The sequence below is a fragment of the Acinetobacter sp. GQ146 genome (assembly GCF_059758585.1).
Genome location: NZ_JCAXDV010000005.1, coordinates 57,672 through 115,342, shown reverse-complemented (window position 1 = coordinate 115,342; position 57,671 = coordinate 57,672). Strand labels below are relative to the sequence as shown.

General features: G+C 41.6%; 52 protein-coding genes (1 of these 52 only partly in view). 17 read left to right on the top strand and 35 right to left on the bottom strand.

Annotation, left to right across the window (positions count from 1 at the left end; all coding sequences use genetic code 11):
• Window positions 1-186 precede the first annotated feature (186 nt).
• The gene (locus AC6CHI_RS10015) at window positions 187-1,482 is read right to left on the bottom strand and encodes a dicarboxylate/amino acid:cation symporter (RefSeq protein WP_458892107.1); all 1,296 of its coding nucleotides are present in this window, start codon (window positions 1,480-1,482) and stop codon (window positions 187-189) included.
• 301 nt (window positions 1,483-1,783) lie between these two features.
• Between AC6CHI_RS10015 and AC6CHI_RS10010 the strand changes: the two genes are divergently transcribed.
• Entirely contained in the window at window positions 1,784-2,851 is a 1,068-nt protein-coding gene (locus tag AC6CHI_RS10010) for an asparaginase (RefSeq protein ID WP_498121059.1), read from the top strand.
• Window positions 2,852-2,946: 95 nt separating this feature from the next.
• Here AC6CHI_RS10010 and AC6CHI_RS10005 read toward each other — a convergent pair whose 3' ends face one another.
• The 5 genes from AC6CHI_RS10005 to AC6CHI_RS09985 form a co-directional block, all read right to left on the bottom strand.
• On the bottom strand, window positions 2,947-3,414 hold the full coding sequence (locus AC6CHI_RS10005) for a hypothetical protein (RefSeq protein WP_498121057.1): 468 nt from the start codon (window positions 3,412-3,414) through the stop codon (window positions 2,947-2,949).
• Window positions 3,415-3,450: 36 nt separating this feature from the next.
• Window positions 3,451-3,918: a hypothetical protein gene (locus tag AC6CHI_RS10000; RefSeq protein ID WP_498121056.1), complete on the bottom strand. Its 468-nt coding sequence runs from the start codon at window positions 3,916-3,918 to the stop codon at window positions 3,451-3,453.
• A gap of 227 nt (window positions 3,919-4,145) precedes the next feature.
• Window positions 4,146-5,654, bottom strand: a complete 1,509-nt coding sequence (gene astD, locus AC6CHI_RS09995) for a succinylglutamate-semialdehyde dehydrogenase (RefSeq protein ID WP_498121055.1) — start codon at window positions 5,652-5,654, stop codon at window positions 4,146-4,148.
• An 11-nt stretch (window positions 5,655-5,665) separates the two neighbouring features.
• The gene (astA, locus tag AC6CHI_RS09990) at window positions 5,666-6,862 is read right to left on the bottom strand and encodes an arginine N-succinyltransferase (protein ID WP_498121054.1); all 1,197 of its coding nucleotides are present in this window, start codon (window positions 6,860-6,862) and stop codon (window positions 5,666-5,668) included.
• A complete protein-coding gene (locus AC6CHI_RS09985; protein WP_498121053.1) occupies window positions 6,863-8,092 on the bottom strand; it encodes an aspartate aminotransferase family protein in 1,230 nt (409 codons plus the stop codon).
• A gap of 322 nt (window positions 8,093-8,414) precedes the next feature.
• On the opposite strand from AC6CHI_RS09985, the gene AC6CHI_RS09980 reads away from it, so the two are divergent.
• The 4 genes from AC6CHI_RS09980 (at window position 8,415) to AC6CHI_RS09965 (ending at window position 11,925) form a co-directional block, all read left to right on the top strand.
• Complete coding sequence (locus tag AC6CHI_RS09980; protein ID WP_458892238.1) at window positions 8,415-8,837, top strand: Lrp/AsnC family transcriptional regulator; 423 nt, start codon at window positions 8,415-8,417, stop codon at window positions 8,835-8,837.
• A 711-nt stretch (window positions 8,838-9,548) separates the two neighbouring features.
• Window positions 9,549-9,950 (top strand): rhodanese-like domain-containing protein, encoded by a 402-nt coding sequence (locus AC6CHI_RS09975; protein ID WP_498121051.1) that lies wholly within the window; start codon window positions 9,549-9,551, stop codon window positions 9,948-9,950.
• Window positions 9,951-10,100: 150 nt separating this feature from the next.
• Window positions 10,101-11,312 (top strand): MFS transporter, encoded by a 1,212-nt coding sequence (locus AC6CHI_RS09970; protein WP_498121049.1) that lies wholly within the window; start codon window positions 10,101-10,103, stop codon window positions 11,310-11,312.
• 151 nt (window positions 11,313-11,463) lie between these two features.
• Window positions 11,464-11,925, top strand: coding sequence for a hypothetical protein (locus AC6CHI_RS09965; RefSeq protein WP_498121048.1), 462 nt, complete (start codon window positions 11,464-11,466; stop codon window positions 11,923-11,925).
• 188 nt (window positions 11,926-12,113) lie between these two features.
• Here AC6CHI_RS09965 and AC6CHI_RS09960 read toward each other — a convergent pair whose 3' ends face one another.
• Window positions 12,114-12,752 carry a LysE family translocator gene (locus tag AC6CHI_RS09960; protein ID WP_498121047.1) on the bottom strand — a complete coding sequence of 213 codons (639 nt, stop codon included), beginning with the start codon at window positions 12,750-12,752 and terminating at the stop codon, window positions 12,114-12,116.
• Window positions 12,749-13,393 (bottom strand): alanyl-tRNA editing protein, encoded by a 645-nt coding sequence (locus tag AC6CHI_RS09955; RefSeq protein ID WP_498121046.1) that lies wholly within the window; start codon window positions 13,391-13,393, stop codon window positions 12,749-12,751. Before AC6CHI_RS09955 ends, AC6CHI_RS09960 begins: the two co-directional genes overlap by 4 nt.
• An 89-nt stretch (window positions 13,394-13,482) precedes the next feature.
• Between AC6CHI_RS09955 and AC6CHI_RS09950 the strand changes: the two genes are divergently transcribed.
• On the top strand, window positions 13,483-14,421 hold the full coding sequence (locus AC6CHI_RS09950; RefSeq protein ID WP_498121045.1) for a LysR family transcriptional regulator: 939 nt from the start codon (window positions 13,483-13,485) through the stop codon (window positions 14,419-14,421).
• A gap of 172 nt (window positions 14,422-14,593) precedes the next feature.
• Here AC6CHI_RS09950 and AC6CHI_RS09945 read toward each other — a convergent pair whose 3' ends face one another.
• Window positions 14,594-15,466 carry a LysR substrate-binding domain-containing protein gene (locus AC6CHI_RS09945; protein ID WP_498121044.1) on the bottom strand — a complete coding sequence of 291 codons (873 nt, stop codon included), beginning with the start codon at window positions 15,464-15,466 and terminating at the stop codon, window positions 14,594-14,596.
• Window positions 15,467-15,606: 140 nt separating this feature from the next.
• Here AC6CHI_RS09945 and AC6CHI_RS09940 point away from each other — a divergent pair, with 140 nt between their 5' ends.
• The 4 genes from AC6CHI_RS09940 to AC6CHI_RS09925 all read left to right on the top strand — a co-directional run bounded on the left by AC6CHI_RS09940 (window position 15,607) and on the right by AC6CHI_RS09925 (window position 20,779).
• The gene (locus AC6CHI_RS09940; protein ID WP_458892089.1) at window positions 15,607-17,022 is read left to right on the top strand and encodes an aspartate ammonia-lyase; all 1,416 of its coding nucleotides are present in this window, start codon (window positions 15,607-15,609) and stop codon (window positions 17,020-17,022) included.
• 349 nt (window positions 17,023-17,371) lie between these two features.
• Complete coding sequence (locus tag AC6CHI_RS09935) at window positions 17,372-18,499, top strand: porin (RefSeq protein WP_498121043.1); 1,128 nt, start codon at window positions 17,372-17,374, stop codon at window positions 18,497-18,499.
• Between the two features lie 546 nt (window positions 18,500-19,045).
• Window positions 19,046-19,834: a crotonase/enoyl-CoA hydratase family protein gene (locus AC6CHI_RS09930; RefSeq protein ID WP_498121041.1), complete on the top strand. Its 789-nt coding sequence runs from the start codon at window positions 19,046-19,048 to the stop codon at window positions 19,832-19,834.
• Window positions 19,835-19,870: 36 nt separating this feature from the next.
• The gene (locus AC6CHI_RS09925; RefSeq protein ID WP_498121040.1) at window positions 19,871-20,779 is read left to right on the top strand and encodes an alpha/beta hydrolase family protein; all 909 of its coding nucleotides are present in this window, start codon (window positions 19,871-19,873) and stop codon (window positions 20,777-20,779) included.
• Between the two features lie 1,202 nt (window positions 20,780-21,981).
• Here AC6CHI_RS09925 and AC6CHI_RS09920 read toward each other — a convergent pair.
• The 14 genes from AC6CHI_RS09920 to AC6CHI_RS09855 form a co-directional block, all read right to left on the bottom strand.
• Window positions 21,982-22,875 (bottom strand): LysR family transcriptional regulator, encoded by an 894-nt coding sequence (locus tag AC6CHI_RS09920; protein WP_458892085.1) that lies wholly within the window; start codon window positions 22,873-22,875, stop codon window positions 21,982-21,984.
• 104 nt (window positions 22,876-22,979) lie between these two features.
• Window positions 22,980-23,627, bottom strand: a complete 648-nt coding sequence (locus AC6CHI_RS09915; protein WP_498121039.1) for an ATP-binding cassette domain-containing protein — start codon at window positions 23,625-23,627, stop codon at window positions 22,980-22,982.
• A gap of 3 nt (window positions 23,628-23,630) precedes the next feature.
• Complete coding sequence (gene modB, locus AC6CHI_RS09910; protein ID WP_498121038.1) at window positions 23,631-24,314, bottom strand: molybdate ABC transporter permease subunit; 684 nt, start codon at window positions 24,312-24,314, stop codon at window positions 23,631-23,633.
• Between the two features lie 14 nt (window positions 24,315-24,328).
• Window positions 24,329-25,093, bottom strand: coding sequence for a molybdate ABC transporter substrate-binding protein (gene modA / locus AC6CHI_RS09905; protein WP_498121037.1), 765 nt, complete (start codon window positions 25,091-25,093; stop codon window positions 24,329-24,331).
• 44 nt (window positions 25,094-25,137) lie between these two features.
• Complete coding sequence (locus tag AC6CHI_RS09900; RefSeq protein ID WP_498121036.1) at window positions 25,138-26,364, bottom strand: molybdopterin molybdotransferase MoeA; 1,227 nt, start codon at window positions 26,362-26,364, stop codon at window positions 25,138-25,140.
• Entirely contained in the window at window positions 26,364-27,287 is a 924-nt protein-coding gene (gene moaCB, locus AC6CHI_RS09895; protein WP_498121035.1) for a bifunctional molybdenum cofactor biosynthesis protein MoaC/MoaB, read from the bottom strand. The genes AC6CHI_RS09900 and moaCB overlap by 1 nt, the downstream gene beginning before the upstream one ends.
• Before the next feature lie 23 nt (window positions 27,288-27,310).
• Window positions 27,311-27,829, bottom strand: coding sequence for a molybdenum cofactor biosynthesis protein MoaE (locus tag AC6CHI_RS09890; protein WP_498121034.1), 519 nt, complete (start codon window positions 27,827-27,829; stop codon window positions 27,311-27,313).
• 4 nt (window positions 27,830-27,833) lie between these two features.
• Window positions 27,834-28,094, bottom strand: coding sequence for a MoaD/ThiS family protein (locus AC6CHI_RS09885; protein ID WP_498121032.1), 261 nt, complete (start codon window positions 28,092-28,094; stop codon window positions 27,834-27,836).
• A 4-nt stretch (window positions 28,095-28,098) separates the two neighbouring features.
• The gene (gene moaA / locus AC6CHI_RS09880; protein ID WP_498121031.1) at window positions 28,099-29,115 is read right to left on the bottom strand and encodes a GTP 3',8-cyclase MoaA; all 1,017 of its coding nucleotides are present in this window, start codon (window positions 29,113-29,115) and stop codon (window positions 28,099-28,101) included.
• A 127-nt stretch (window positions 29,116-29,242) separates the two neighbouring features.
• A complete protein-coding gene (gene mobA / locus AC6CHI_RS09875) occupies window positions 29,243-29,854 on the bottom strand; it encodes a molybdenum cofactor guanylyltransferase (RefSeq protein WP_498121030.1) in 612 nt (203 codons plus the stop codon).
• Window positions 29,851-32,631, bottom strand: a complete 2,781-nt coding sequence (locus AC6CHI_RS09870; RefSeq protein WP_498121029.1) for a molybdopterin-dependent oxidoreductase — start codon at window positions 32,629-32,631, stop codon at window positions 29,851-29,853. Before AC6CHI_RS09870 ends, mobA begins: the two co-directional genes overlap by 4 nt.
• A 58-nt stretch (window positions 32,632-32,689) precedes the next feature.
• Window positions 32,690-34,309 (bottom strand): nitrite reductase small subunit NirD, encoded by a 1,620-nt coding sequence (gene nirD, locus AC6CHI_RS09865; RefSeq protein WP_498121028.1) that lies wholly within the window; start codon window positions 34,307-34,309, stop codon window positions 32,690-32,692.
• Window positions 34,310-34,323: 14 nt separating this feature from the next.
• Window positions 34,324-36,870, bottom strand: a complete 2,547-nt coding sequence (nirB, locus tag AC6CHI_RS09860; RefSeq protein WP_498121027.1) for a nitrite reductase large subunit NirB — start codon at window positions 36,868-36,870, stop codon at window positions 34,324-34,326.
• A 24-nt stretch (window positions 36,871-36,894) separates the two neighbouring features.
• The gene (locus tag AC6CHI_RS09855) at window positions 36,895-38,235 is read right to left on the bottom strand and encodes an MFS transporter (protein ID WP_498121026.1); all 1,341 of its coding nucleotides are present in this window, start codon (window positions 38,233-38,235) and stop codon (window positions 36,895-36,897) included.
• A 465-nt stretch (window positions 38,236-38,700) separates the two neighbouring features.
• Here AC6CHI_RS09855 and AC6CHI_RS09850 point away from each other — a divergent pair, with 465 nt between their 5' ends.
• Complete coding sequence (locus AC6CHI_RS09850; RefSeq protein WP_458892068.1) at window positions 38,701-39,288, top strand: ANTAR domain-containing response regulator; 588 nt, start codon at window positions 38,701-38,703, stop codon at window positions 39,286-39,288.
• Window positions 39,289-39,291: 3 nt separating this feature from the next.
• Window positions 39,292-40,281, top strand: coding sequence for an ABC transporter substrate-binding protein (locus tag AC6CHI_RS09845; RefSeq protein ID WP_498121025.1), 990 nt, complete (start codon window positions 39,292-39,294; stop codon window positions 40,279-40,281).
• 14 nt (window positions 40,282-40,295) lie between these two features.
• On the opposite strand, the gene AC6CHI_RS09840 is transcribed toward AC6CHI_RS09845, so the two are convergent.
• From AC6CHI_RS09840 to AC6CHI_RS09820, 5 genes are all read right to left on the bottom strand, one after another.
• Window positions 40,296-41,093 carry a thioesterase family protein gene (locus AC6CHI_RS09840; RefSeq protein WP_498121024.1) on the bottom strand — a complete coding sequence of 266 codons (798 nt, stop codon included), beginning with the start codon at window positions 41,091-41,093 and terminating at the stop codon, window positions 40,296-40,298.
• Window positions 41,094-41,147: 54 nt separating this feature from the next.
• Complete coding sequence (locus AC6CHI_RS09835; protein ID WP_498121023.1) at window positions 41,148-41,825, bottom strand: class I SAM-dependent methyltransferase; 678 nt, start codon at window positions 41,823-41,825, stop codon at window positions 41,148-41,150.
• A 79-nt stretch (window positions 41,826-41,904) separates the two neighbouring features.
• Entirely contained in the window at window positions 41,905-42,897 is a 993-nt protein-coding gene (bioB, locus tag AC6CHI_RS09830) for a biotin synthase BioB (RefSeq protein WP_498121021.1), read from the bottom strand.
• Between the two features lie 98 nt (window positions 42,898-42,995).
• Window positions 42,996-44,687 carry an AMP-binding protein gene (locus AC6CHI_RS09825; protein ID WP_498121020.1) on the bottom strand — a complete coding sequence of 564 codons (1,692 nt, stop codon included), beginning with the start codon at window positions 44,685-44,687 and terminating at the stop codon, window positions 42,996-42,998.
• Between the two features lie 107 nt (window positions 44,688-44,794).
• A complete protein-coding gene (locus AC6CHI_RS09820; protein WP_458892058.1) occupies window positions 44,795-45,421 on the bottom strand; it encodes a TetR/AcrR family transcriptional regulator in 627 nt (208 codons plus the stop codon).
• Between the two features lie 143 nt (window positions 45,422-45,564).
• On the opposite strand from AC6CHI_RS09820, the gene AC6CHI_RS09815 reads away from it, so the two are divergent.
• From AC6CHI_RS09815 to AC6CHI_RS09795, 5 genes are all read left to right on the top strand, one after another.
• Entirely contained in the window at window positions 45,565-46,761 is a 1,197-nt protein-coding gene (locus AC6CHI_RS09815; RefSeq protein ID WP_458892057.1) for an isovaleryl-CoA dehydrogenase, read from the top strand.
• A gap of 141 nt (window positions 46,762-46,902) precedes the next feature.
• Entirely contained in the window at window positions 46,903-48,504 is a 1,602-nt protein-coding gene (locus tag AC6CHI_RS09810; protein ID WP_498121237.1) for a carboxyl transferase domain-containing protein, read from the top strand.
• 10 nt (window positions 48,505-48,514) lie between these two features.
• Entirely contained in the window at window positions 48,515-49,309 is a 795-nt protein-coding gene (locus AC6CHI_RS09805; RefSeq protein ID WP_498121018.1) for an enoyl-CoA hydratase/isomerase family protein, read from the top strand.
• Between the two features lie 19 nt (window positions 49,310-49,328).
• Complete coding sequence (locus tag AC6CHI_RS09800; protein WP_498121017.1) at window positions 49,329-51,317, top strand: acetyl/propionyl/methylcrotonyl-CoA carboxylase subunit alpha; 1,989 nt, start codon at window positions 49,329-49,331, stop codon at window positions 51,315-51,317.
• Complete coding sequence (locus AC6CHI_RS09795) at window positions 51,314-52,216, top strand: hydroxymethylglutaryl-CoA lyase (RefSeq protein WP_498121016.1); 903 nt, start codon at window positions 51,314-51,316, stop codon at window positions 52,214-52,216. Before AC6CHI_RS09800 ends, AC6CHI_RS09795 begins: the two co-directional genes overlap by 4 nt.
• 64 nt (window positions 52,217-52,280) lie before the next feature.
• On the opposite strand, the gene cysK is transcribed toward AC6CHI_RS09795, so the two are convergent.
• From cysK to rutA, 7 genes are all read right to left on the bottom strand, one after another.
• On the bottom strand, window positions 52,281-53,279 hold the full coding sequence (gene cysK, locus AC6CHI_RS09790; protein WP_458892051.1) for a cysteine synthase A: 999 nt from the start codon (window positions 53,277-53,279) through the stop codon (window positions 52,281-52,283).
• 155 nt (window positions 53,280-53,434) lie between these two features.
• Window positions 53,435-54,274, bottom strand: coding sequence for an NAD(P)-dependent oxidoreductase (locus AC6CHI_RS09785; RefSeq protein ID WP_498121235.1), 840 nt, complete (start codon window positions 54,272-54,274; stop codon window positions 53,435-53,437).
• Between the two features lie 58 nt (window positions 54,275-54,332).
• On the bottom strand, window positions 54,333-55,691 hold the full coding sequence (gene rutG / locus AC6CHI_RS09780; protein ID WP_498121014.1) for a pyrimidine utilization transport protein G: 1,359 nt from the start codon (window positions 55,689-55,691) through the stop codon (window positions 54,333-54,335).
• Window positions 55,692-55,722: 31 nt separating this feature from the next.
• Complete coding sequence (gene rutF, locus AC6CHI_RS09775; RefSeq protein WP_458892047.1) at window positions 55,723-56,289, bottom strand: NADH-dependent FMN reductase RutF; 567 nt, start codon at window positions 56,287-56,289, stop codon at window positions 55,723-55,725.
• 35 nt (window positions 56,290-56,324) lie between these two features.
• A complete protein-coding gene (gene rutC, locus AC6CHI_RS09770) occupies window positions 56,325-56,714 on the bottom strand; it encodes a pyrimidine utilization protein C (protein WP_458892046.1) in 390 nt (129 codons plus the stop codon).
• Window positions 56,715-56,731: 17 nt separating this feature from the next.
• Entirely contained in the window at window positions 56,732-57,487 is a 756-nt protein-coding gene (rutB, locus tag AC6CHI_RS09765; protein ID WP_498121011.1) for a pyrimidine utilization protein B, read from the bottom strand.
• Window positions 57,484-57,671, bottom strand: partial view of a pyrimidine utilization protein A gene (gene rutA, locus AC6CHI_RS09760; protein WP_498121009.1) — the 3' portion only. It continues 931 nt past the right edge of the window; the window shows 188 of its 1,119 coding nt (coding positions 932-1,119); the start codon falls outside the window, past its right edge; the stop codon is at window positions 57,484-57,486. Before rutA ends, rutB begins: the two co-directional genes overlap by 4 nt.

The window sequence follows — 57,671 nt, the reverse complement described above, 5'->3', positions numbered from 1 at the left end:
CATAAAAATTGGGTCTACTTACAAAATGAAGCGTCTAAATTCAATAAACGAAGCACCTGAACATGCAGAACACCTCGATCTCCCTAATTAATATAAAGAACATCACAGCAGCATGTTTTTAATTTCGCAACTAAAAAAGCACCACATAAAGTGATGCTTTTTTATTATCTTGCGGGAGTTCAAGACTTAGAGAGAATTCTTTTGCTCATTCGGAATAAGGGGTTGAACCAACGCTGTTTCGCTTTCTTCAACTTTATGACTTTCAGTCTTAGCAATGACCGCTGTTGCGACACTATTACCAATAATGTTGGTTGCTGTACGACCCATATCTAAGAAGTGATCTACTGCAAGAATCAACAAGATACCAGCTTCAGGAAGTTTAAACATTGCTAATGTTGCAGCAATAACCACCAACGATGCACGAGACACACCTGCAATACCCTTACTGGTAATCATTAGTGTCAGTAACATCAAGATTTGTTGGGAGATACTTAAATCAATGTTATACGCTTGGGCAATAAACAATACCGCAAAAGACATGTAAATCATTGATCCATCGAGGTTAAATGAGTAGCCCAATGGTAATACAAAGCTCGTAATACGCTTTGGTACACCAAACTTTTCCAAGGCAGTCATAAGTTTTGGATAAGCAGATTCACTACTTGCAGTTGCAAAACCTAATACTGCTGGTTCACGAACAGTCTTGAGTAAACGGAAGACATCTTTTTTCAGGAAGAGATAACCAACGGTAATAATCACAGCCCAAAGAATGAAAAGACTTGCATAAAATTCGCCTATAAAAACACTATAGTCGATAATGATTTGTGGACCTTTTAAGGTAATCGCAGAAGCGATTGCCGCAAAAACAGCAATAGGAGAAAACGTCATCACGTAATCGGTAATACGGAACATGATACGGCATAATTCATCAATAATTTTTGCAATAACCGTATCACCTTCATCTTGCTGATGATGCACGTAAGCTAAAGCAGAACCAAAGAAGATAGAGAATACTAGAATCTGTAAGATTTCGTTATTCGCCATCGCTTCAGCAAAGCTTTTTGGGAAAATATGCGTAATAAAGGTCTGTATATTTAAACTGGTTGCACTGACACCAACATCAACAGGAGCTGTAGGAATTGGAAGATTCATTCCTGCACCAGGTTGAAGTAGGTTTGCCATGCCCATACCTAACAGCAAAGAAATGAGAGATGCACCAATAAACCAACTCATGGCTTTAAGCGTAATTGAGCCTAAAGATGATGATTTACCCATTGAGATTAACCCAGAAACAATCGTTGCAAAAACCAATGGTGCAATGATCATTTTAATTAATCTTAAGAATATGTCTGTAAGAATTTTAAAATATGACGCGATATTTTCAGCTTGAGTAGTACTCAAATTACTATGAAAAAGCCAACCAACTAATATTCCAGAAACCATCGCAACTAGAATAAATTTTAATAGTTTTTTCTGATCCATAAAAATTTCCTTTTAATACCCTAAAATCGATAAAAACATCTTATTGTTTTATAAGATGTTATGATTTTGTTCCATCCAAGCCAAATATCCATTTAGCTTAGGGGTGTTGGCAGAATCTAACGAAAGTTGATCAGAATTAAAAATGCAAAAAAGTATTTTTCTATGCAAATTTTGCATGGAGATTGTTAAGAAAATATACAAAATGCCAATGACGCTATTCGTGAAAGAAACTTAAATATTGTTAATGTTTGTACACATCAAACATTGTTGTTAATGGAATTTAAGAACTAGGATCTGGTTAATGATAAGTAAAACTCTCCAATCATGCGGCTTGGCACTCACCCTTTTGGCATCTTCCACAGCACTTTACGCAAAAAATAATGTCGTAGTGGTCGCAACGGGCGGAACCATTGCTGGTGCAGGCGCAAGTTCAACCAATAGTGCAACCTATAGCGCGGCAAAAGTTCCAGTTGATGCACTGATCAAAGCTGTGCCGCAAGTGAATGATCTGGCAAATGTGACAGGCATTCAGGCACTGCAAGTTGCATCTGAAAGTATTACAGACAAAGAATTGTTATCTTTAGCGCGTCAAGTTAATGATTTAGTGAAGAAACCTTCTGTCAATGGTGTCGTCATTACCCATGGTACCGACACCATGGAAGAAACCGCTTTTTTCTTGAATTTAGTGGTACATACGGATAAACCCATTGTATTGGTCGGCTCTATGCGACCGTCGACGGCCCTGTCTGCAGATGGCCCATTAAACCTATATAGCGCTGTTGCTTTGGCTTCTTCTGATGAAGCTAAAAACAAAGGCGTAATGGTGTTAATGAATGATTCGATTTTTGCTGCACGAGATGTGACCAAAGGCATTAATATTCATACCAATGCTTTTGTCAGCCAATGGGGAGCTTTAGGGACTTTGGTTGAAGGCAAGCCGTACTGGTTCAGAAGTTCTGTGAAAAAACATACCAATAATTCTGAATTTAATATTGAGAAAATTCAGGGTGATGCATTACCTAGCGTGCAAATTGTCTATGGTTCAGATTCTATGATGCCGGATGCATACCAAGCGTTTGCCAAAGCAGGCGTTAAAGCGATGATTCATGCAGGCACGGGTAATGGTTCTATGGCAAATTACCTCGTACCTGAAGTCAGAAAACTGCATGATGAACAAGGCATCCAAATTGTCCGTTCATCACGTGTAGCACAAGGTTTCATTATTCGAAATGCCGAACAGCCTGATGATAAATATGGTTGGATTGCGGCACATGACTTAAATCCGCAAAAAGCCCGTATTTTGACTGCTTTAGCACTCACCAAAACCAATGATGCCAAGCAGATTCAAGAGATGTTCTGGAAATACTAAGCGTTAAAACAGAACCATCAGCGTTAAAAAAGACCGATTCTAGTCTATGAATCGGTCTTTTTTATTTCAATAAATAAATGAGTAAATACAGTTTCTTATTCCATTTGAATGGGTCCTGAGGTTTGTGCATCAGAGTCATACCAATAGCCTGCATTTCTGTGCATCGACCCACCCTCTAAAGTATATTGAATAAAACCCTGTTTAAAGACTAAGCCCGCATCACTTTTTTTTGCTGTGACTTTCTGTCCATTCACCCAGACATTTTCATCTTTATCTACTCGTATGGTCGCCACAGTTTGACCGGTATTGGCATTTTTTGCCACCCACTGCCCCGTATAAAGATGGTGATTCTGATGATGATGCATCGGATAGACCTCTGCACCATACCCAGCTTTGGCATTTTCGGCTTTGCTTTTATTAATATCACAGCCCTGCATTTCGGACATTTGTGTACAACCCGACTGCTCTAACTTGGCTCTGTATTTCGCATCAATCGCATGTGCCGTATTAAAACTGCACAGGGTTAAAAGAATGAAACCTGTTTGTATAAGCTTTTTATTCATTGGATACATCCTTTTCATTGCTTCATTCAGTTCAAATTACTGACAATCGGATGAGCTCACTTTGCTCACAGCATTGATGCGTCCGTTATAGCTGACTGTCGCAATACAACTGTAATTGCTGGCATTCCACCAATAATTGGTTTTCGAACTGTAATCTGCTGAACGGCTGGTAAGTGAATAGTTGTAACGTTTAAATACAGAACTGGCCGCATTCATTTTGGTTTCTTCAAGATTTTTGATCTCGGGTGGCATTTGCATATTTTCATATTTTTCATTGTTGGCTTGTTCAAATTGAGCCAATGCAGATATAGAAGCAATAGAGAGTGCCGCACTCGACAAGGTCGATGGATCAGTCCGGTAAGATTTTGTTGAAATAGGATCGTTTTCTGAACCTAGACCTGAATTCACATCATCTGGGTGTGTCGAGGATGTTTGAGCTTGAGCCACGTTTAATCCAACAGCAAACAAAAAAATGATGTTGAGTATTTTTTGGGTATTATTCATTTTTATGGCTCCTCTTTATCCTTAGAAGATTTTTGTTATCTAAATACTCTATGCCTTTTTTACTCAAAAAAAAAGGGCTGAAATATTTTTTCACAACACTAAATCTTTAAATCTTATACTTATTTTTTTGCTCTTTTATAAATATCATAGATTTATATGCAATGTATCTGTAGCAATTTAAAAAGCGAAGGCTGTGCACCTTCGCTTTTTCTAGATCCGTTTTTGGATTAAACGTAATCAGGTTTCTTTTGCTCAATTAAATCGTGCTGTAAATTAATACCTGGAGATAATTTTGCTGGTAATTGCACTTGTTCACTTTCCAGTGAGGCCATAGGCCATGCGCAATAATCTGCTGCATAGTAAGCACTTGGGCGATGATTGCCTGATGCACCAAGTCCACCAAATGGTGCAGCACTTGAAGCACCTGTTAATGGCTTGTTCCAGTTCACAATGCCCGCACGCGCTTCAATCAACACACGTTCAAACAAGTCACGATCTGGTGAAACCAGTCCAAATGACAAACCAAAACGGGTATTGTTGGCAATACGCATAGCTTCGTCAAAATCTTGGTAGCGATAGATCGTGGTTAATGGACCAAATACTTCTTCATCTGGAACATCGGCAACATTAGTCAGATCTAAAATGCCTGGTGTCAGTAATGAACTGTTTGGATCCATGCGTTTCATTTCAAGCAAAGGTTTTGCACCTAAGCTCAATAGCTGTTGTTGAGCTTGAAGAATTTGCTCTGCAGCACGTGATGAAATAACCCCACCCATAAATGGTTGTGGTTCAGCATTCCAAGCACCTACAGCTAATTTACTTGCAGCTTCAACCAAGCGCTGAACAAATGCATCACCTTCCGCACCTTGTTTCACCAAAATACGTCGAGCACAAGTACAACGTTGCCCTGCTGAAACAAACGCAGACTGAATTGCTAAATGTACGACAGCATCAAGGTCTTCAATCTTGTCAATAATGAGTGCATTGTTACCACCCATTTCAAGCGCTAGAATTTTCTCAGGATGACCCGCCATTTGTTTATTAAGGTGATAGCCAGTATTGGCACTACCCGTAAACAACAATCCGTCAATTTGAGATGCAGCTGCAAGTGCTTCACCAGTGCTACGGCCACCTTGTACAAGGTTTAACACGCCATCAGGTAATCCTGCCTGTTGCCAGAGTTTGACGGTTTCTTCAGCAGTCCACGGCGTTAATTCGCTTGGTTTAAAGACGATCGTATTGCCTGCGATTAAGGCCGGAACAATGTGACCATTTGGTAAGTGACCCGGGAAGTTATATGGCCCGAAAACGGCCAGCACACCATGCGGACGATGACGCAATGAAGCCACACCATCCGGCATAGCCGTACTGCTAGAACCAGTTCTTTCATGATAAGCACGAATTGAAATCGCGACTTTACCAATCATTGCCTGAACTTCAGTCACTGTTTCCCAAAATGGCTTACCAGTTTCCTGACTAATGACTTGCGCCAAATGCGTTTTATTTTGTTCAAGTAGCTCTGCAAAGCGTTGAACAACCGCAATTCGCTCTTCAAGCGCCAGTTTTGCCCACAATGGAAACGCTTTACGTGCTGCAAGTGTTGCTTGCGTTACTTCAGTTGCGGTTGCTTCTTGCGCAGTCCACAAAGCTTGATTACTCACAGGATCGGTTTTAACCCAGTTGCTGCCTTGCCCTTCGACCCATTGCCCCTGAATGTACAATTTACCTTGAATCATGCTGAGTACTCCTATGGGGTTAAATCCAAAATACGGGCTTGAGCACTATGGCTCACCTTGCGCTGATTCGCCTGTTCCTGTGAAAGCTTCTTTACATCAGCCTCAGAATCTTGCTGCTTCTTGCTGCCGTGTGAGTCTTGATCATTTGAAATGTACAATGGCTCTTCGGCTTCAAATAATTCATCGACCTTTGGGTTTAAAGATAGAATACGGACTTGATCGCCCTGACTTACCATGAGCTGATTCGCCTGATCTTGCGTAAGTTTCACTACTGCAGCTTCAGGATCATGCTGAATCATAAGGCCGCGAAAATCTTGATATTGATCATTTGAAACCAAGTAAGGTTCTGCACCTTCAAAAACTTCAGCGACAATTTCGACTTGTGCTTTAGCACTTTCTTTAATTGAACGTAAGTTTTCGACATCCGCCTCAAGCGTCGCGCCACCATCAAAAATATCGACATAGCCCTGGAAACGTAGTCCTTCACCTACTAATAACTTATAGGCTGGGTATGTGTTCGGGTGGACTTGTCCAATGACCTTTTGCGCAGCTTCTGGCAACATATCGACATATAGTGGATAACGAGGCATCATTTCCGCTATAAATGATTTTTGACCCGTACCACTAAGATAGTCTGCCTTGGTAAATTCAATATCAAAGAATTTATGCCCTAAAGCATCCCAGAATGGTGAATAGCCTTGAGCATCTGAGTAACCACGCATTTCTGCGACAATTCTTTTTTCAAATAAGTTTCTAAATGCTGCTAAATACAAGAAGCGGATTTTAGACAGGAATTTACCATTCTTATCTTTACGATAATCAGGGTCTAAAAACAGCGTACATAATTCGCTACAAGTCGTATGATCGTTACTCAAAAACAAGGTTTTATGTGATTTATAAATCCCCAATTCCTTTGAAGAGTGAACTTGTGTCCCGACATGGAAATTGTACCAAGGCTCACTTAAACCTAAAGCCACTTCAATACCACAAAGTCCGATCACTTTATTGATTTTTGTGTCTTCTAGAACAAAGAGGTAAAGTTGATCCCCTTTATCCACAATCCCTTTAACCGTATCGCAGGCACGTTTAAGTTTAGCGCTCAAAAGTTCCATGTGCGGTTGTAATGACGTTAAACCAAATCCAGCTTTTTCTGCGAGTTTATAAATGTCATGAATGTCATCTTCTCTGACATAACGAATAATCATCATTTATGCGCACTCTTTCAATTCTAATGAAAACTTAGCCAAAGCTAGCTCAAAGCGACGTAAACCTTCATCAATATCTGCAAATGGAATGATCAGTGAAGGCGTGAAGCGAACAATATTTGGACCTGCAACCAGCGCCATTAAACCTTCGTCACCAGCTAAATTCACAATGTTCTTGGCTTGGCCTGCATACTCAGCTTTTAATACGCAGCCAATTAACATGCCCTGACCACGGATTTGTTCAAAAAGGTTGTATTTGGCATTGATGGCATTTAGACCTTTCACAAAATGTTCATGACGTTGCTTAACACCTTCTAAAACTTCAGGGGTATTAATAAAATCAAATACTGCACCAGCTACTGCACATGCCAATGGGTTACCACCATAAGTTGTACCGTGGTCACCAACTACAAATAATTTTCCGTATTTGTCAGTGGTAATCATTGCACCAATTGGGAAACCACCGCCTAATGCTTTAGCTGTTGTTAAAATGTCTGGTGTAACACCCGTGTTCATGTATGCATAAAGTGAACCTGTGCGGCCCACACCTGTTTGAATTTCATCAAAAATCAGTAGAGCACCATGTTCATCACAGAGTTGACGTAAACCTTTTAAAAATTCATGGTCAGCTGGAAGTACACCACCTTCACCTTGAATTGGCTCAATAATGACGGCACAAGTATTTTCGCCAATAACCGCTTTCGCAGCTTCTAAGTCATTGAACCCAACATGTTGAATGCCTGCTGGTAAAGGCGCAAAATCTTGAGAATATTTAGGCTGTCCACCAGCTGACACAGTAAATAACGTACGGCCGTGAAAAGCATTCTTGAATGCTACAATTTGATTTTTTTGTGGGTTACCACTAAGTAAACCGACTTTACGCGCCAGTTTAAGTGCAGCTTCATTGGCTTCTGCACCTGAGTTACAGAAAAATACTTTATCGGCAAACGTGCTTTCGACTAATTTTTTAGCCAAAGCTAAAACTGGTTCATTGGTATAGCCGTTACCAAGATGCCATAGTTTGCTGGCTTGTGCTTTCAACGCTTCTACCGCTACAGGATGTGCATGACCTAGTGCGTTTACTGCAATACCACCGGCAAAATCGATATATTGTTTATCATTTTGATCCCAAATTTGAGAACCTTCACCGCGTACTGGAATAAATTCTGCTGGTGCATAAATTGGAACTAACCATTGATTAAAATCTGCACGTGTTACTGTAGTCGTAGTCATCTTCACTAATCTCCAATATTTTATAAACGTTAAGTCAATTTAACGGCATCCGAACCAGTCGCTGGGAATGCTGGGTTCTGAATGTCATAATTCCTTCCCTAAACAACATAATTCCTAATTGTGGTTAATTTTTCCCACCTCAAATTACAGTCATTTCGATTCTGCAACTTCGCCTGTTGGCCTTAGGTGGTTCGCCCCTCCTTCGTAAAAAAATTCAGGTCTAACCGTACCTATATTATTCAGAATCAAAATGATTAAAAAAATTTGTGTTTTTTTTAAAAATGAATTATTTTTTTCCAAATTGGTAATTGCAGGATGCAAAATGAGTAATATTGATCAAATTATTCTAGGATTGTTGAAAGAAAATGCTCGAATGTCTGTTACTGAATTGGCAGAAAAAATTGGAGTTTCTCGACCAACAATTAAGAGTCGAATCGATTATATGGAGTCCTCAGGTGTAATTTCTGGATACACCATTCGCTATCGTCCAGATGCACAGAAAAATACGATTCGTGCATGGATGAGTATTATGGTTGAAGGTACTAAAGCCAGAGCGGTAATCAGTGAATTAAGAACAATCCCAGCTGTAGAACGTTTGCATAAAACAAATGGTAAGTGGGATATTTTAGTTGAAATTGAAGCTGACACCTTAGAGAATTTTGATAATATCTTACTCGGAATACGTTGTATTTCAGGTATTTATAATAGTGAAACGAATATCTTACTGTCTACATATAAGACTTAATACTTGATATTAAACTTACAAACCTATGGAGAAAAATTCATAGGTTTGCAAGTAATTTATTGAAAAATATTAAATTATAATAATATTTTTAAAATATAAACCATATTAAATTAAATGCGTTTAATTAAGCATTTAAAATAATATACTTTTTAACCAGTTTTTTATCTTTAAACTGTTCATTTAATATTTATTTAGGGGAATTTTTTCATATTAAAGTATTCATAAATGCGACTTTGGTATTAATTATGCTTATATAAAATACAAATTAATATCATCAGTTTATAATTAACAGGTAGTTAAATAACCAATTGATCGATTAAATTTTAACCAGAAAGAGCATAAAAATGATCAATTTGCTTAAGTATTGATTGTTTTTCAAACGTTAGCTCTTGTTGCTTTATTCGTTCTAGCCCTTGGACTGGGATTCGCAAAGATAATGTCACGTAACTTTAAAACGCATTTTGCTAGATTGTCATCAAGCTTAAAACGAATAAAAGATGAATCCACAACACCCTCGCTCACTACATCGCTTGCTTTTCGAAGCACATATATAACTTTTGTTCATCAAATTCTTGTGAAGACATCCAAATGCGAAAATCTATCTAAATATGTGAATTGATTTTTAGGTGTATAACCAATTGCTGAATTGCTGAATTGCTGTTATCACTATAAATTTGATGATGATATCTAAAAAACAAAAGGAGTCTATACATGGCATTGACTGCACTAGAATTTTATCAAGCCAAATTAAATTATGAGATGGATTCTTGGGATTTGTTTGAAGCTTTAGATCAAGGACAAAAAATTATCGTGGTGGATGGTCGTAGTGCTGAAGCCTATCAACATGAGCACATTCCGAATGCTGTGAATATTCCGCATAGAGGAATTAGCCCAGAATCCTTAGCGCATTTAGATCCATCGGTATTGTATGTCACTTATTGTGATGGCATCGGATGCAATGCTTCAACCAAGACGGCACTTAAAATGGCTCATTTAGGCTTTCAGGTCAAAGAATTAATTGGCGGGCTTGACTGGTGGAAGCGTGATGGCTACCAAACTTCAGGTCAACAAGCACAATCGGGTAAAGTTGTGAATTGTGGTTGTGCAGGTTAATTATTTGATTCCTCTATTGATAGACTTATTTTTTTGAAGTGATTGCATCAACCTCTCGCTTTAGAAAAGCGCATAAAGCCATTAAGCGTCAAAAACCTAATCTGTAAACTCGCACAATTGGCATATTTTCATCAGCTAGGGATGGCCTGGATGGATTATAAAGCACAAGACAAAATATCGGCTTTTACTTCAAAACATGCCATCGGTATGATCACGATTGCGCAATTATTTGGAACTTCCTTATGGTTTAGTGCCAATAGTGCTGCTTTGGATTTAATGCGTGAATGGCAAATTACAGTGGCAGATATTGGCTGGTTGACCAATGCCGTGCAAGCGGGCTTTATTATTGGCACATTTGTCATCGCCTTTACCGGTTTTGCCGACCGCTTTAAAGCCAGTGTAATTTTTACAGTCGCAGCATTGCTTGGTGCGCTATTTAACCTCTGTTTTGCTTGGCTGGCGCATGGCTTAATTGATGGCATGGCGTACCGTTTTGCAGTAGGTGTGTGTTTAGCCGGTATTTATCCAATTGGTATGAAATTAGTGGTGCAGTGGGCACCAAATCGAGCAGGACAAGTCTTAGCCTTATTGGTGGCTATGCTCACTTTAGGTTCAGCCTTGCCACATGCGCTTAACGGCTTTTCTACACAGCTCAACTGGCATTATGTAATTACCTTTTCCTCTTTATTAGCTGCTTTGGCTGCACTACTTATTTTCCTTTTGGGAGACAACAGCACCATACCCCCGAAAGTATCTAGTAAAAATAAACAAGTATTTCAGGTGTTTAAAGTCACGAAATTTAGAGCATCTGCACTGGGTTATTTTGGGCATATGTGGGAACTTTACGCATTTTGGACCATCCTTCCTGTCTATATTGCCCATACAGGAATTGTTGAACGACTAAATCTAGCTAATCTGGCTTTAACTACTTTTTTCATTATGGCAAGTGGTGCTATAGGCTGTTTAATTGGAGGGGCTTGTGCAAAACGTTATGGCAGTGATCGTGTTGCAATTGCTGCTTTAATGACTTCTGGCTTGAGCTGTTTGGTGTTTGTACTCGGTTGGCGAACTTTACCAGATTGGTTCCTTTTGTTTATTTTCATCTTGTGGGCTGTATCAGTCATTGCCGATTCACCTCAATTTTCTGCCCTGTCCGCAGCGGCATGCCCTCCTGAAAAATTGGGAGCTGGTTTGGCCTTACAAAATTCGATTGGCTTTGCCATCACAATTATTTCAATTGCTTTAACCACAGCGGCATTTGATCAAATTGGGCTAGATTCTGCCTGGATTTTACTGATTGGACCTGTACTTGGAATAATGGGCTTTTATCTAACCCTCTGTCAAAAAATCACTAAAAGTTAGTCACCATATAAAGTATAGATTTAGCATTTTAAAGTCTGTTCAAGATTGTAGATTTCTTAAGCCCAATTTAGGTAGAATGTGATAAATTCACCAAATAACCAAACAAATCAATGCTTCATTCTCTATATAAAAATAAAAGCAGTCACACATAATGGGTATTGCAATCTTCTGTCTCATTCTCGGATTTATTATTGGTTATTTATTTCGTGATTCTCGTAAAGAGGTACACGCCACAAATACTAAACCCAAGTCCAATACGCGAAATGTTTATTTAAGTTATAACGAACGACAACGAGCCAAGCTTCAACATTACAGTGATGCAGATCGAATTCGAGAGCTGAATTTACTTTCTCCAAATGAAAGTAAATTCATGCGTTTGTTACAACATCAGTTCCTTAATGAACTTTTGATCATTAAAGATCATCGTTTTTATATTGCCGATCAAGATCGATACCCGATTGCAATATTTGAGTATCGTGATGGTTCTAAAGAGCTAAAAGTTCAAGATGTGGAAGATGGTATACCAGTCTTTATTTACAAGGCGATTCTTTCTAGTGAGGCTATTGCTGATGATCACGTGTTCATAAAAAATAGAAGCTCGGCAATTCAGTAGAAAGTTCTCATAATCTAGCAATATACTTGCCTTCCTTGAAATTTAAAGATTATTTTTATCAATTGCTTATGCTGTATTTAAGATTTTAAATCATACCCCAAAATATATAATAAGCTATAAAAATTTAGGCATTTGAATATTGCAAATGCCTATTTATTCAAACCGCTAAGAAATCTAATTTCTTTAAGCTAAACAATAACACTCCAGATTAAGCGTAATGCGATTCCAGCCAATAACACGCCCATAACTTTTTCAAGTACACCATTATATTTGAGGAAACCAGCCCGAATATTCACACGTGTAAAAATCAAACTGACACCAACAAACCATAAAGCATTCACTAAACACATCCAACCACCATAAAAAATTTGGATGCCTAACGGAGTTGCTGTACTCACAATACTCGTAAAAATTGCTAAAAAGAAAATAGTTGCCTTAGGGTTCAATGCATTAGTTAAAAAGCCCATCATGAATGCTTTCAAACTGGTCATTTGTGCTGGGTTAGAAGCTTCACTAAAGTTGAGTTCAATTGGTTTAGATCCCACTTTGAGACAATTCCACCCCAAATAAAGTAAATATGAAGCTCCGATCATTTGGAAAATAATCATAAAACTCTGATTCTGCGAAAGAATAAGCCCCACACCCATGAGGGTATACAACACATGAACGGAAATACCGCAACCTATACCCAGAGCTGTCATACACCCAATTCGATGGCCATATAAGGTACTTTGCCGAACGGTGACAATAAAGTCAGGTCCAGGCAGAATTACAGCAAGAAAGTGAATCAGTGCTAAGGTCAAAAACTCGTGGTAATAGACATTCATGCACTATGCTCTGTAGCTAAAGCATAGTGAACTGATAATTTCCCTTTCTTTATTTCACATTTAAGAATAGCAATCTTTCCAATTTCCGCTAAGGATTGCACATGTGTACCACCGCACGGATAGCCAGCAAAGTCGCCAAATGCAATTTCACGAAAGCCATTTTCATGCATGGTAATTTTTGCAGGTAAATCTTTATTGATGTACTGTTGTAACAGGCTTTGTAAAACAATTTGATCCACAGCTTGGCTGTTTTCAGTGGCTTTAAATTGTACTTTTGCATCATTTGGCCAGTGTTGTGCCTTAACGGGCTGCCAACCGAAAGTCTCAACAAGATGCCCTATTAAATGCCCTGCACTATGTAGCCGACTGTGAAATTGTCGCTGCGCGTCATCCACCTTTGCATAAGCTTGTCCAAGTGCAACTGCCTGCTTACACAAATGAATAATGTTGCCCACTTCATATGTAACATGCAGCACTTCGCTTGCTGCAATTCTCCCCACATCACTGGGCTGCCCACCGCCTTGCGGATGAAAAGGGGTTTGATTCAATATCACTTTGAAATAATTATTCTCACAGGGCTCACAAGCCAAAACTTCGACCTTATGTTCGCTAATTCCAAATAAATAAAGACTTTTTTCCATAGTTAATAGCCAATTTCTTCACATGAAAAAATTCTATAACTTTGTCTGTAGCGTGATAATCTAGCAAAAAATCAAATAACTTTTGCCCCATGAGCACAAATCAAAATATTCACTTACTCAATGAAATGGCAACATTTGTCAAAGTCGTAGAAACCCGTAGTTTCTCCGAGACTGCTCGCCAGATGGGTACAACCCCTTCTGCAATCAGCCGTGCAATATCACGCCTAGAAAAAGCATTGGGCACAAGATTGCTGCAAAGAACGACCCGAAATTTGCGTTTAAGTGAAAGTGGACACGCGGTTTATGAGCGTTGTCTAGACATGGTAAATGCGGCTCAGGCGGTCATGGAAAGCTCAGAAAAGTTTCATTCCGAACCCCAAGGGCAAATACGGATGAGTGTACCTAAAGCGGTTGGACATTATTTAATTCATCCGCACTTACCTGAGTTTCTAAGACTCTATCCAAAAATCGACATTCAACTTCTATTAGAGGATCGATATATAGATTTAATTGAGGGTGAAGTTGACCTTGCCATTCGCATTACCGAACAGCCTCACAATGGCTTAATGGGGCGCAAATTAATCGAAATTGATCATGTGATCTGTGCATCCCCTGCCTATTTGGCACAACGAGGTATCCCTCAACACCCGCAAGATTTAAAAGACCATGACTGTATCTATTTGGGCGAGCAAGCCATTGATTCAAAATGGAAGTTTCAAAAAGGCAGTAAAAATATAACGGTTCATGTAAAAGGACGCTATGCAGCCAATCATACGGGAGTTCGTCTAGACGCGGCATTACAACATATGGGCATTGCGAGTTTGCCCTATTTTGTTGCCAATCAAGCCCTTCAAAGCAAAACCTTGATTCAGGTCTTACCAGATTGGTATTTCAAAACGTATTATAGTGGCGGAGCATGGTTACTTTACCCTGCAACCAAACACTTACCTCCAAAAATGAAAGTATTGATTCAATTTTTAGCGGACAAGCTAGCCACGGCTCCGATATTGTTAAGACCAAATACATAAAGGGCTTTTCAAGCCCATTCGAGATCAGGATGAAAAATCCTGTCAATCGTGAAAATCCAAGTACAATACAGCTTAAATTCTGCACACAATTTGAGTAAAAAATAGTTTAAAAGGCAATAAATAAATAGATTAAAAAATGTTTAATCTTTTATTTATACAATGCCCTTCTATTTTATTGGATTAAGGTATTCCAAATATAATCCATACGCTGAGAGTAAATTACTTTACTTCGAATAATATAAACATCTTGGAAAAAATGATAATTATCTAAGACGCGTAATTTATTTTCCGAAATTTCCTCTTCAATTAAAAGTTTCGGTAGCCAAGCGATGCCTAGTCCTTGTAAAACCAAAGCTTTTAAGTCACCGGCATTATCAGTTTCATAAAGAATACGATAGTCGAGTTTATTTTCAATTTCACGATCAACACATTTTCTTAAATACGCTTGTTTACTATAAGACAATAAAGGGAAATGTTGATCTAAACTATATGTCTCGTGTTTTTCTCGCGCTGAAGCCACGGGAAGTACTTCCATTTTCACAATTTTATGAAATGCAAAAATTGCATGGTCTAATTGTTTTAAAGTTTCTTCATCACAATAGCAAATTAAGAAATCACATGAACCTTCCTTTAATAATCGCATGCCTTGCTTCATGTTTGCAGCGATAATTTCAAGTTGAAGATCTTTAATATCTGTATATAAATTGTGAATGAAGGTGGGAAAAAATTGAGTGATTAGCGAGTGTGAAACGGCAAACTTAATGGAAAGCTCATTGTTCTTAATGTTCTTTTCTAAGTATTTAATGGTTGTATCCAACTGATTTTGTATGTTTTTTGCAGAGGATAACAAGATTTGCCCTGCATCGGTAAAGTCTACATTTTTACTGTAACGCTTTAAAATTTGGAAGCCTAATGCATCTTCAATGGCTTGAATTCTGCGGGTAAAGGCAGATTGAGTCACATGTCTGAGTTCTGCTGCTTTTGAAATAGACTTTTCTTGTTCGAGCGCAAGTAAGTCTTCAATCCAGCGAATTTCCAATGACATTGAATTTGTCCGTAAATTGATCGTTACTAATAATTATACAGTGTTATGCAAAAAATGCATGGATAAATATTTTTTTACATTAGTCAGGTCGGGGGTAGTCGCTCTAAGATAAAATTAATCCCGCTATAGAGCTTTTCTCAATGAACATTGAAATTAAATCACGGACTGAAAAAGATTTGCTAGGTTTTAAGGAAGTGCCATTCCATTGTTATTACGGCGTACAAACCCTAAGAGCATTAGAAAATTTCAATTTAAGCCCGAATAAGTTAAGCCATTTTCCTATTTTTATTAAAGCACTTGCGATGGTTAAATCGGCATGTGCTGTTGCAAACTTCAAACTCAACAAACTTGAAGAAAATAAATACAATGCGATTCAGTTTGCTTGCCAACAATTGATGAATGATTTGTATCATGATCAATTCCCAATTGATATGATTCAAGGTGGTGCTGGTACTTCAACCAATATGAATGCGAACGAAGTAATCGCAAATATTGGTTTGGAATCTATGGGCCATTTAAAAGGTGAATATAAATATTTACATCCAAACAATGATGTAAATATGTCACAGTCAACCAATGATGTATACCCTACTGCAATTAAAGTCGGTCTATTGTTTTCTTTAGATCAACTTAACACACCATTCCAAAACCTAATTGACAGTTTCCGCGCAAAATCTGAAGAATTTTCGCATATTCTGAAAATGGGTCGTACGCAGTTGCAAGACGCTGTACCAATGACTTTAGGTCAAGAATTTGGTGCATTTGCAAATACTTTGCAAAATGACTTAAACATGTTGAACCGCATTATGCCGAGTGCATTAAGTGTGGTGAACTTGGCGGGTACAGCGATCGGTACAGGTATCAACACTGAAGTTGAATACCGTTTACATGCTATCGAAGCTTTATCGCAAATTACGCAAAAGAATATCTCTAGTTCTCCTGACTTAATTGAAGCGACTTCAGATATGGGCGATTTCGTTTTATTGTCTGGTTTCTTAAAGCGTACAGCGACGAAACTTGCAAAAATTTCGAATGACTTACGTTTGTTGTCAAGTGGTCCGCGTGCAGGTTTAAATGAAATTCATTTAGAACCACGTCAGCCAGGTAGTTCAATCATGCCGGGTAAAGTAAACCCTGTAATTCCAGAAGCAATGAACTTGGCATGTTACCAAATTATTGCAAATGACTTGGCAATTACCCTTTCTGCTGAAGCGGGTCAATTGCAGTTAAATGCAATGGAACCTTTAATTGCATTCAAATTATTTGAATCCATTGATTTACTGGGTAAAGCAATGCGTATGTTCCAGCAAAAATGTATCGAAAACATCCGTGCTAATGCTGAACATTGCCAACACTTAGTCGATAACTCGATTGGTATTATTACTGTGTTGAATCCATACCTTGGTTATGAAACAACCACGCGTATTGCCAAAGAAGCCAATGAATCTGGTCAAAGTATCCTTGCTTTAATTAAAGCTGAAAACTTACTTTCAGAAGAAGTTTTAGCAGAAGTGCTTTCTGTACAAAACATGGTTCACCCTAAACAATCATCTTAATTGATTGATTTTTAGGTCAAAATAAATAAAAAAGGAACTTAGCCCATAAGTTCCTTTTTTTCTTTATTACAAGAAAAATAAGCAAAGATTTGAAAAACATGGCTATTTTTTATTATCATGACCCTTCTTCAATTTTATGATGAGTGTTATTTAAGATTTTTTCTGTTTGCTGTTTTTCTTTCATTTCTTTATTTCTTCTAGATTTTATTCAATAAAATCATTGATGTAATCCATAATTATTTTTTTACATCATCTTGTCTTAAAGCTATACCGAAGCCTTTGCATCAGTTTTTCTACAACACTCATATTGTTGACATATTTCATTTTTAATCTTGTTGAGGAAACTTACATGCTTAAAAAATATGCGGCTCTAACGAGTTTACCTATTTTCTTTTTTTACCCGAATACCACATTTGCCGAAGATGCCCATTTTCAGTTTTCTGGCGTTGCGAATAGCAATTATCAATATAAAGACTATGTTGAAACTGAAAAAAGTAAATTAAATTTCAATGATGTGACCTTATCTTTCGCTTATCAGCGCGATAATTGGGGCGGACTCGTCACTGCGCGTTGTTATCAATTTGATGAATTATGCGATTTTTCTGTGCTGTCAGATGCTTATTTCACTTATCACTTTAATCCGAATCAACTGCTAAGCGTCGGGTTACAGCCCATACCTTTTGGGGTGGATACCTATTGGGATGCCAGTTATTACGAAAGTATGATGTATACCTTAGGGATGCAAGATACACATAACCTTGGTTTTCGTTATGACCAGCAAACTAAGCAGCACCAGTGGAGTATTGGCTACTTCCCTACAGATGGTGGCCATCATATCGGCTCTAGTAAAGATGCAGCACGCTATAGTGCAAATTTGATCAAAGGCGATCAGCCTGACACCACGCGTATTCAAGAGCAACATATGTTGTTCGGAAAATATAGCTATCACGATCAATATGCGGGTTTAGATTATAAAGTTGGAACTTCGGTCTGGTATTCCTTATTAGACAACCAGAATACGCACAAAACCGGTTCACGCTTTAATAGTAATGTCTTTGCCAAGAGCCAAAAGAACCAGCTAGATACAACACTAACCTTTGGCTATCAAGACATTAACAATGGGCAAGCTGACTTAAATTATTCTACCTTAGGCTCTTTTGACACCGAATATAACTTGGCTAATCAAGCTTATTACTATGTTGCAGACATTGGATATAAATTTCCAGATCGCATGCAAAACTTAACTGGCTTTCGTCCTTATCTGGTCTTGAGCGGTTTAATTAAAAAAGACAACCTACCAAACTCATATCGAAATATCGCCGGTCTACAGTTTGACTATAAACAGTTACGTATCAATGCGGAATATATGTTTGCGAAAAATGATGCTTTCATTGGTGGGGATATGAATGCTTTTGCAGACTCTAAAGATACGGAGTGGAAACAAATGCTGAATGTTAATTTTGCTTTTAATTTCTAGAAGCTTGGCTATATAAATTGATGTCTAAGGGCTTATTCAGCAATATTATTTACTGCTGAATAAGCCTGTAACTAAAATCCTAGCGATCACAAATTGATTGCTTTCAATAGCAATTACACAGCTGAACTAGTGGATGCTATAAAAAACCTGACAATTAAAAACGTTGATCTCATAGCTACACTGCTCATTTTTTACCTGAGCTACAGCGTTTTTATATGAAATCATCATATCCAACAGCGGAAAAATTCAGTGACCCACTGAATCTAGTGATGAAAATTTTCTAATATTTTCCTCATCTTTTATTGAAACAAAGAAGTTTTATGAAACCTTATTTTTAGGTACCAATTTGGCCGAGAATAAAAACAATGATGTAAGAAAATGTATTTAAAATAAATTAATTTTTAAATTCAGATATTTATTTTAATTTAAATTTGAGTATTGAAATATCTTCTTATTCTTTTTTTGCTATATTGAAAACTGAGAATAATTGATTCACTTGTTTAAGCGCATTCGAATGAAAGTCTATACATAATAAGGAAGATAATGATGAGTAAAGAAAATGGAAAAGTCACGTGTGAAATTCAAGGGCATCTTGTCTTGATTGGTTTAGACCGTGTGGGGAAAAGAAATGCCTTCGATAGCCATATGATTCTAGCGTTGTCGCAAGCCCTAACCAACTATGAAGCCAATGTGAACTTGCGTTGTGCCGTAATTTTTGCCCATGGCGAGCACTTTACCGCAGGATTAGACTTACTTGAACTCCAAGATAAACTCACACAAGGCATTTTTAATTTTGCTCAGGATCAAATTGATCCATGGGGAATTAGCGGTAAACCGCGTAGTAAACCGGTGGTGGTTGCTGTGCAAGGCACATGCTTTACCGCAGGCATCGAATTGATGCTAAATGCAGATGTAGTGATTGCCAGTGAAGACTGTAAATTTGCGCAAATGGAAGTTTTACGCGGCATTATGCCCTTTGGCGGTGCTACAGTACGCTTTATACAAGCCGCGGGCTGGCAAAAAGCAATGCCCTATTTGCTTACAGGGAAAAGTTTTACCACCAGTACCGCCCTAGAATTAAAACTCATATCCGAAAGTGTCGCTCGGGGCAAACAATTAACCCGCGCCATTCAAATTGCTGAAGAAATTTGTGCTGCTGCGCCTTTAGCAGTGCAAGCTTTAATTCAATCAGCCATTGAGGCAAACTTAAAAGGATCAGCCTTTGCTTTACAAAATCTAGTCAACTATTTGCCCAAATTATTCCAATCCGAAGATGCACATGAAGGTGTCATGGCAATGGTTGAAAAAAGAAAACCCGCGTTTAAAGGGAAATAACATAAAAACTTAAATGAAAAATCGAAAGGAATATCGATGCCAACACAAAATTTGCAGTCTACTGCTCAAAAACGGTTCATTCAACATATCCATTTTCCATCACAACAAGATGCTTACCCCCTGCATGGCTTACTTTACAGTCCGCAAACCACACGACCCAAAGCCAATGTGGTGATTGCCAGTGCAACAGGCGTTCCACAAGAGTTTTATCGACGTTTTGCCGAATATCTGACTTTTTCGGGGTATCAGGTCTTAAGTTTCGATTATCGAGGTATCGGGCGTTCTTCTCCTGAACATCTCAATGGTTTTAATATGGATTATCTAGATTGGGGACGTTCTGATTTGGCAGGAGCTATTGATTACCTAAGCCAACAAGACCTTCCCTTATTTATGATTGGACATTCTTATGGTGGACAAGCCTTGGGCATGTTAAGCAATCATGATCAGATTAGCGCCTGTTATAGTTTCGGCACAGGATTAAGTTGGTCTGGTTACATGCCACTAAAAGCCAGATTAAAAATGCAAATTCTACAAAATCTGGTCTTTCCACCAATTGCCAAGCGTTATGGTTTTATGCCTTGGAGTAAATTTAATATGGGGACAGATTTGCCCTTAAATGTCTATTTGCAGTGGGCTGAATGGAGTAAAAATAAAGAATACTTTTTTGCAGATCCCTTGTTAAAAGAGTTACTAACACAGTTCGCTCAAGTCCGAACCCCGATTATTGCAGCAACCTCGATTGATGATGAATGGGCCTCTCCCAAGTCGAGAAATGCTTTTATGAAATATTATCCTCAGGCGACAATCCAATATCATGATTTGATACCGCGGCAGTTGGGTATGACCAAGATTGGGCATATGGGCTATTTTAAAAAGGATGCCAAGCAAATCTGGGATCATGTTATTGAAAATTTTGATGAAATTTTGCAGAAAAAGATGGCGTAGTCTTACATGCTGCTGAACAGCATAACGGCTCATGTATTTAAGAAAAACCTTAGATTTTATCTAAATTATGACAGACAGGTCATGGATGCTTGATCTGTTATAGTTTTTTAGCGTGGATGTGTATCTACCTGAGTAGCTTTAGTCTGAGCATAATCATGACAGAATAGAACAGAGTGAGTTTTGTGATGAATGATGATCAAGCTTCTAAAAAACCAGAAAAGTATGCGGACAGCTCCATTTCTGACAAAGCTTTTAAACGTATGATTTTATGGTTTTTCTTATACTGTGCTTTTTTCTGTATCTGCGTCATATTTGTAGTAAATGCAGACTCGGCATTTATGCGCTAGTTTTATAAAACTCGGCATTGCATATCGCATCAGTTAGGACGTTATTTTAACTGATGCTTATGTATTTGCATAAGCCACTTAAAAAGCGTAGCAATACATCTCAAACAACTTACCCATCATCTGCGATGACTTATTAAAAAGCGACATCTTCAAACCCAATAAAAAAAGCTTTCTTTGCCTAATCCAGCATAACCCTCTGGTTTAAGTTTAATGACGATCATGAATACCCAGTATTCCAAAATCAAAGCAGGTAAATTTTTTCGTGAGCCTGATCTACTACCTCCAGTAATCCAAACAAAAGCTGATTTCAATCAGCCATCACGTTGAAATTAACGCTTTTTTTTGGAGCTCTTTGCAATCAATTCTCCCCAGTCACTAAACATGGTGTATTGAAAACATGACTTGTGTAACGCTTTACTATACAAGGGATAACAGCCATTTTAGATGACATTGTCATTACATTAAATTATTGAGATATGTGACCTATGTCATTACAATTTATCGCACAATGAGCAGAGCATCTGCTGCAGCAGTCAACCCTCTTTTTTGAGCATGGCAAGCCACCGACCTCAGGGACTTGTGTCACTACGATTCAACAATGTTCTGATTAGTTAGGGGTATCAATTAAGTGCTATGAACTCATCTTCTGGCCCCTATCTCATTAGAGTATGCAGGTACGTGCTTTATAGCCGAATTGATTTTAAGGCCAAACTGGCATGAATTTAGTAAGCAACTTTAATCGGCTTTAGCCAACTCAAGCACATTTGCCATATGACTTGTCGAACTAGCCTTTAATCAACAAAAAAGGATGGCATGGCATCCTTTAATTTTAATGGTTCAAATTATTCAATCAATTTAGCGAGCTAAAATTTCATGGCACATCTGGCGTAACCATTGATGGCTCGTTTTGTGGTGACATGACATATGCCAGAATTGCTTTACGCTATAAGTTGGGAATGAAATGGGCGCATTAAAAATTTGCAAATTGCCACGCGACAATAACACTTCACTTAAGTAATACGGTACCGTTGCAATAGCGTCAGATTCTTGCACCACCAAACCGACCCCTAAATAACTCGGCAGACGCATAATGATGTCACGTTTTAAATCTAACTTTAAAAGTTCATTTTCAATATGGTAATGCCCAATACCCGCATCAATATCAATATGAGATTCAGCTAAATACTGCTCAATACTTAAATGATTTGGGGTCAAGCGTGGGTGATTCTTTGCAGCGATGACCACATAGTATTGTTCAAATAGCAGTTGTTGATAAAAGCCATTTTCCATATGCGGCAAAAAACCAATCGCAAGATCAATTTCACCATTTGCCATTTGATAACTGGTTTCAGACGTAATTGGGCGTACATTGAGTCTGACATGCGGTGCATGCTGTTTTAGATACTGCGATATTTTTGGCAACAGCACCAAATGAGAGACATCGGTCATCGCAATGTTAAATTGCTGATGAGAATTCATTTCGTCAAAATCAATTGTAAAGTTATTAATTAATTCAATACGATTTAAAGCTTCACTCACCAAAGGAAATAGCTGCTTGGAGAGTTCCGTCGGCATCATTTCATTGCCAATACGTAAAAAAAGCGGATCGTTATAGTGTTGTCGGATTTTATTTAGGCTATTACTGACTGCTGGTTGGCTCATACAAAGTTGTTCTGCCGCAACCGATACACTTTTAAATTTATATACGTAGAAAAAAATGCTAAGTAGTTTACAGTCGAGTTCGAACACTAAATTAAAAATCCTGATATTTTTACCATAGGCTTATATCATCGCGCTTTTTCAAATGTACGCCAATATCTAATTCTATCTTTTTGGTTGATTGTATGTATTTTCTAAAGGGTTTGGTCTATTAATTGTCCTGCCTGCATGCAAAATATTTTGGCATTTAAACTTTCCAACTCCTCAATATGATGCGTCACATAAATCATGGGCAATACCAAATCATGTTTGATGCGATCAAAAAAAGGGAGAATCTGTTGTTTCAGTTGAGGGTCTAAGCCAGTAAGTGGTTCATCTAAAAGTAATAAATCAGGCGATGCTAATAAAGCCCGACCTAAGCAGACGCGTTGTGCTTCACCTCCTGAAAGTTGATGGGCTTTACGTAAAATCAGTGTATCTAGTTCTAATAATTTTACGACGTGTTCATAACTGAATTTGGTGTGTGGTGTATTTTTAAGTTTTTCTGCGTATTTTAAATTTTGCTGTACATTTAAATGCGGGAACAATAAGGCTTGCTGAAATACTAACGCAATCCGTCGCTGGTGGGTTGGCAGCACAATCTTCTGCTCGGAATCGAATAATATGCGCTCATTGAGCTGAATAAAACCAACTTGTGGCTGAAGCAGCCCTGCCAAATTTTTTAAAAATGTACTTTTACCACTTCCTGAAGCACCGACAATACCCAGAATACTCTCTGACATCTGCAATTGAATATGTTGCTTGAAATGACCCTGCTGAAAATGGAAGTCACAGTTCAACATGCTTTAACCTCCAAGTCGCTTTTGGTATTTCTGTAAAATCATATGGTTGGCAATTAATGCAGCAAAGGCCAACAGCATGGATAGCCCCACCAAACGCATCGCCATGTCTTCCCCATTCGGTTGTTGTAAAAAAGAATAAATAGCAATCGGAATGGTTCGGGTTTCATCAGGTATATTGCCAACAAAGGTAATGGTTGCACCAAACTCGCCAAGGCTGCGACTAAAACATAAAATACTGCCAATAATGATGCCAGGAATCGCTAAAGGTAGACTAATGCTCCAAAATACCCAAATGGGACTCGCACCTAAGGTCGCAGCGACCTGTTCCAGTTGCTGGTTAATGAGTTGAAATGACAGACGAATGGGTTGCACCATTAAGGGAAATGCGACAATCATTGACGCGAGTACAGCCCCCTTCCAATTAAAAGCCACCTGTATGCCAAGCTCATTTAAAGAACGCCCAATCCAGCCTTGCTGACCAAACAGCAGCAAAAGCAAATAGCCCAAAACCACGGGAGGCAGAACCATCGGCATTTGTAACAACGCCTCAAGCACAAATTTAAGCCGAAACTCATAACGTGCAAGTAGCCATGCCAATGCAATTGCGAATGGCAGACTCAGGAATGTGGCGAACAAAGCCACTTTAGCCGAGAGATATAAAGCACTGAGTTCTTCTGGACTTAACATAGCATTGCCCTATTCTATGGCTTTACAACAAAACCATAGCGTTGAAAAATCTGTTTTGCTGTGTGATGTGTACGCACAAAATGTTCGAACTGCACTGCCTCTTTATTGGTTACACCCTGATGAGTTAAGGCAATCGGATAAATAATCGGTTGATGGGTATTTTCAGGAAAAGTTCCAATAATTTTGACTTTTTGACTCATTAAGGCATCGGTTTTATAGACGATCCCTACGGAACATTCGCCACGCTCCACAAAAGCCAATGCCGCACGCACATCATCCGTACCGACCATTCGCGCCTTTAAACCATTCAGCCAGCCGAGTTTACTCAGACTTTGTTTGGCATATTTCCCTGCGGGTACTGACTCCATTTGCCCTGTACATAAATGCCCCTGAAATGAGTGTGCAAAGTTAAATTGCGGCTGGGCTTGAAAAGCAATCTTCGTTTGGCGTGGACTAATCACGACCAACTGATTAAATAAAAAAGGTTTGACCTGTTGAGAACTAACTTTCTGCTTTTTTAGCAAATAGTTCATCCAGTCCAAGTCAGCAGAAAAATAAATATCGCTATTGGCACCTGCTTCAACTTGTTTGGCCAAAGCCGATGAGGCTCCAAATACTGGCACAATTTTACTTTGCGGATACTGAGTTTGATAAAGTTTTGAAATATCGGTTAAGGCATTGGTCAAGCTAGCCGCCGCATAGACTTTCACTGTTCCAGCCTGTGCGGTAACTGTTAAAAGTGCTGCTATGCCGAACAGTATGACATTTATGCCTTTCATTTCATCACCACTCAAAATCTTGGACTCAATTTTATAGATCAGGTCTAAATAAATAGTCCTTGTACCATCGATCCCTCGGTCAGCTCCTGATTTTCAGGAATTCGAACTAGGCAATTGGCCTGCATGAGATTACTCAGCATATGTGACTGTTGTTTAGACAAATTTTTGACCCTTAACTGCCCTTGCTCAAATTGTGCAGACATTCTTAACAAGCGTTCTCTGGAATCACTTTTAATCGGTTGCGTCAGTGTGGCTGTAAACCAGTTCGGTAATTGTGCTTGACCTTGCAAGGCAAGAAGTAAAGTTGAAGTATAAATTTGCATTCCCACAAATACCGCAGCAGGATTGCCTGGGAGTCCCAATAAATAGCAGACTTGATCCGATGATCGCTGAAATGTTGCAAAGAACATGGGCTTGCCAGGTTTCTGTTTAACTTTCCAGAACACTTGCTCGAAGCCTTGGGCTAATGCGACAGGCCTTACAAAATCATAATCCCCGACGGAAACACCGCCTGTAGTCAGAATGACATCGTATTCCTGTTTTAACTGCTGCATCAGTTGCATCACCGCAGATTCGGTATCTGCCACATCGAAAATTTTAACGTGTTGCTGCCGCTCGATGAACCACGCTTGAATTAACGGAGCATTGGCATCGAAAATCATACCTACTGCAAAATCTGCTAAGTTTTGCGCGACTTCATCGCCAGTTATGACCACAGCAATACGTGGATAACGGTAAACCTCGACATCCATTACACCTGCCATACTCAATGCAGCAATTGCACCGACACCTAAATATTGGCCTTTTTGTGCCAGTAATTGTCCTTTACTGAGTTCTTCCCCGACATCACGAATATCTGCATGAGGTGCCAAAGCCGTGGTTATCTGAATTTGATTAGAAGCCAATAGGGTTACAATTTCTTGCCGTGCGACTGTCGTGGTACCTTCAGGAATCTTGGCACCAGTAAATATACGCAGTGCCTGTCCATGTGTTAATTGAATATGTTGATCTTGTCCTGCACGTATTTCACCCACCAATTCAAATTGGGCATTCGCTAGTATTGGCTCATGGCTACATAACGCATAACCATCGACTGCACTTTGGCTAAACAAAGGTAAATCAATTGCAGAGTAAATTTCTGCTGCCAGATAACGATGCAGAGCTTGTGCTAAAGGTATGTTTTCACTGGGTAAAGCTTGTACATTTTCTAAAATCAAATTCAAGGCCTGATCAATGCTAATCAGCCCATGCTCTGCACCACAGCCTGCCATTATTGATATCCTCCCGCATGCGGAATATTTTTCTGTACATCAAACAGATGAATCAAAGCCGGTTGAATGGCAATCAAGGACTCTTTTGCCCCCTGACGGCTACCCGGCAAGGTAATCACCAGACTTTGATCAATATAGCCTGCAACTCCGCGACTAAGTGCAGCATAGGGCGTACGCTTTTGTCCGAAACTTCTGGAAGCTTCCATCAGGCCCGGAATTTCTCGTTTCATTAATGGTTGCAGGGTTTCAACCGTCAAGTCCTTAGGTCCAAGTCCCGTTCCTCCCACGGTCAAAATCAGAGGGTACTGATTTTTTTGCTGTTCAATCAGTTCCAAAAGCTGCTCAGGGCTATCGGGAATGACCTGATAGGCAATCTCTTTAAAATTGGCCTCTTTTAAGATATCGAGTACATTCAGTCCTGCGGTATCTGGCTTTTTACCTGCGGCCACTGTATCGGAAAGCACAATGATGGATGCAGGAATTGACTCTTTTAAGGCACGAGTATAATGGGATTTTCCGCCTTTTTTTTGCGCCAATTTACACTGATCTAAGCATAAATCTTCAGGTTCACAATGCGGTTTAAGCATGTCATACAGGGTTAAACCTGCCAGACTAACAGCAGTTAATGCCTCCATTTCGACTCCCGTCGGGCCAATGGTTTCGACGGTCGCGGTAATCAGTACATGTTGTTCAAAGAGTTCATATTCCACATCCGCACGGTAGATGGGTAAAGGATGGCACAGTGGAATCAGTTCATCTGTCCGTTTTGCTGCCAAAATTCCCGCAATACGGGCCGTTTTCAAGGCATCCCCTTTTTCGGTATTGCCATTACGCAGTAATTCTATGCAATGTGCAGGTGCATGCAGAATTCCCGTTGCAACCGCAACCCGATAACTTTCGGCTTTCATGCCTACATTTTTCATTGCTGATTCCTATAATTCTAAATTTAGACCGAAGCGCTATGAGTATGATGCTGCTTGCAGTCATGCTGATGGCGATGCTCAGATGTTTTCACCCCATCATCATGGTCTTTACGAATACAACAGCCTTCTACATATTGGCTGCTGCCATCTGCATAAAATTCTTCCTTCCAGACAGGCACTTCATGTTTGACCCGCTCTACCGCTTCTTCGCAGGCTTGAAAAGCTTCACGGCGATGTGCGGCATAGGCCATGGCAATAATGGCGGTATCACCAATTGCTAAAGCACCAACGCGGTGGATTACTCGAACATAGGACACCTGATATTTGGCTTGAATTTCCTGCTCAATCGCTCGAATCATTTTTTCTGCAATAGGTGCATAAGCGGTATATTTCAAAGCTTTGACGGCTTTACCCTCGTGATGGTTGCGCACTGTGCCGATAAAAATGCCAATTCCGCCACACTCAGGAAAATGCTGTATGCCATCAAAACAGTCTTGGTTGAGTGCCGTCGTCTGAATTCGGGAAAAATTCTTCAAGCTCATCTGCTTAGCCTCCCGCCACAGGTGATAACAACACCAAAGTCATGGCATGTTGTATGGGAGTTTGACGTGGCACAATGTCATCACCAACTGCACAGGCACAACGGTCAATCAAGGTTTTGGCTTCAGGATACAATGCCGCAACATGGCTTAAGGCGGCACCAATATCCGCATGTGCTGGACTCTGAATGACCAAATTCGAGGGCAGTAATTTTTCTACCGCGCCATAGGCTTCAATTCGAATGGAGATACTTGAATTGGCTTGCATCAGACTAACCTCCGATCATATGCATACTAATTTTTCTGTGAGTCTGCTGCGCCTGTATGGCATGAAACCCTGCGTTTTTATTCCAGATATAAGTTGCAAGCTTTTGCTCTAATCCGTTTGGAGACAATGTTGTCTCAGCTTCAAGTTGTTCAATCTCCTTTTTTAAAGCCAAGCCCTGCGTAGCAAACAAACAGTTATAAAACTCCCCTTGCGCAGTCAGTCGGACACGGTCACATTCCCCACAAAATGCATGGGTAATGGTTGAAATAATGCCAATGGGATGCCCATCGACCAAGTATTGTCGTGCTGGACTGCGGGTTGGTTCTGTTAGGGTTTGAATGCTGAAGGTCGATGCAAGCGTAGTCAAAATTTGTTGTTCACTGACCACATGTTCCGCAGTCCAACATCGGTCGCCATCGAGCGGCATAAATTCAATAAACCGCAGTGGAATCCCCAAGTCTTTTGCCCACTGCACCAGTGGAATAATCTGATCTTCATTTGTGCCTTGCATCAGCACCGTATTAATTTTAACTAACAGTCCGACTGCTAAAGCAGCTTGAATTCCTTCAAGTACAGGCGCTAGCTGTTTTTGGGTGAGCTGTTCAAATTGTGTGGCATTTAGACTATCTAAACTAATATTGAGATTGTCGAGTCCGGCAAGTTTTAACGCTTGTGCATATTTCTTTAGGTAATGACCATTACTGGTCATGGAAATTTGCTTGAGTCCAAGTGGTCTTAGTTTTTGTAATTCTGCAATAAAGTACACCACCCCCTGACGCATTAAGGGTTCGCCCCCAGTAATGCGGATATGTTCAATGCCACGTTGCACCATAAACTGGCAAAACTGGAACAGGGCTTCAAAGCTGAGCAATTGGTGTTTCTTCATCCATTCTGGATGTTCAGGCATGCAATAGACACACTTGAAATTACAGCGATCCGTCACTGAAATTCTAAGTTTACGCTTGCTGCGACCATATTGGTCTGTAAAAGCCGCGCTAACGTTGTGTCTAAATTTTGTCATACTGATATTCCAAGTTGGGAATGACCACCGCACCATCACTGTGCTGTTGCATTTATTGCACTGCGATTGTGCTTATAGCTATAAAATACTTAGCAATAAGTGTTCCAACTTTGTGCTTGAAGAACATTTAAATGAGGAGTTTTAATTGCTGGTGTTGTTGTAATTCATCCAGTGAATTAATACTGTGAAAAAATAAGTTTTTGTTATTAAAGTGCGCCACTTGCGAGTGCAATTCTGCAAAGCACTGTCTTAAGCTGAACTGTTTTAGTTCAATATGATGATTTAGTTGCGTCAATGCACTACGTTTAAGCAGACAGAAGGGATACAGTGCCCGACCATTGATTGCCACATAAGCCACTTCAGCATGTATGTTTTTTTCCAGTGCGGCATGCAGTTTTTCAATCACACGTTTTGGAATATACGTCACATCGCAAGGTACAAATAATACATAATCGGCCTGAACATGCGCCCACGCACTTTTCATTCCCATCAATGGACCTAAAAATCCCGCTTGCTCATCTTGATAATAGTGAATACTCGGCACAAGTTTACGATACAGTGAATAGTCCCGATGACTATTCACCCAGACGGTATTGACCTGATTTTTTAAAGTTTGTTGAATTTTTAAAAGTTGCATCTGGTCATCAAAGGTTTGTAAAAGTTTATTCATCCCATTCATGCGTCGTGCTTGTCCTCCCGCAAGAATGACCAGATCAGTGACAGGATAGCTTTTGCTCATTCCACACCCTCCGTTTGACAGGCTTTAATTAAACCGCGAATTTCAGGCAGACAAGAACCACAGTTGCCGCCTGCTTTTAAACATGCCGTGACTTGTTTTTCGTTGGTGATGTTTTTCTCTTTAATAGTTTCCATTATTCTGTTCTTGCCGACTTTAAAACAACTACAGACCAATGGACCTTCATTGTTGTTCATCGACATAGGCTGCCCTGCCAACAAAGCCTTTCGGTGCAGAGCACTGAGACGTTCACGCTTAAACAAAGTCGCAACCCAGTCACGATCTGGCAGCAAGGCACGCGGCGCAATGTAGAGGCTGGCGATTAAAATCCCATCTTTCAATATGACGCTATGGCTGATTTGAGCACTATGATCATCAAGATTGAGCCATTCAAAACTTTCATCATGAAACGGCAACAGGGCTTTTAAATCTTGGGTGATATTTTCATATTTACGACGATCTGCAAGTTCATAGCGTACGGCTTTGGCCGTAGTGACTTTGGTCCACCAAACACAGGCTTCAATAGAGCCCTTCACCATCATAGCAAACTCATTTCGCACATAAAATACCCCTTGCCATTGGGTGTAAAAGGGTTGCAGCATCACTGGCGTGTGTTTAAATTCAGGCTCACCAGAAATGGCATCCACCACGGGATTCACCACTTTACCAATCCGTGCATCTGAAGCGACTTGGTCATTCCAATGAATGGGTGCAAAGATTTGACCACGGCGAATGCCTTGTGAAATGGTGGTTTTAAGTACACATCGCCCCCAAGCCGATGAAACCTCAACCAAATCTCCTTCTTTTAAGCCATATTTCAAAGCATCTTGTGCGTGTATTTCACAAAAGGGCTCGGCACGATGGGTACTTAAATTTGCCGATAATCCTGTCCGGCTCATGGTGTGCCATTGATCACGAATACGCCCAGTATTTAAGATCAAAGGATACTCACGGGTACACGCATGCGCAGGTGCGACATTTTCAACCGCAATAAATCGAGCTTTTGCATTGGCATGGCTAAATTGCCCATTGGCATAAATTTGTCGCACAGTTTCAGCGGACTGCTGTTTCTCCCAAACGGGCCACTGAATAGGATTTAAATCATCATATTCTTGCGCTGTGAGTTCGGTTAAGCCTTGCAAATTAAAATAGCGAAAGGTCTCTGATTCATCTCGACGTACTAAAGGGACATTTTTACAGGCAGAAAGTTGAGCGTGTTCGGTAAATATCTGACTGACATTTTGAAAGTCAAACCCACTAAAGCCCATTTTTTGGGCCACTTGAGAAACCGTCCACCAATCTGCCTTGGCAATGCCTGGGGCATCTAAAAATGCACGTTGTCTGGAAATGCGACGTTCTGAGTTGGTGACGGTGCCATCTTTTTCTCCCCAGCCTAATGCCGGTAATAAAACATCGGCAAAAGCAGTGGTATCCGTGTTTTCACAAATATCTGAAACCACAACGAACGGACATTTTTCTAAGGCGCGTTTGACTTGATCGGCATTGGGTAAACTGACGACGGGATTGGTTGCCATAATCCACAGCGCCTTGATTTTGCCAGTTTCAACCGCCTCAAATAAGTCTACCGCTTTTAAACCGGCTGCTTTGGCAATAACAGGACTTTGCCAGAAATTCTGTACCAACTGCTGATGCTGTACATTATCAAGATCTAAATGGGCGGCCAGCATATTGGCGAGACCCCCCACTTCACGTCCTCCCATGGCATTCGGCTGACCTGTCATTGAGAACGGTGCGGCACCCGTTTTACCAATTTTCCCACTATATAAATGGCAATTGGTAATGGCATTGGCTTTGTTCACCCCTTGCGAGGATTGATTCACGCCCATAGAAAACAGGGTCATCACGCGTTCAGTTTGTGCAAATTTTGCATAAAATTGCAGTAGTTTTTCGAGGCTAATTCCGGTTTGTGTTGCGACATCTTCAGGGTTTTGTTCCACTAGGCTACTGTGTAAGGCAGCTTCAATACCTTGGGTATGTGCCTCAATAAAAGCCTGATCGGCAAAACCGTTTTGCTGCAAATATTGTAATAAGCCATTAAACAGTGCGATATCCTGTCCGGGTAAAATCGGCAAATGTAAATCTGCCTGTTCACAGGTACTGGTAAACCGTGGATCGACCACAACCACGAAAATATCGCGTTCAGCTTTGGCTTGCATAATGCGCTGATACAAAACAGGATGGCACCATGCGGTATTCGAGCCGACCAAAACCACCATGTCGGTCTGTTCGAAGTCTTGGTAACTCGCAGGGACTATGTCTTCCCCAAAAACACGTTTATGTGCTGCCACTGCGGAAGACATGCATAAGCGTGAATTGGTGTCGATATTTGCCGTACCTAAATAGCCTTTTACAAACTTATTTACCACATAATAGTCTTCAGTCAGCAACTGCCCTGACACATAGAAGGCAATACTTTCAGCTCCATATTGCTCAATACAGGCTTGAAACTGTTGTGCAACCTGACTGATCGCAGCATCCCATGTCGTCATTTTACGCTGTGTATTTCTACCTAACATCGGCTGCAATAAGCGTGTATCCAGTCCAAGGGTATCGGCTAAATTACTGCCTTTAATACACAATTTACCAAAATTGGAGGGATGTGTAGCATCTCCCTCCACACTGACGACTTGCCCTTGCGCCGTATGTTTGACATGTGCAACCACACCACAACCCACGCCACAATAAGGACAGGTTGTGTTTGTACTCACCGAAACTTGTGTCGTTGAGCTTTGAAGTTCCACAAATGGAATACTGGTCATACGCTGCTCCCTTTTATTACGTTTGAACCCATGGCAGCAAAAATTGTTGTACCTAAAATTAGCCTACTTTTTTTAATGCAAAATCCCGACCAAAAAGCAATTTATTGCGAATATTGGAGATTGGAGTCTGATCCGCAATCAATTCTGCATACCAAGCCCCATCTTCCGTATCGCCAAACAATACCGCGCCAATCACTTTGTCATGCTGAATAATGATGCGTTTATAAATTTGACGCTTTTCATCATTTAAGATGATGTCTTCAAAATCTTCCGTCGGTTCGAAATTACCTGCGGAGAACACATCCACACCACTGACTTTCAGTTGAGTCGGCACAGTAGGTGCTTTGAAGGTCAAACTGCCATGCTCTGCCAAATGTGATGCACAGATAAAGGCTTGTCCCCATAAGGGTTCGACTAAACCAAAGGTCTGACTGCGATGTTCAATACATTCACCGACGGCATAGATACTTGGGTCATAGGTTTGCATGGTGTCATTCACCATAACCCCGCGATTCGTTCTTAAACCTGCACTTTGCGCCAAGGTGATATTTGGGCGAATACCGACTGCAAATACCACTAAGTCTGCATCTAATAGCGTTCCATCTTTCAGGCGAATTTGATTGACATGACCGTCTACACCTAACAACGCCTCAGTATTGGCTTCGGTAATAATCTTGATGCCTTTTTCTTCAATGCTATGTCGAAGCATGTGGCTGGCACGACTGTCGAGTTGGCGATCCATAATACGATCCATCAAATGCAGTACGGTGACATTCATGCCACGGCGTTTTAAACCGTAGGCGGCTTCTAGTCCAAGTAAACCTCCACCAATCACCACAGCATTTTTCTTGTTTTGGGTATATTCCAGCATCTGATTGACATCATAAATGTCGCGGAAGCTCATCACACCTTTCAGGTCAATCCCAGCAATCGGTGGAATAAACGGTTTTGAACCTGTCGCTAAAATCAAGCGATCGTAATTCACTACCATGCCTTTTTGGGTATGAACTTGCTTACGCGGACGATCAATTTTGATAGCAGGGTCGTCTGCAATCAACTGAATGCCTTTTTCGCTATACCACGCATGCGAATGCAGCATGATATCGTCAATGGTTTTATCCCCCGAAAGCACAGGTGACAGCATAATACGGTTATAGTTGCCCCATGGTTCTTCACCAATTACCGTGATTTCATAACGATCGGGTGCCATATCCAATAAGTCTTCAAGGCAACGCATGCCTGCTAAACCATTCCCCACCAACACCAGTTTCATTTTTTCTGAACTGACGCCGTTGTTAGTGATATAGGTTTTTTGTGCAGCTGGACAGACCATCACGCGGTCATCTTGAATTTTGGTTGGAAACACCAAAAGTTTTTGATCTTTATCTTCCAAGCAACGCCCAGTTGCCAAGCTAAAGTGTTGTTTATAAATTGGAGAAGCGATCACGCGCTCCCCTTGCAAGTCGCCGATAATGCCACGGCTCATGACATTGGCTTGGCTAAACGGATCTTTATTACTGAGTGCATATACCCGCTTTTCTGTACCGACACGGAACAGCGCCACAGATTGTCCACCGACTAATGCTCCCACACCTGTATTCGGGGTGATGTCTTGTAATGCGCAAACATCAATCCACTCTTGTTCTGGAAGCATATTTTTATTGTTTAAACTGGTCATCTTAATTCTCCTGATTATGCTTCAACCATTGGAATACGCTCTGCGGCACGCTCCGCCTCACTAAGTGGACGAATTTGTCCACGCTCTTGCGTAAATTGAATATGTGGATCAGCTTGCTGGTCTGCCTCAGCATTAATATACGTTTGGAAGCGTTTACGGATTTCAGGGTTTTCCACTGCGGTACGCCATTCATCTTGATAAGTACCAATAATGTGCTGCATACGACGCTCAAGTTCAGCGGCAAGACCCAGTGAGTCTTCAATAATTACTGATTTTAGATAATCCAAGCCGCCTTCCATGTTGTCGCGCCATACGCTGGTACGTTGCAAGCGATCAGCCGTTTGAATATAGAACATGAAGAACCGGTCGATATAACGAATCAGGGTTTCAGTATTTAAGTCAGATGCAATCAGTTCTGCATGGCGTGGTTTCATGCCGCCATTACCGCAGACATACAAGTTCCAGCCTTTTTCAGTGGCAATCACGCCAACGTCTTTCCCTTGTGCTTCAGCACATTCGCGGGTACAGCCCGACACGGCCATTTTTAATTTATGTGGTGAACGGAGTCCTTTGTAACGGTTCTCAAGGAAAATGGCTAAACCGACTGAATCATCTACACCATAACGGCACCACGTACTTCCAACACAAGATTTCACGGTACGCAGTGATTTACCGTAAGCATGACCCGATTCAAAACCTGCCGCATTCAGTTCTTCCCAAATAAGTGGCAACTGGTGGACTTGTGCTCCGAACATATCGACACGTTGACCACCAGTAATTTTGGTATAGAGATTATATTTTTTGGCAATTTGACCGACTGCAATCAGGCCATCTGGCGTCACTTCCCCGCCGGCCATACGCGGTACAATTGAGTACGAACCATCTTTTTGAATATTACCCAAATAGTAGTCATTACTGTCTTGTAAACCGGCATGTTTTGGTTCAAGTACAAAGTCATTCCAGCAAGATGCCAAAATGTTCGCTGCCGCAGGTTTACAGATATCGCAGCCCAGACCATGTCCATGTTGATGGATCAGATCATCAAAACTCTTAATTTCATTCACGCGTACCAAGTGATACAACTCTTGGCGTGAGTACGGGAAGTGTTCGCAAATGTGATTATTGACCGTTACCCCTTGACGTTGTAATTCGGCTTTTAATACTTGTGTCACCAATGGTGTACAGCCACCGCAAGCCGTCGCTGCTTTGGTACATTTCTTCAATGCACCTAACGAGGTTGAACCATCACTAATGGCTTGGCAAATATCGGCTTTGGAAACGTTGTTACAGGAACAAATGGTGGCACTGTCTGGGAGTAAATCAACACCACTCCCACCTGCTTTGGCACCTGAGTCGGTAAAGCCCGGCATGATCAGGCTTTCTGGCACTTCAGGTAAGGCCAGTCCATTCAGCATCATTTGGAGTAAGTCATTATATTCTTTGGCATCGCCAACCAGTACTGCACCAAGCAATTTGTTTTTTTCAGCATTCACCACAATTTTTTTATACACCAGCGCGGCTTCATCGGCATAAAAATAGCTGAGTGAGTTGGGTGTCATGGCATGAGCATCACCGACTGAAGCCACATCGACACCCATCAATTTCAGTTTGGTGCTCATGTCTGCACCTGCAAACAGCGCGGTTTCCTGCTGCATGATGTGTTTAGCCGCAATCCGTGCCATGTCATAACCCGGTGCAACTAAACCATAAATTTTATTGTTCCAAAGTGCGCACTCACCAATTGCATAAACATCTTCATGGCTGGTTTGGCAGTAATCATTGATTACAATCCCGCCACGTTCACCAATTGCGAGTCCGCTAGCGCGAGCCAGTTCATCACGTGGGCGAATGCCTGCTGAAAACAGCACGATATCCGTTTCAAGTTCAGAACCATCGCCAAATTTCATGACATGAACCGCGGACGCACCATCCTCAATGGCTTGGGTTGCTTTTTGGGTATGCACTTTAACGCCAAGATTTTCGATTTTCGTACGTAATACCTTACCGCCCAAGTCATCAACCTGAACGGCCATCAAACGTGGTGCAAACTCGACTACATGGGTTTCCAGCTCTAAATCACGCAGTGCTTTGGCAGCTTCCAGCCCCAATAAACCACCACCAATCACAACCCCTGTTTTGGCATTTAAACTGGCAGCTTTAATGGCATCTAAGTCTTCAATGGTGCGGTACACAAAGCAATTTTTACGATCATTGCCCGGAATTGGCGGTACAAAGGCATAAGACCCTGTTGCTAGCACCAGTTTGTCATAACTTATGGTCTCACCATGATTGGTGGTCACGCATTTATTTTCAACATCTATACTGCTGGCTTTGGTATTGAGGCGTAAATCTATGCCATAGGCATCGGCAAAGTCCGCACGGGCAAGCGATAAATCTTTGGCACTTTTACCAGAGAAGTATTCGGTTAAATGTACTCGGTCATAAGCAAGACGAGGTTCTTCGGCAAGGATAGTGATTTCAACGTCATCCCCCGCATGTTCCAGCACACTCTCAATAAATTTGTGCCCGACCATACCATGACCAATCATAAGTAGTTTCATATTTATTCTCCTTAATTTTTTTACTTATGCCATGTTGTTGCGATCAAGCACGGCTTGTTCAAATAGACGTTGTTCTTTCTCTTTGTGTTCGACTGAAAAGCGGATCATGAGGACGAAACTGGCGGCAATCACAACCAGCCCACCGAGTACCATGAGGCAGGTTTGAATATCCAAAACACCTTTGAGGAGGAAACCTGCCGCAACTGCACCGACATTGCCGCCTGCCCCAATGATGCCTGCAACTCCACCTAAGGCATCACGGTCAATAAATGGCACCAAGGCATACGTTGCACCACACGCCATATGCGTGAATAAGGCAAATATCGTCATGCTTAAGATGGCCAGCACGGCTGTGCTCATTTGCGAGAATAAAATCAGGAACAGACCTTCCATCAAAATCATGCAGAACAAGACTTTGGTTCGACCATCCAGCCCTTTTTTAGTGGCAACCTTATCTGAAATAATGCCGCCTAAGGCACGAGCGAATAGCGCCAATAAACCGAAGATGCCTGCTGCGAGTCCTGCTTCTTTTAAACCAAAGTCAAAATTTTCGACGTAGTACATCGCCACAATGTTGTGAATGAAGATTTCAATACCGAAACACGCTGCGTATGCGCCAAATAGAATCCAAACCCGATAGTTACGCGCAGCATGCAGTAGAATGTTTAAGCCACCTTTTTTATCACTACCAACTTGCACGCCTTGAGCACGTAATTCTTTAAAGTTGCCTTGAGGACAATCTTGGGTATATTTCCAGTACAAGCCCCCAACAATCAGCATCATGATGCCTGGTACAAGCAAGGCAATACGCCAGCCCATAGATTGCTCTACACCAAACATCACAATTGCAGCTAACAACAGCGGCATTAAGGCTTGTGTAGCACCACCGCCCGCATTGCCCCAACCCGCCGTAGTGGCATTTGCCGTACCCACCACGTTGGGAGCAAACATAATGCTGGTATGGTATTGGGTAATCACAAAACTTGCGCCAATCGCACCAATTAAAAGGCGGAAAAACAGGAATGATTCATAACTGTTTGATGCAGCCACGCCAAATACTGGAATACTGCCTAAGATCAGTAAGGTGGTATAAGTTTTACGAGGGCCATATTTGTCACACAGCGGCCCCACGATCAATCGGACCAAAATGGTGATGGCGACTGCTGCAATATTGATATTGGCAATTTGATTTTTAGTGAGATGAAATTCACCCGCAATCACCGGCATTAAGGGTGCACAGGCAAACCATGCAAAGAAGCAGACAAAAAAGGCGAGCCAACTCATGTGGAAGGCTCGCATCGCTGAAGTCTTAAAGTTGAAAAGACTTATTGTTGTGGCTTTTTTCTCATATAAATTTGAAGACATAACCTTCTCCTTCCTGAACTGAACGTATTTAAAGTTCTGTTATCCCGCTTGTGCGGTTTAACAGTTCGATCAGAACGGACGTCGTTGGCCGTCTTGCAAATTTTAAGAGTCGTCTTTGACTCAAGTTGAATGTTGCAAAGTGTGTGCCAATATCCAAATTTTAATTTCAAATATATGATTTATATTAATAATATTTTTTATAGCGCGATCGATCATCGTTTAATTACGTTCGCGAAAGAAAGATGCTCTCCGCTACTTTGGTGCAAAATGCATTTTTTATTATCGAATGCCACTAAATGGCTCAACTTGCCTTTAAATAGTGCAAGATTGCGCGCCCAACCTAGTTCATCGTTATTTTTTGTATATGCAATCGTGATTCAAATTAGTTGGTCTACTTTTTGCTTACAAAATATTCAAATATAAATCGAGTCGATTTAGACTCATGAAATTAGCGATAGCTTACATATGTCAAAGCTTAGAATTGCCTTGATTGATGATGATCAAGATCGTGCGCACTACATTCAAGACTCCCTGATTAGTCATGGGTTTGATGTGGTTGCCTGCTTAACCATCGATCACCTGAATATGTTCAAACTTGAACATTTACATGCAGATGTCATTTTATTAGATATGGATCATCCTCATCGCGACATTATTGAAAGCTGCGTCAGCCAATTCGACCTACCTACCGTGCTTTTCACTCAAAATAGCCAAAAAGAGATGATTAAAAGTGCGATTGATGCAGGCATTACCGCTTATATTGTTGATGGCATAGACCCTGCCAAACTGGACAGTATTTTAGAAATTTCGATTGAACAGTATAAAAAACATAAAAAATTACTGGCTGATTTAAAGGAAACCAAAAGCAAACTGGCAGATCGTAAAGATGTCGAAAAAGCAAAAGTACTGCTGATGCAACTGCATCAGCTGACCGAAGATCAAGCCTTTCAGCTGTTACGTAAAAATGCAATGAGTCACCGCATCACGATGGGTGAAATGGCACGACGTTTACTTGATGCTCAAGAATTACTGCAAACCAAATTGAAGGATTAAGCCATGTCTGCATTAGAAAAAACTCAAATCCAACTTGGCTATATTCCACTTTTAGATTGTATTGCTTTGCTCTGGGCAAAACATCGTGGCTATTTTGAGGAACAAGGCTTAGAGGTTACACTGGTTAAAGAAGCCTCTTGGGCCAGTTTACGTGACCGTTTGGCTTTTGGGCTTTTAGATGCCGCGCACTGCCTTTCAGGGATTTTACCCGCAGCGTTAATTGGTACGGATCATATTGGCATTCCGTTCCAAACCCCGTTGGTGCTGAGCGTCAACCGCGCTTATATTAGCTTAAGCCAGAAACTGTGTTTTGAGTTGAATATACAACCAGAGCAGTCACCGGCGGATGTCGCACAGAAAGTGGTGGATGCAATACAACAAGGGAAAGATATTCAACTTGCGCATGTATTTGCCAATTCGATTCATCATTTTTGTATTCGGGAATGGCTGGCACTGGCTAATGCTGAAGTCGCCCATGCGCTAAAATTACGAATTTTGCCTCCACCTTATATGGTCGAAGCATTGAACAATCATGCAATTGATGGCTTTTGTGTGGGTGAACCGTGGAATACTCAAGGCGAAATTTTAGGGATTAGTCAGATTGTAGCCTCTAGCCAAGATGTCATTCCCGCCATAGCCGATAAGGTGCTGGCTGTGACAGCGGATTGGGCGAGTACTCATCCCAATACCCTACAAGCCATGACGCAAGCCATTAGCAAAGCCCAAAATGAAATTAAGACCATGCAGAATTTTAGTCAAATTTGGGAATTGTTACAGGCTTATGATGTGATTCAGTTTGAATGTTCCGACACGGTGCATGTGCAAAAATTTTATAAAATTCAGAACATCATTCGTAATTTTATTGAAGAGAGTGCCTGTCCTAAAGTTGAAGACTTTGCATGGCTCATGCAGCAAATGCAAAAATGGAGCAAACTACAAGTGCATGATGCTGAACTTAAAAACTTAAGCCAGCAATGCATCATTCAGCTTTAATATGTTCGATGAAGTTAAAGTTTTCTTAAGGTAAGGATTTGTTCACTGCGCCCAAACGGTCCATGCGTATCATGCAATACCGCACTGGTGAGTCCCACACCATCAGCTCCATATTGCTGTTCAACTTGCAGTCCTAACCACTCACCTTGCGGCAGTCGATACAAATGAATCTGTAAATCCAAATTCGGAAATGCCCAACCAGACTGCGGATCTTGACGAGGCACCACACCATTGGCCGTATCGACCATGCCCATCAGTTTAACAAAGTCACTGGTTGTGCTGCCTTCGACCATGTCACAATGATTAGTCAACCAAACCAAGCCCTTACCTGCACGTCGTGTCGGTTCGGCACGGGCTTCAATACTTTGAATATAGCCGCCTGGCCAACATTGCATACCATCCCAGATCGGTAATTGTTCTGGATGTTGTACCTTTTGATCTTCAAGTCCGGCAATACTGCTGCTATCTTGGGTCAGCATTTTCCATGCGCGTGCCACAATACAGGTTTTCCCCTGTGCCTGCATTTCACTTTCAATCAGCTCTATGGTTTTTCCTGCACGAATCAATCGCGTAGTAATCGTAAAATCACCAAATGCAATCAAACCAAAAATATCTAAACTGATTCGTCCAATCCGCATTTGATCCCGAGGTAAAAACTGTTCCAGTTCTGCACATAACACGCCTGTTGCGGGTGCCATATGTTGCTCATGTGGATTCCAGGCGCCTTGCGCATGAATATTGGCGGTATAATGTGCTGTAACGCTACCATCAGCATGCTGTTCACGCTGAATTAAACGATAATATGCTGGCATAATTCTGTCCCTGTAATTGCTCGACTGTGGTCTAAAATTGCTCCACAAAAGTGTTTATTTCACGGCGCAAAAACCATAATAATTCATCAGTTGACTGTAGGTTTTCACCTTCTTAAACCCGACATTAGAAAGTAATTGCTGCCCCATTTTGGGTGATACCAAAAAGAAATCGTGTTGTAAGCGCTCGACCATTTTTTCACTTTGCCCTGCACTCAAGCCATTATTTTCACAAAATTGTTTTAATACCAACACTTCATGAGCTTCGCTTTCTTTCATTAAGTCATAAGTCAGCAACATGCCGTTGGGTTTTAAGCCCGAAAAAATATCTTTAAAAAAGCTTTGTTTCGATTCTAGCGGAATAAAATGTGCCACCAATATACTTAGAACAGCATCAAACATCGGTTCATTTGCGAGACTTTTGGTATCACCATGGATAAAACGAACACGGTGAAGAACACCATGTTTTTCTAGGCGCTGCTTAGCTTTACACAGCATCACATGTGATGGATCAATCGCAGTGAACTGCCAGTTGGAGTGTTTTTGTGCTAAATATTGCAGTTCATAACCCGTACCGCAGCCCACCACTAAAATTTGCACCTGAGCTTGCTCACCATAGTGATGCGATAAAATGGCATCAACCTGCTGATGCGTTAATTCATATCCAGGAATGAGCTTGCGAATATGCTCATCATATCCATCCACCACCTGTTGGCTGTTAAAGTCTTTGCCCATGCTGAACCCTTTATTATTGTTTGGCATACATTCATGCAGTTTTAAAATTTGCTGTGTTGTATGCGACTCTATTGTTTCATTAAGCCACTGCCATCGCATCGACCGTTAGTTCGGAAATACTCGGTTTAGGCTGTTCTACCGTTAAACCTAATTTTTGAAATAATTGCTGATCTTTACCCTGTGCCACATTTGTGGTGGTCAAAAGTTTTTCACCAGAGAAAATTGAATTTGCCCCGGCCATAAATGCCAGTGCTTGATCACTGTCTGATAAAGACTCTCGCCCAGCAGAAAGTCGAATATAGCTTTTCGGCATCACAATGCGTGCAACAGCAATCGTGCGAATCCATTCAGTTACATCAAGTTTTTCGACCTCTGCCAACGGTGTGCCTTCAATCGGCACCAACATGTTGACCGGAACCGATTCAGGATGAATCGGCAAGGTGGCCAATTCAAAGATTAAACCGATACGATCTGCACGTTGCTCCCCCAAACCGACAATACCACCACTACACACTTTTAAACCTGCATCACGAACATGCTGCAAGGTACCTAGGCGATCATCAAAACTGCGCGTACTGATAATATTTGGATAATGTTCACGTGAGGTGTCTAAGTTATGGTTGTAATAATCCAAGCCAGCTTGCTGTAAGCGTTGTGCCTGAGAAGGATTAAGCATCCCGAGTGTCATACAGGTTTCTAGACCTAAGGCTTTGACTTCGCGCACCATCTCTAATACATAAGGCATGTCACGTTCATGCGGATTACGCCAAGCAGCCCCCATGCAAAAACGCGAAGAACCCGAAGTTTTGGCGAGTTTTGCTTCTGCAATCACTTTTTCAACTGCAATGCGTTTTTCCGCTTCCAACTTTGAATCATAGCGAGCCGATTGTGAACAATATTTGCAATCTTCTGGGCATTTTCCCGTTTTAATCGAGAGTAAGGTGCTGACCTGAATCTGGTTAGCACTGAAATTTTGACGATGAATCTGTTGTGCCTGAAAAACCAAATCTAAAAATGGTTGCTGATACAGGTCTTGTATTTCTGCGCGAGTCCAATCGTGACGAAGTTGCATCATGATTTCCTTTTTATTGTTTGATTAGTTCAGACCATTTTCACTTTCCCTTTATTCTCAGTCGGAGAATAAAGGGAAAACTCAATTATCATGTGGAATTATGCGATATCTTCCAATAAATTCAGTTCCTTACGCATAAATTCTTGCAATTTGAATTTTTGCGCTTTGCCCGAAGCTGTCATTGGAAACTCGGTAAAGAAACGCACATAGCGCGGCACTTTGTTATGTGAAATATGCTCGGCACAGTAACGACGAATACTTTCTTCTGTCGTTTCATGATGTTCATGCAGAATAATGCAGGCACACAATTCTTCACCATAACGGGCATCTGGTAGACCAATCACCTGCACATCACTAACATCTGGATGGGTATATAAGAAATCTTCGATTTCTTTCGGGAACAGGTTTTCACCACCACGAATCACCACATCTTTGATGCGACCCTTAATTTTCACAAAGCCTTCATCGTCCATTTCTGCGATATCGCCCGTATGCATCCAACGTGCGTTATCAATCACTTCTTGGGTTTTCTCACCATCTTCCCAATAGCCCAGCATCACCGAATAACCACGGACACAGAGCTCACCCAGCTTGCCACGTGGGACGACCTTACCCGCTTCATCGACAATCTTGATTTCTAAATGCGGATGCACGCGACCAACTGTACCGACACGCTGCTCTACCGAGTCTGTGGTTGAGCTTTGCGCACTCACAGGAGCCGTTTCAGTCATGCCATAACAAATGGTAATTTCTGTCATATGCATACGTTCCATTACACGTTGCATAATTTCACGTGGACATGGACTGCCCGCCATAATGCCAGTTCGTAAACTGCTTAAATCAAATTCATCGAACTGTTCATGCTCTAAAATGGCAATGAACATGGTTGGCACCCCATACGCTGCGGTACATTTTTCTTGTTGAATGGCTTTAAGCGTATCTAAAGGATTAAACACGGCCGATGGATAGACCATGGTTGAACCATGCGTAATACACGCCAAATTGCCCATCACCATACCAAAGCAGTGGAATAATGGCACTGAAATACATACCCGATCTTTCGGGCTTAAATGAATCGCTTCTCCGACAAAATAACCGTTATTTAAAATGTTATTGTGTGTGAGCATGGTGCCTTTCGGATTACCCGTAGTGCCCGAAGTAAATTGAATATTGATGGTTTCATCAAACTGGAGTTCACTGGCAATTGTACTTAAGGTTTCTAGCTGTTTTTTGGTCGGCTCAAGCAAAAGATCATCGAAACGATGAATGCCGGTCTGTTCTACTGGATCAATTTTAATGACGTGTTTTAAATGCGGTAAACGCAAAGAATTTAAAAATTTATTCTCAGTTTCCAGAATTTCTGGGGCAATTTTGGTTAAAAGCTCTTGATAATTGGTGGTTTTAAATTGTGAAGCAATCACTAAACCTTTACAAGACACCTTATTTAACACGTACTCAAGTTCATTACTTTTATACGCAGTATTCAGGTTGACCAAAATAATGCCAGCTTTAAAGGCAGCAAACTGGGTAATGGTCCATTCCACACAATTGGGTGACCAAATGGCAAGACGATCGCCTTTTTTAAATCCTAGTTTGAGTAAGCTACAAGCCAGTGCATTCACCTGAGCTTGTAGCTCTTTATAGCTTAAGCGTACATTTTGGTGCACACTGACCACTGCATCCTGATCTGCATATTGTTCACATGCCTGATCAAATTTTTCACCAATGGTCATGCCCAGTAAAGGCTGACTGCTGGTTCCATACGCGTAGCTTAACCGTACCTGTGTCATTTGAATCACTCTCCTTGATTCTTTGTAATTCTGATTTTTACTCTTTTAGTTTTACAACGTTGACTACTGTGTACGTGATTGCTTGCTTTGCATATAAGACTATTTAATTACGCTCCTGTAATTTGCACAGCTTGTACACAAAAATCAGCGACCTGTTTCACAAAGTAGTCTTTGTATTTTTGATCAAACATCACATTACGTGATGGATTTAAAGGCTCAATAACTACGAAAGTCATACTTCCGACAATGCATAACGCCACAGTATTTAAGTCTTCAAATCCGAACTCGCCATTGACTTTCCCTTCGGCAAGAATCTCGTTAATGCTTTGTTTAATCAATTGTTTACTGCGAAAACGCTCATGTTCAATAATTGGATCTACAGGTTCGAACATCAGCGAATACGACAGTTGAGGACTATTTAATGCCCGCTTCACAAACGTGGTGACAGCCTTGTGGAGCTTCTGCTGTGCCGTCATGCCTTCGCTGCTCGCAATGGTATTCAAAATATGAATCTCATGTTGAATCGCTTCAGACAACACCTCAATTAAGACTTCACTTTTATTGTCAAAATAGCGGTAAACTAAGCCACTAGAAACGCCTGCACGCTCCGCAATCGCTTGAATTTGCGCATCCTTAAATCCCCCTTGAGCAATAAGTTCACGCGCAGATTGCAAAATCGATTGTCGATTTTGTTCCATTCGTTCTTGCATCAAAGTCGATCTTTTATAGCTCATAATCTTATTCTCATCCAGATAAAATGAATTGTAAATCATTTTGTGAATTTTAGTTCACTTTTTTAAAAAATAGATGTATTGTAAAACTACAAGCACAACAACAATGCTTATTGGACAACAAATATAACCTCAGGATGAACAGCATGAACGCACACGTTCCATTACAACTTAATCTGCAAACCTTAAGTTTCGGTTTAGATGAAACTCTGCTCGCACTACGTGATTCAGTTGCAGCTTTTTGTGCAAAAGAAATTGCACCGATTGCTCAGCAAGTAGATCGTGACAATGTATTCCCTGCTCACCTGTGGAAGAAAATGGGTGATATGGGCTTACATGGTCTAACAGTCAGTGAAGAATACGGTGGTTCTAACCTCGGTTATTTAGCGCATATTATTGTTATGCAAGAAATCTCACGTGCATCTGCCGCTATAGGATTGTCTTACGGGGCACATTCTAACCTATGTATCAACCAAATTAAGCGAAATGGTAACGAAGAACAAAAACAACGTTATTTACCAAAACTCATTTCGGGTGATTATGTTGGTGCTTTAGCCATGTCAGAACCGAATGCGGGCTCCGATGTAGTCAGCATGAAGCTGAAAGCAGAAGAACAAGGTGATCATTACATTTTAAATGGTTCAAAAATGTGGATCACCAATGGTGGTGATGCCGATGTTTTGGTGGTGTATGCCAAAACTGATTTACAAGCGGGTGCGAAAGGCATGACGGCATTCCTGATTGAAAAAGATATGCCAGGTTTTAGCCACGGTAACCATTTAGACAAGTTAGGTATGCGCGGCTCAAATACTTACCCGCTATTTTTCGACAATGTGAAAGTACCGAAAGAAAATGTACTCGGCGGTGTCGGTAATGGCGTGAAGGTATTGATGAGCGGTCTGGATTATGAACGTGCGGTACTGAGTGCTGGTCCGCTTGGCATTATGGATGCCTGCATGGATACCGTGATTCCGTATATCCACGATCGTAAACAGTTTGGGCAAGCATTGGGTGAGTTCCAGCTCATGCAAGGCAAAATTGCTGATATGTACTCAACTTGGTTGGCTTGTAAAGCACTGGTTTATGCCGTAGGTGCTGAATGTGACAAAGCTGAGCATAGCCGTAGCTTACGCAAAGATGCAGCCAGTGCCATTCTTTATGCAGCTGAAAAAGCCACTTGGATGGCTGGTGAAACTATTCAAGCCTTAGGTGGAAATGGTTATATCAATGAATTTTCTGCAGGACGTTTATGGCGTGATGCGAAACTTTATGAAATTGGCGCAGGAACTTCAGAAATCCGCCGGATGTTAATCGGTCGTGAATTATTTAACGAAACTGCTTAATCCCTCTGGCCCAATTTATACAAGGAAGTTTCTATGAATCAATTACAAACCAAAATGCATAGCGGTCAGGATGAGTTTAATCTGGTGCAAATGCCAAAACAGACCAATCAGAACATGACTTTTGCAAGCCAAGGCTCAGACTTGAATCAGCTTAAAACGAAGATTAACAGCCGAAGTGATGAGTTCAAGAACAATCAGGCCACGATGCTGAATTTGGTTCAAGATTTACAACAAGTCAGCCAGAAAATTGCGCTGGGTGGTGGTGAAAGCGCACGCCAAAAACATATTGCCCGTGGCAAACTGTTGGCACGTGACCGTATTGATCAGCTGATTGATGCTGGTACAGCTTTCTTGGAAATTGGCCAATTGGCTGCCCATAACGTCTATGCCGATGATGTCCCTGCGGCGGGTGTGGTTGCTGGGATTGGTCAGGTCAATGGTGTCACCTGCATGATCGTTGCCAATGATGCAACGGTAAAAGGTGGAACGTATTACCCTCTCACGGTGAAAAAACACTTACGTGCGCAAGAAATTGCCGAGCAAAATCACTTGCCTTGCATTTACTTGGTCGACTCAGGCGGTGCCTATTTACCCATGCAAGACGAAGTATTCCCAGACCGTGATCACTTCGGGCGTATTTTCTATAATCAGGCTCGTATGTCGAGCTTAGGGATTGCTCAAATTGCAGTCGTAATGGGTAGCTGTACCGCAGGCGGGGCTTATGTGCCTGCCATGTCGGATGAAACCATTATTGTGCGTAACCAAGGCACCATTTTCTTGGGTGGTCCCCCATTGGTCAAAGCAGCCACAGGTGAAGTGGTCAGCAGTGAAGACCTTGGTGGTGGTGATGTGCATACTCGCCTGTCTGGGGTTGCTGACCATTTGGCAGAAAACGATGAGCATGCCATTCAAATTGCACGCAACATCGTGGCTAACTTGAATATCAAACCTCAAAAAACTGCGGATGAAATTGAAGCGCCACTTTTCCCAGCCGAAGAGTTGTATGGCATTGTGCCAAGTGATACGCGTAAGCCATTTGATGTGCGTGAAATTATTGCCCGTATTGTCGATGGCTCACGTTTAGATGAATTTAAAGCTCGCTTTGGTACCACTTTAATTACAGGCTTTGCCAAAATTTATGGCATGCCGGTTGGGATTATTGCCAATAACGGTATTTTATTTTCCGAATCAGCACAAAAAGGCGCACACTTTATTGAGCTTTGTGTGCAACGCAATATTCCATTATTGTTTTTGCAAAACATCACTGGCTTTATGGTCGGACGTCAGTACGAAAATGAAGGAATTGCCAAACATGGTGCCAAACTGGTGATGGCAGTTGCCACAGCTAACGTACCTAAACTGACCTTAATTATTGGTGGTTCATTTGGAGCAGGCAACTACGGCATGTGCGGTCGTGCCTATTCCCCACGCTTCTTGTGGACTTGGCCAAATTCACGTATTTCCGTGATGGGCGGCGAACAAGCAGCCAGCGTCCTTTCAACCATCAAACGTGATCAAATTGAACAAAAAGGCGAATCTTGGTCTGCCGATGCAGAAGATCAGTTTAAACAACCGATTCGCGATCAATACGAACGCCAAGGTCATCCATACTATGCCTCTGCACGTTTATGGGATGACGGTGTGATTGACCCTGCTCAATCACGTCAAGTATTGGGTTTAAGTTTGGCGGCGGCATTGAATGCTCCAATTCAACCGACCAAATATGGCGTGTTCCGCATGTAAGAGGTGAAAAATGGACTATCAATTTTTACAACTGGAACAACAGCAGCAAGTGGCAACGGTGTGGATTAACCGTGCCGAACTGCACAATGCCTTCAACACAACAGTGATTGAAGAGTTGCATGACTGCTTTCAACAGCTGAATGGGCGTGAGGATATTCGTGTGGTGATTTTAGCGGGTCGTGGCAAAAGCTTCTCGGCGGGTGCAGATTTAAACTGGATGAAACAAGCTGGACAAGCCTCACAAGCAGACAACGAAGCGGATGCTTTAAAACTGGCGAAAATGCTGCAAAGCCTTGCCACCTTAAAGCAACCGACCATTGCGCGTGTGCAAGGTATTGCCTTCGGTGGTGGCATGGGTCTCGCTTCTGCTTGTGATATTTGTGTAGCCAGTACGGATGCGAAGTTTGCGACTTCAGAAGTTCGCTTAGGTTTAGCCCCATCCACCATTAGTCCTTATGTGATTCGTGCCATTGGCGCACGTCAGGCTTCGCGTTACTTCCTTACCGCTGAACGCATCAGTGCCGAGCAAGCGCTCCAGATTGGTTTAGCGCATGAAGTCACCCCACCTGAATTGCTGGATGCCAAAGTCGATGAAATTGTACAAGCATTATTATTGGGTGGGCCTGAAGCTCAAGCAGCATCCAAACAACTGATTCAGATGGTCAATCAACAAAGTGTGGATGAAAGTCTGTTGTTAAAAACAGCTCAACATATTGCCCATGTACGTCAAGGCGAAGAAGCAAAAAATGGACTGAATGCTTTTTTAAATAAACATAGCCCCGCTTGGATTAAGGCAACGGCATAACGATAATAAGGACAGAACAATGTTTGAAAAAATTCTAATTGCAAACCGTGGTGAAATTGCCTGCCGTGTCATTCGTACCGCGAAAAAGTTAGGTATTGCCACAGTTGCGGTCTATTCAGATGCCGATGCACAATCTCAGCATGTTAAACAGGCCGATGAAGCCATTTATATTGGTGAATCCCCTGCCGCTCAAAGCTATTTACAGATTGAGCGCATTATTCAGGCGGCACTTGCAACAGGTGCTCAGGCAATTCATCCAGGTTATGGTTTTTTATCTGAAAATGACCAATTTGCCGAAGCCTGCGAAAAAAACAATATTACCTTTATTGGTCCACCTGTTGCCGCAATTTTAGCGATGGGCTTAAAAGCCACCTCCAAAGCATTAATGGAAAAAGCGGGTGTACCACTCACTCCAGGTTATCATGGCACCAATCAAGATGCTGCTTTCTTGAAAGAACAGGCCGATCAGATTGGCTATCCCGTCTTAATTAAAGCCAGCGCTGGTGGTGGTGGTAAAGGCATGCGTCTAGTAGAGCGTGAATCTGATTTCCTGAGTGCCCTAGCTTCTTGTAAAAGTGAAGCAAAGTCGAGCTTTGCCAATGATGACGTTTTGATTGAACGCTATGTCGTGCAACCGCGTCATATTGAAGTTCAGGTCTTTGGGGATAAGCATGGCAACTACGTTCACTTGTTTGAACGTGATTGTTCGGTGCAACGTCGCCACCAAAAAGTGTTGGAAGAAGCACCAGCACCCCTCATGCCACAACATAAACTCGAGGCCATGCGCCAAGCCGCGATTGATGCTGCACGAGCAGTAAACTATGTTGGTGCGGGCACAGTGGAATTTATTGTTGAACAAGATGGCACCGCGTATTTCATGGAAATGAATACACGCCTACAAGTTGAACATCCTGTAACGGAAATGATTACCGGACAAGATTTGGTTGAATGGCAATTGCGCGTGGCTTATGGCGAGCCTTTACCTAAGCAACAACATGAGTTAGAGATTTGCGGTCATGCCATAGAAGCACGTGTCTATGCAGAAGAACCTGAAAAAGGCTTCCTCCCTGCAATTGGTCAGATCAGTTATTTACATTATCCTGAACAGAATCAGCATGTTCGTGTGGATAGCGGTATTGTAGAAGGTGATGAAATTACCACCTTCTATGACCCGATGATTGCCAAGTTAATCGTATGGGGGGAAAACCGTGAAGCTGCATTGGTGCAAATGCACCGCGCTTTGGGGCAATTCCATGTAGAAGGCTTGGGCAATAACATTGCATTCCTAGATCGAATCATTCGTTGTGACTCATTTAAACATGCCAAGTTAGATACCAACCTGATTCAACGCGAAGATGCCTTCTTAATGAATGCTGAACCCGCTTCAGCAGAAACTATTGTATCTGCGGCATTGATCGAGCTATTAAAACGCTTTCACCAACAGCAAAAATCACATTCAGTCTGGTCTTCCTCACCGCTTTGGCGTGTCAATGTGAAGACCCAATACAGTGTGAAATTACAGCTCAATCAAGAAACTATTGAGGTTCGCTTTTCTGCAATTGATAACGGTTTTATTGCTCACTATCAAGGTCAGGAATATCCAATTCAAGGGCAATTACTCGATGCACATTTAGCCCAACTCAATTTAAATGGTCAACAAGTCAAATTGGCATTTAGTGCAGATGCAGACCACTTGACCGTATTTAAAGAAGGTCAAACCTACAAATTTGCCTATGTCCGTGCCAATTATGGCAATAGTGATACCCAGCACAACGAAGGTAACTTAAAAGCACCTATGCCGGGTGTAATTACCCAAGTTTTGGTCGAAGCCAATGCCCAAGTGAAAAAGGATGACATCCTGCTCACTTTAGAAGCCATGAAAATTGAATATGCAATTCGAGCACCGCGTGATGGCGTGATTACTTCTGCCTACTTCCAAGCGGGTGACCAAGTCAAAGCGGGTGATGAGCTGGTGGAATTTCAAGCACTAGCGGAGGAAGTCGCATGACGGAATTTGTGAAAATCGTAGAAGTCGGTCCGCGGGATGGTCTTCAAAATGAGAAAACACCACTTTCACTGCAAGACCGTAAACAGCTGATTCTGGACTTGGTGCAAACAGGACTCAAAGCCATTGAAGTGGGTTCGTGTGTTTCGCCAAAGTGGGTGCCGCAAATGGCATATAGTGATGAACTCTATGCACAATTGCCGAAAGACACAGATATTCAGTTCAGTTTGCTCACCCCAAACATGAAAGGCTTTGAATCTGCACTGGCTGTAGGCTGTAAAGAGGTTGCGGTATTTACCGCAGCTTCTGAAAGCTTCACACAAAAGAACATTAACTGTTCCATTGATGAAAGCTTTGAAAAATTTGCCGACATACTAACGGCTGCCAAGGCACATGATATTAAGGTCCGAGGTTATGTGTCTTGTATAGTCGACTGCCCCTATGAAGGTGCAATTGATCCGAAGCAAGTCAGTCAAGTTGTGACCCGTTTGTTTGATATGGGCTGTTATGAAGTATCTTTGGGAGAAACCATTGGCACAGCAACACCGAATCGAGTCAAAAAGGTTTGGGAAGCCTGTTTAAGCGAATTGGATGCCCAATTTATGGCAGGACATTTCCACAATACCTATGGTATGGCCATCGCCAATATTTACCAGTCGCTAGAACAAGGCATTCGTGTTTTTGATTCTTCAATTGCTGGTCTGGGTGGTTGTCCTTATGCCAAAGGTGCTTCAGGAAATGTCAGTACTGAGGATTTATTATATTTACTGAATGGTATGGGCTTTGAAACAGGCATTAATGTTGAGGCACTCATGCTGGCTAGCCAGAATATTAGCATACGATTAGACCGCCAAAATCCTTCAAATTATGCCAATGCTTATTTACAAACGCGTTGTGCCTAATCAACGGTACACATTAATCAGCCGCTCAATGAGCGGCTGAAGTACTTTTACAAACCACTCTTGTTTAATCTGCAGAGATATCTTCAAAAAGTACAGAAGATAAATAGCGTTCACCGCTATCTGGCAAAATCACCACAATGTTTTTACCTGCATTTTCAGGACGTGCTGCCAACTGCGCGGCTGCGGCCATGGCTGCACCACAAGAAATCCCCACTAAAATACCTTCTTGTGTCGCAGTTTTACGCGCCCAATCGATTGCATCTTGGCTAGCAATTGAAATGACTTCGTCCACCAAGTCCAAATCTAAGTTCTTTGGAATAAAGTTTGCCCCAATCCCTTGAATCTTGTGTGGTGCAGGTGTGATTGCTTCGCCACGTTTGGTTTGACTAATAATTGGAGATTCGGCCGGTTCTACCGCGACTGAATAAATCGGCTGATTTTTCACTTTTTCAAAGAATCGTGAAATCCCTGAAATTGTACCACCCGTTCCTACGCCAGCCACCAAGATGTCGACCTGACCATTGGTCGCTGCCCAAATTTCAGGCCCTGTCGTATCTTCATGAATTTGTGGATTGGCTGGATTTTCAAATTGTTGGGGCAAATAGTAAAGCTCAGGTTGCTCCGTTGCTAAACGAACGGCTTCATCAACCGCACCTTTCATGCCTTTGGCAGCTTCGGTGAGCACCAAGTTTGCGCCTAATGCTTTAAGTACTTTACGACGTTCAATACTCATGCTGGCTGGCATGGTTAAAGTAATATCATAACCTTTTGCTGCTGCTACAAAAGCCAAGGCAATCCCCGTGTTGCCACTGGTTGGCTCTACAATATGCATACCCGCCTTTAACACACCACGCTTTTCAGCGTCGGCAATTAGTGCAGCACCAATACGACATTTCACTGAAAATGCAGGATTACGGCTTTCAACTTTTGCAAAGACATTTGCGCCACCAGAAATGACACGATTAATACGTACCAAGGGCGTATTACCGATTGCTTCGGCATTATTACTATAAACCGCGATACCTAAATTATTCGGTGTTGGAAAGGCTGAATCAGTACTCATGTTATATCCCTAAGTTTATTCACTATTTATAACTGAATCATGATACAACCAATTTTACTGAAATACAGAAAGTGCTCGGAATTTTCTGTTGATTTCTGTTTAAAAACACGCGACTGAAATCGCTTGTTCTGGCATTTCCTTATGCCATTTCAAGTTTAGGCCTGTAATACCGTTTGGTTCCATTGTTCTAGTACAGAAACAGCAGCAGTAAAATCCAACTGCTCTGCCTGCGCTTTCGGAATTTCTTTAAACAGTGCTTGAATACTTTCAAAAATCGGGACAGTTGACTCCTGCTGTTGCGCTAAATCCAAGCCGATCCCAATATCTTTTTGCAGTAAATTCAAAGCAAACGTTTTTGGGAAAGTTCGGTTTAGTACCTTTTGCGCCATGATGGAATCCGACACCGTACTTTTTCCACTAGAATGATTAATACAATTTAATGCAGCCGTAACATCAACATCCTGCTGTTTCAGAATGGTCAGCCCCTCTGCCAAGGCCCACAAATGTGTTGCCATTAATACATTGTTCACGGCTTTTACGGCAAAGCCTGAACCACTACATCCGACATATTCGACCAAGCCTGAAAATGCTGAAATGATAGGTAAAGCCTGCTGATAGGCTTGCTCGTCTCCACCGATCATCACGGTTAAAGTACCGCGCTCTGCGCCAATGGTTTGCCCCGATACTGGCGCATCTAGATAAGCGATCTGATCTTGCTGCAACTGCTGCGAGAGCTTACGCGCTGAATCTGGCACGCCACTGGTACAGTCAATCCAGATACTGCCAGCTTTAGGTGGATAGGCCGCAATTAACTGTTCTACATCGGTACTGGTTGGCAGGCAAGAAAAGATGAAATCAGCTTGCACTGCTTGTTCTAAACTTACCACCTGTGTCGCAAATTGCTGTGCATGCTGTTCGGCTTTTTCAGCGGTGCGGTTCCAGACATAGACTGGTAAACCAAGCTTTGGCAAATGGGAAGCCATATGCCAACCCATTGCCCCCAACCCAATAAATGAAATACTTTTACTCAATTGATCTCTCCATTCAGGTTCATTAAGAACCTTGCACAACGCTGTTGTTCGCTTCACTTTCCACGCTTTGAACTTTTGCTACCGTCTCTTCACCACGGTTTAAGAAGAGGTTGAGTAAAATCGCCGCCAAGGTCGCGGTGCCAATCCCGCCCAAGTCAAATGAACCAATGTGCAAGCTGAAGTTGCCCGCGCCCATAATTAAACTCACAGCGGCAATAATCAGCGTGCTGTTTTGCGTGAAATCGACTTTGTTATCGACCCAGATTTTGGCACCAGCGACGGTAATTAATCCAAATACCACAATGGATGCCCCGCCTAACAATGCCACTGGAATCGTGCTGATCACCGCACCGAATTTGGGTGACAAGCCCAGTAAAATCGCGAAGATCCCTGCGACCACAAAAATGGTGGTGGAATAGACTTTGGTCACTGCCATCACCCCAATATTTTCAGCATACGTCGTCATACCCGTACCGCCCACCGAAGCAGATAATGAGGTACAGACTCCATCGGCAAAGAAGGCGCGTCCCATATAAGGTGATAGATTTTTGCCTGTCATAGCAGAAACAGCTTTGAAGTGTCCCAAGTTTTCTGCGACTAAAATAATCGCGACAGGCGCAATCAGTAACATGGCATTGCTGTCAAATACGGGAGCATGGAACGTTGGGAGTCCAAACCAAGCAGCATTGCCAATGATGGAGAAATCAATCGGTTTACCCCAGCCCATCACATTGGCAAGTAAAAAATACAAGAAATAAGAAGAACATAGCCCCAGTAACAACAATAGACGACGTACCATACCGCGGGTAAAGACGGCAACCGCACTAATACATAAAATAGTCACCAGTGCCATCCAAGTATCAAAGGTATTACCAGACACACTCTTAATGGTAATCGGCGCAAGGTTTAAACCAATGATCATCACAATCGCACCCGTGACAATCGGGGGCATCAGTTTCTCAATCCAACCTGTACCTGTTTTCATCACCACCAAGCCAATCAAGGCATAAATCATACCGCAGGCAATGGTTCCCCCCAGTGCGAGAGCTATATTCGGATTTGCGCCAACACCTGCATACCCCGTTGCCGCAGCAACGGCACCAATAAATGCGAAGCTCGATCCTAGATAGCTAGGCATTCTGCCTCCTGTCATCAGGAAGAATAGGATCGTTCCGATACCTGTAATAAAAATGGTCAAGTTCGGATCAAAGCCCATCAGCATCGGTGCCAATACCGTTGCGCCAAACATGGCAAAGGCATGCTGCAAGCCTAAAACGATGCTACGTCCTACTGGCAGGTATTCGTCAATTTGCACAGGGGTTGTATCTAAATCGCCTTGGTAAGGCTTAAATTTCGGAAACCACGATTGTTTTTCTTGCATGGGTTTCGCCTCCTTCATTCGGGTTGGTTCTTTAGCACATACGGTGGGGTTCACAATAAGCACGATTAAAATACATCAGTGCATTCAAGCCCTGATTCTGCTGAATGGCTTTGACCTGACAGAATAAGACATCATGACTCCCGACGCTCATGCTTTGTACAATTTCGCAGTCAAAACTAATCAGCGCATCTTGCAAAACGGGTGCTTGAGTAGTGAGCGTGTCCCATTGACCCGCAGCAAAACGTTCATGCATTGGCGTTTTTCCGCCAAACACATTGGAAAGCGTCATTTGATGTGACGCCAAGGTATTCACACATAACACCTTATTGGCCTTAAATGTTTCGAACACTGAAGCCGAACGGTTTAAACAGACCAACAAGGTCGGTGGCGTATCCGTTACGCTGCATACGGCTGATGCAGTAAAGCCCGCTGTGCCTGCGGCACCCGATGTGGTGATCACATTGACTGCTGCACCTAAATTTGCCATGCCTTCTCGGAAGGTTTTTTGGTCTACGTCGCTATGCTTATTTTTTTGCGTGCCATGAATTTGTTCTAAGCAGTCTTCTTTAATCAAACTTTTGAGTAATTCGCTATTCATCTTATTTCTCCTATTAAGCGAGATATCGCTACAAACTAAGCAGTAGCGACATGAGCAATACTGGCAATTTCAACTAAAGCATCGGGTTTAACCATACCGACCTGAATGCAATAGCGTGCTGGTTTATCTCCAGGAAAATATTCTGCATAGACCTGATTAATGGCTGCATAATCTGCCCAGTCTTTGACAAAAATATGGTTGAAGGTCACATCATCCATAGTGCCGCCCGCTTCTTTGAGTACCGATTGAATGGTTTCTAAAATATGTCGTGTCTGTGCGGCGGCATCTCCGACATGCACGACATTGTTATTTTCATCAAAGGCCAATGTCCCAGAAACATACACAATATTGTCTGCCTGAGTTGCAGGAACATACGGTGCTAAAGGTTTAGAGGTTCCTGCTGGAATAATCACGTGTTTAGGCATATTGTTAACTCCTTGGATTAGGCAGATTTTGCGAGTTGATCGGTATTGGGTACAAAGGTATCGATAAAACTTTGTGTATCCGACACCCAGCCAAAAAAGGTTTTAATGTTGTATAGACTTGCTTCTTGTATTTCTGCAGGTCCTGCTTGATAACAAGCATCTTTTAACGCTACCCCAAAGTACTCGAGGAAAAAGCCATCGCGTAAGGTTGATTCCACACAGACATTGGTCGCAATGCCCACGAAAACTAAATTACGGATACCACGGGCACGTAACATGCTGTCCAAAGCCGTATTGAAGAAACCGCTGTAGCGTGGTTTTTCAATCACAATGTCTTGTGCTAAAGGCTGTAACTCATCAATCAGTTCAAAGTCCCAGCCCCCTTTTGCCAATAATTGCCCCTGGAGTTCGGGTTGCTGACGCATGGTTTTTAGCGCATTAGACTTATGGAAATTCGGTGAACCCCGACCTCCCGCTTCTACATAGTGCTTGTCCCAGCCATTTTTAAAGTAAATCACTTGAATGTTCGCGGCATGTGCCGCTTCAACTGCCTTTTTAATGTTTTGTACCACGGGTTGAGTCGTTGAAACATCAAAGCCTGCCAAGTCCAAGTAGCCTCCCTCTGAGGTATAGGCATTTTGCATATCAATCACGATTAATGCGGTTTGTTCAGGTGCAAACTGAATGTTTTCTGGTTCCGCCTTTAAGGTTTTCCCTAATCCTGATGCTTCAGTAAAATCACTAATCACGGTATGTGTGTTGACTTGATTCATGCTGATTTCTCCAAAACAGTTACAGGTGCTTGTTCAGCAAGATCCATCACGACATTTTGACGACATTGCATCAACGGTTGAATTTTTTGCCCAAAATCTTCTACGCCCTGAACAAAATCATCAAAGGTCAATAAAATGCCTTCCGTGCCTTTAATTTCGCCAATTTCATCCAGCATCGCTGCCA

Excerpts from the sequence above, each read along its gene's own strand:
- AC6CHI_RS10015 (WP_458892107.1), bottom strand. The coding sequence starts at position 1,482 with ATGGATCAGAAAAAACTATTAAAATTTATTCTAGTTGCGATGGTTTCT.
- AC6CHI_RS10010 (WP_498121059.1), top strand. The coding sequence starts at position 1,784 with ATGATAAGTAAAACTCTCCAATCATGCGGCTTGGCACTCACCCTTTTG.
- AC6CHI_RS10005 (WP_498121057.1), bottom strand. The coding sequence starts at position 3,414 with ATGAATAAAAAGCTTATACAAACAGGTTTCATTCTTTTAACCCTGTGC.
- AC6CHI_RS10000 (WP_498121056.1), bottom strand. The coding sequence starts at position 3,918 with ATGAATAATACCCAAAAAATACTCAACATCATTTTTTTGTTTGCTGTT.
- astD (WP_498121055.1), bottom strand. The coding sequence starts at position 5,654 with ATGATTCAAGGTAAATTGTACATTCAGGGGCAATGGGTCGAAGGGCAA.
- astA (WP_498121054.1), bottom strand. The coding sequence starts at position 6,862 with ATGATGATTATTCGTTATGTCAGAGAAGATGACATTCATGACATTTAT.
- AC6CHI_RS09985 (WP_498121053.1), bottom strand. The coding sequence starts at position 8,092 with ATGACTACGACTACAGTAACACGTGCAGATTTTAATCAATGGTTAGTT.
- AC6CHI_RS09980 (WP_458892238.1), top strand. The coding sequence starts at position 8,415 with ATGAGTAATATTGATCAAATTATTCTAGGATTGTTGAAAGAAAATGCT.
- AC6CHI_RS09975 (WP_498121051.1), top strand. The coding sequence starts at position 9,549 with ATGGCATTGACTGCACTAGAATTTTATCAAGCCAAATTAAATTATGAG.
- AC6CHI_RS09970 (WP_498121049.1), top strand. The coding sequence starts at position 10,101 with ATGGATTATAAAGCACAAGACAAAATATCGGCTTTTACTTCAAAACAT.
- AC6CHI_RS09965 (WP_498121048.1), top strand. The coding sequence starts at position 11,464 with ATGGGTATTGCAATCTTCTGTCTCATTCTCGGATTTATTATTGGTTAT.
- AC6CHI_RS09960 (WP_498121047.1), bottom strand. The coding sequence starts at position 12,752 with ATGAATGTCTATTACCACGAGTTTTTGACCTTAGCACTGATTCACTTT.
- AC6CHI_RS09955 (WP_498121046.1), bottom strand. The coding sequence starts at position 13,393 with ATGGAAAAAAGTCTTTATTTATTTGGAATTAGCGAACATAAGGTCGAA.
- AC6CHI_RS09950 (WP_498121045.1), top strand. The coding sequence starts at position 13,483 with ATGAGCACAAATCAAAATATTCACTTACTCAATGAAATGGCAACATTT.
- AC6CHI_RS09945 (WP_498121044.1), bottom strand. The coding sequence starts at position 15,466 with ATGTCATTGGAAATTCGCTGGATTGAAGACTTACTTGCGCTCGAACAA.
- AC6CHI_RS09940 (WP_458892089.1), top strand. The coding sequence starts at position 15,607 with ATGAACATTGAAATTAAATCACGGACTGAAAAAGATTTGCTAGGTTTT.
- AC6CHI_RS09935 (WP_498121043.1), top strand. The coding sequence starts at position 17,372 with ATGCTTAAAAAATATGCGGCTCTAACGAGTTTACCTATTTTCTTTTTT.
- AC6CHI_RS09930 (WP_498121041.1), top strand. The coding sequence starts at position 19,046 with ATGAGTAAAGAAAATGGAAAAGTCACGTGTGAAATTCAAGGGCATCTT.
- AC6CHI_RS09925 (WP_498121040.1), top strand. The coding sequence starts at position 19,871 with ATGCCAACACAAAATTTGCAGTCTACTGCTCAAAAACGGTTCATTCAA.
- AC6CHI_RS09915 (WP_498121039.1), bottom strand. The coding sequence starts at position 23,627 with ATGTTGAACTGTGACTTCCATTTTCAGCAGGGTCATTTCAAGCAACAT.
- modB (WP_498121038.1), bottom strand. The coding sequence starts at position 24,314 with ATGTTAAGTCCAGAAGAACTCAGTGCTTTATATCTCTCGGCTAAAGTG.
- modA (WP_498121037.1), bottom strand. The coding sequence starts at position 25,093 with ATGAAAGGCATAAATGTCATACTGTTCGGCATAGCAGCACTTTTAACA.
- AC6CHI_RS09900 (WP_498121036.1), bottom strand. The coding sequence starts at position 26,364 with ATGGCAGGCTGTGGTGCAGAGCATGGGCTGATTAGCATTGATCAGGCC.
- moaCB (WP_498121035.1), bottom strand. The coding sequence starts at position 27,287 with ATGAAAAATGTAGGCATGAAAGCCGAAAGTTATCGGGTTGCGGTTGCA.
- AC6CHI_RS09890 (WP_498121034.1), bottom strand. The coding sequence starts at position 27,829 with ATGAGCTTGAAGAATTTTTCCCGAATTCAGACGACGGCACTCAACCAA.
- AC6CHI_RS09885 (WP_498121032.1), bottom strand. The coding sequence starts at position 28,094 with ATGCAAGCCAATTCAAGTATCTCCATTCGAATTGAAGCCTATGGCGCG.
- moaA (WP_498121031.1), bottom strand. The coding sequence starts at position 29,115 with ATGACAAAATTTAGACACAACGTTAGCGCGGCTTTTACAGACCAATAT.
- mobA (WP_498121030.1), bottom strand. The coding sequence starts at position 29,854 with ATGAGCAAAAGCTATCCTGTCACTGATCTGGTCATTCTTGCGGGAGGA.
- AC6CHI_RS09870 (WP_498121029.1), bottom strand. The coding sequence starts at position 32,631 with ATGACCAGTATTCCATTTGTGGAACTTCAAAGCTCAACGACACAAGTT.
- nirD (WP_498121028.1), bottom strand. The coding sequence starts at position 34,309 with ATGACCAGTTTAAACAATAAAAATATGCTTCCAGAACAAGAGTGGATT.
- nirB (WP_498121027.1), bottom strand. The coding sequence starts at position 36,870 with ATGAAACTACTTATGATTGGTCATGGTATGGTCGGGCACAAATTTATT.
- AC6CHI_RS09855 (WP_498121026.1), bottom strand. The coding sequence starts at position 38,235 with ATGTCTTCAAATTTATATGAGAAAAAAGCCACAACAATAAGTCTTTTC.
- AC6CHI_RS09850 (WP_458892068.1), top strand. The coding sequence starts at position 38,701 with ATGTCAAAGCTTAGAATTGCCTTGATTGATGATGATCAAGATCGTGCG.
- AC6CHI_RS09845 (WP_498121025.1), top strand. The coding sequence starts at position 39,292 with ATGTCTGCATTAGAAAAAACTCAAATCCAACTTGGCTATATTCCACTT.
- AC6CHI_RS09840 (WP_498121024.1), bottom strand. The coding sequence starts at position 41,093 with ATGCCAGCATATTATCGTTTAATTCAGCGTGAACAGCATGCTGATGGT.
- AC6CHI_RS09835 (WP_498121023.1), bottom strand. The coding sequence starts at position 41,825 with ATGGGCAAAGACTTTAACAGCCAACAGGTGGTGGATGGATATGATGAG.
- bioB (WP_498121021.1), bottom strand. The coding sequence starts at position 42,897 with ATGCAACTTCGTCACGATTGGACTCGCGCAGAAATACAAGACCTGTAT.
- AC6CHI_RS09825 (WP_498121020.1), bottom strand. The coding sequence starts at position 44,687 with ATGACACAGGTACGGTTAAGCTACGCGTATGGAACCAGCAGTCAGCCT.
- AC6CHI_RS09820 (WP_458892058.1), bottom strand. The coding sequence starts at position 45,421 with ATGAGCTATAAAAGATCGACTTTGATGCAAGAACGAATGGAACAAAAT.
- AC6CHI_RS09815 (WP_458892057.1), top strand. The coding sequence starts at position 45,565 with ATGAACGCACACGTTCCATTACAACTTAATCTGCAAACCTTAAGTTTC.
- AC6CHI_RS09805 (WP_498121018.1), top strand. The coding sequence starts at position 48,515 with ATGGACTATCAATTTTTACAACTGGAACAACAGCAGCAAGTGGCAACG.
- AC6CHI_RS09800 (WP_498121017.1), top strand. The coding sequence starts at position 49,329 with ATGTTTGAAAAAATTCTAATTGCAAACCGTGGTGAAATTGCCTGCCGT.
- AC6CHI_RS09795 (WP_498121016.1), top strand. The coding sequence starts at position 51,314 with ATGACGGAATTTGTGAAAATCGTAGAAGTCGGTCCGCGGGATGGTCTT.
- cysK (WP_458892051.1), bottom strand. The coding sequence starts at position 53,279 with ATGAGTACTGATTCAGCCTTTCCAACACCGAATAATTTAGGTATCGCG.
- AC6CHI_RS09785 (WP_498121235.1), bottom strand. The coding sequence starts at position 54,274 with ATGGGTTGGCATATGGCTTCCCATTTGCCAAAGCTTGGTTTACCAGTC.
- rutG (WP_498121014.1), bottom strand. The coding sequence starts at position 55,691 with ATGCAAGAAAAACAATCGTGGTTTCCGAAATTTAAGCCTTACCAAGGC.
- rutF (WP_458892047.1), bottom strand. The coding sequence starts at position 56,289 with ATGAATAGCGAATTACTCAAAAGTTTGATTAAAGAAGACTGCTTAGAA.
- rutC (WP_458892046.1), bottom strand. The coding sequence starts at position 56,714 with ATGCCTAAACACGTGATTATTCCAGCAGGAACCTCTAAACCTTTAGCA.
- rutB (WP_498121011.1), bottom strand. The coding sequence starts at position 57,487 with ATGAATCAAGTCAACACACATACCGTGATTAGTGATTTTACTGAAGCA.